This is a genomic window from Pseudoalteromonas sp. PPB1 (genome assembly GCF_015356275.1).
Classification (GTDB): Bacteria; Pseudomonadota; Gammaproteobacteria; order Enterobacterales; family Alteromonadaceae; genus Pseudoalteromonas; species Pseudoalteromonas rubra_D.
The window spans coordinates 1-57,671 of the sequence record NZ_JACEQV010000019.1 but is presented as its reverse complement, the minus strand read 5'-3'; the positions used below and the strand labels follow the sequence as shown (position 1 = coordinate 57,671).

Below are 57,671 nucleotides of genomic sequence, written 5' to 3'. Positions count from 1 at the left end.
CCACAGGATGGTGGTCAGTTTGGTATTCGTCTGGGTATGTTTGCCCCAGAACTTAACGATACTGAGTTTGCGTTATACTACATTAATTACCATGCTCGTCGCCCACTGATCTCAGGTAAGGCGTCGAACTTTACCAGCGATGCCATTGCTGCCGACTTGAATTACATTCAGAACAACACGCTGAATGATGAGAATTTCACTAACCTGAATGCATTTACGCAAGGTTTGATTGAATACCCAGAAGACATTAAGTTGTACGGTTTGAGTTTCAACACCGCAATTGGTGAAACCGCATTCTCGGGTGAGTTTGCTTATCGCCAAGACGAGCCTCTACAGATTGACGATGTAGAGTTGCTTTATGCGGGTATGTTGGAACAGCTCGCTCTTGCTGGCATTCGCACAGACGTCGCTGGTTTGTCTCAGTTGAGTAAAGGTGACGATGTCGCTTATGTAGAGCCAGGCGCAATTGCACAGGGTTATGTGTTGAAAGACACGATGCAGCTGCAATTCACTGCAACGCACTTATTCGGCCCATCGCTGGGTGCAGATAGCTGGGCGTTGGTTGGTGAAGTAGGTGGCGTCACGATTAAAGACATGCCGAGTTATGACGAGCTACGTTTAAACGTTGCGGGTACTGGCCGAAGCGGAACGATTGAAGGTATTAACGGTCAAAGCTACGATCTGTTGCATATGGCTATCTCAAATGGTCCTGAAGTAAACCCATTCCCAACCGCCTCTGCATGGGGTTATCGCTTAATTGCTAAAGGTGAATACAATAACTTGTTTGCTGGCGTTAACATGTCACCTCGCATCGTGTTTTCTCATGACGTCAATGGTATAACACCGGATCCAATGTTCCTGTTCGTAGAAGATCGTAAGTCGGTTGGTTTGACTCTGAACTTTAACTATCAAAATGCCTGGTCATTTGACTTTGGTTATAACGCATTCTGGGGTGGTGGCAAGACCAACACATTCTCAGATCGTGATTTCGTTTCATTTAATATCAAGTATTCAATCTAAGGGCTTTCAATATGTTTAGAAAACCTACTATGCTTGCTGCAACAATTATAACAATGATGGCAGCACCGGGTGCATTTGCAAAAATGACCCCTGAAGAAATTGCGCGTTTAGGCGCGGATCTGACTCCAATTGGTGCAGAAAAAGCAGGCAATGCCGATGGTAGTATTCCAGCCTGGACCGGTGGGATCACTAAGCCGCCTGCGGGTTATAAAGTGGGCATGCACCATCCTGATCCTTTTGCAGATGATAAAATCTTGTTCACTATTGATAAAACCAATCTGGATAAGCATAAAGATAAGTTGAGCCCGGGACAGGTTGCTTTGTTTAATACCTACCCAGACACGTTCAAAATGCATGTTTACCCAACTCGTCGTAGTGCTGCATATCCACAGTTTGTTTATGATGCAACTAAAAAGTACGCTGCAACAGCGCAGTTGATTGAAGATGGTAATGGGATTAAAGACACAGCAATTGGTATTCCTTTTCCTATCCCTAAAGACGGTTTAGAAGCTATCTGGAATCACCTGCTACGCTATCGTGGTTTGTCAATCGCGCGTTATGGTGGCCAGGCGATGCCAACTGCATCAGGCTCTTACAACATCATCGGTTTTGATGAGCAGCTGTTAGTAAAATATTCAGATCCTGATGCGACACCTGCTGAGTTAAAAGAGTCTAATGTTCTGTTTAAGTTCAAGCAGAAGGTAACTGAGCCTGCGCGTTTGGCCGGAACCGCACTACTGGTACATGAAACAATGGACCAAATCCTGACTCCTCGTCAGGCGTGGACTTATAACACTGGTCAGCGTCGTGTACGCCGTGCGCCAAACGTTGCTTATGACGCACCAGGAACTGCATCGGACAGCCTGCGTACTACTGATGACTTTGATATGTTCAACGGGTCGCCGAACCGTTATAACTGGACTTTGAAAGGTAAGCAGGAGCTTTACATCCCGTACAATAGCTACAAATTGCACAGTGATAAACTGAAGTACGACGATATTCTGATGGCCGGTCACGTTAATCCTGAACATGTACGCTACGAGAAACATCGTGTTTGGGTAGTTGAAGCAAATCTGAAAGAAGGCACGCGCCACATTTATAAGAAACGTGTTTTCTACATTGATGAGGATAGCTGGCAGATCCACGTTGCAGATTTGTATGATAACCGCGATCAAATGTATCGCGTAGCTATGGCCCATGGCCTGAACTACTATGATGTGCCTACTCATTGGAGTACGCTGGATGTTTACCATGATCTGAACTCTCGCCGTTACTTGGCTATTGGTCTCGACAACGAAGAGAAAATGTACGACTTCAGCCAGTCATTCCAGGACAATGAGTTCACACAAAGCGCTTTACGTCGCGAGGGCAGACGATAAGCACAGCTGCCGGTTAATTCCGGCACAGTACTACTTCTCAGGGACTGTGTTGGCAGTCCCTGAATTTGCACTTCCTATTCTCTCTCACACTAATTATCGAGTACTCATCATGATTAAGAAGTTAGTCGCAACCACGATTGCAGTGATGGCAATGCAAAGTGATGCAGTAGCCGCAGCTTCTGATGCATTAATGGTGGCACATCCTCAGCGTACACTATTAACAGATATCAGTTATACCGGTGCGCAGCTGGTAGCAGTTGGCAAGCATGGCACCATAGTGACCAGCAAAGATGGTAAAACCTGGCAGCAGGCTCAAGTGCCGGTGCAAAGTTTACTGACATCAGTGACGTTTGCCAGCGAAAAAAAAGGTTGGGCGTGTGGTCATGACGCAACCATTTTACACACAGAAGATGGCGGGCAGAGTTGGCTAATTCAGCAACATTTGCCTGATATCGAAAAACCGTGTCTGGATATTACTTTTGCCAATGAGCAAATTGGCTATGCTGTTGGTGCTTACGGCATGATGTATGAAACGACAGATGGCGGAAAAAACTGGACTAAGCGTTTTATCGATGCTTTTGTCCACCCCGATGATGTGACCTATCTGGCGGAGCTAAAAGCAGATGATCCGGCGGCTTATGAAGATGAAACCGCATTTATCCTGCCGCATTTCAACACTTTGCTGATTGATGGCTCACAGTATTTATTAGCCGGCGAGATGGGCTTATTCGCTGTCAGTGAAGATGCCGGGAAAAACTGGCGTAAGTTACCTGAGTTCTATGCAGGTTCTCTTTTCACTATTAGCAAAACAGCAGATGGCCGGGTAGTCACAGCCGGGTTACGTGGAAACGCATTTGTCTCTGACGCCGCGTTATCTCAGTTCCAGCGTCTGGCATTCAACAAAACTGCTACCATTAATCAGGTATTGACGGTTGATGATCAACAATACTTGTTTGCGAACAGTGGCGTTATTCACACACGTACCGAAACAGGTCTGTCTAGTGAGCAGTTGAAAAATGGTAAATCTATTATGGCCGGCGTTATGTTCGAAGGACAATTGGTGCTGGCAACGGAAAACGGGATCCAGATAGTAGAGGTTAAACACTAATGCAGTCATTGTTAAACCAACTTGTTTACGTTGTTTTCAGACATCGTGTTGCGATGATTATACTCTTCATCATAGCAACTCTGTTCTTAGGCTATCGCGCAACACAGATCCAGCTTGATGCATCTTTCAATAAAAATATTCCGCTAAATCATGAGTATATGAAGGTATACCTGAAACATGAAAAACAGTTTGGCGGTGCGAACAGCATTCTGATATCCGTCTGTGATGCAGATGGAGATATTTTTAATCCAGAATTCTTTACTCAGTTAAAAGCAGTACATGATCAGCTTTATTTTATTCCTGGCGTGAATCGCCCGCTGGTTAACTCTATTTTTGCGCCCAGCGCCCGCTTTGTTGAGGTTGTAGAGGACGGTTTTGCGGGTGGTCCTATTATTCCTGCTAACTTTTCTGCCGATGAGGCAGGCCTGGCTGTGGTTAAGCAAAACATCGAGAAAGCCAAAGTTGTGGGCCGCATGGTCGCTAGCGATTATTCTTGTGCGATGGTCACAGCGCAACTAATGGAAATTGATCCTCAAACGCAGGAAAAGCTCGATACGTTGGCATTTGCGAAGAAACTGGAAAGTGAAATTCGCGAGCCACTTAGCACGGATAAAGTATCTATCCATATCATTGGCTTTGCGAAAATGGCGGGTGATATTGCAGATGGAGCAAAAGGGGTAATTCTGTTCTTCGCAGTTGCGATTCTGTTCACGTTTGTGATGGTTTGGTTATTCTGTAAGAGTTTCAAACTGACTTTATTGCCTATTATGTGCTCCTTGATTGCCGTGGTGTGGCAAATGGGCCTACTTACTGTTCTGGGTTTTGGGTTAGATCCTATGTCTATTCTGGTGCCATTTCTGGTCTTTGCAATTGGCGTGAGTCATGGTGTGCAGATGATCAATGCGATCGGCAAAAAGGTGGCTGAAGGCGTTAGTAGCAAAGTGGCGGCTGAGGCGAGTTTCAAGGCGCTGTTAATCCCCGGTGGTATTGCCTTGCTGTCAGACACCGTAGGCTTCTTAACGTTACTAGCTATCGACATTGGCATTATTCGTGAGCTGGCAATCACCGCAAGTTTGGGTGTGGCCGTGATTATTTTCACTAACCTGATCCTGCTTCCAGTGCTGGCGTCTTACTATAATTCGAGCAAAATACATCGTGTTGATGATGGTAACTCGTTCAGTAATAAGCTATTCACCACGATGCGTGAAGCGCTAGTGAAAACGACAGATAAGCGCGTTGCACGGATCATCTTGTTGGTCAGTGCGATTCTATTTGGTCTTGGCTACTGGCAATCTCAGCATATGCAAATAGGTGATTTGCATGCGGGTGCACCCGCGCTTCATGAAGACGCTCGCTACAATCAGGATACTTTCCTGATCTCAGACCGGTATGCCATTTCATCTGATATTCTCAAAGTGTTGGTTGAAGCCTATCCTGCGGCCTGCACAGAGCACGATACAATGGACAGGATTAGTCGTTTTCAGTGGCGCGTTGAGAACTTGCCAGGCGTCCAGTCTGCAGTGTCTCTGAGCTCAGTCGCGCAATCTGTGAATGCCGGTTATAACGAGGGCAATCTCAAGTGGCAAACATTACCGCGTAATGGCGCATCACTGGTTCAGGCTACGTCGCGAGTTGAAACAAGCACAGGTTTGTTAAATGGTGATTGTTCTGTGATGCCTATTATTATCTTCATGGCTGATCACAAAGCCCAAACCATAGATAATGTAGTCACGCAGATAAAAGCGTTTGCACAGGAAGAGGGCACCGATACGGTACAATTTAAACTGGCTTCTGGCCCCATTGGTGTTATGGCCGCGACCAATGAATCTGTATCTGAAGCACAGTTACCCATGATGATCTACGTATATGGGGCTGTTATCGTTCTGTGCTTGATTAGCTTCAGAAGTGTACGTGCGACCATCGCTGTGGTTTTACCTTTGTATATCGTATCTACTCTGGCACAAGCCTTGATGGTTAAACTCGAAATTGGCTTAACTGTATCAACTTTACCTGTTATCGCCTTAGGTGTGGGTATAGGTGTCGATTACGGTATTTATATTCTCTCTTCTATGATGACGCAGCTTAAGCAAGGCGTGCCACTTGCTTATGCATATCGTAACGCCTTGGCAGAAAGAGGGAGTGCAGTACTCTTTACAGGGATTACTTTGGCAATTGGTGTCAGTACCTGGATTTTCTCAGCACTCAAATTCCAGGTGGATATGGGGATATTATTAACCTTTATGTTCCTCGTTAATATGCTGGGCGCCGTTTTATTATTACCTGCAATAGGAACCTTAATCTGGACAGACCAGAAAAAAAAGTGTGAATAAAAGTGCTTATAAATGGCCGGTTTCGGCCATTTATATCTATATTTAGTGAATATCTGACCAACCAGCTGAAAAGGCTATAATGTTTTCGTCGAAAAGGCTTTTTATTAGCGCCAGAAAGGTTAAAATTCACATGACTCCACGCTAATAAATGGCTGTACAAATAATCTACCGTTCAAAGGTGGTATAGATTAAGGAACACATAATGACACAAAATGAAGGTCCAGCGTCAGTTATCCTGGATAACGTCACCAAGCTGATCCACAAAAAAGTTCATGCCGAAAACGTGTCGCTCGTTGAAACTTTTGCCAAAGCCTTGTACAGCAATATGTCTAAAGAGGACTTGGCACATCGTAACGACAGCGACTTATACGGAGCCGCATTGAGTCTTTGGAATTCTCTGGAAAAGAATGCCAATGACGATGCGGTTATTCGCGTTTTTAACCCTGAAGTAGCCAAAGATGGTTGGCAATCCTCTCACACGATCGTTGAGATCATCGCGAAAGACATGCCGTTCCTGGTTGACTCGGTACGCATGGCACTTGGCCGCAAAAATATCGTGTCTCACTTACTGTTACACAGCCCGCTTAAAGTAAAGCGCGATGGTGACAATAAGATTACGGCGCTTTCAAACCTAAAAACCGAGCAGGAATCCTCATCGACAAAAACTGTTTTCTTCATTGAGATTGATCGTCAGACTGACGCAAAAGCAATGAAAGAGTTCACCGAAGAACTGGAATCAGTGTTGAAAGATGTGTCTGTAGCTGTAGAAGACTGGAAGCCTATCCGAGATAAATTGGTTGCGGTCAGTAAAGAGATACCGACGCGTCACCATGACTGCTCACAGGCAGAAGTCAATGAAGCAGTTGAGTTCCTTGAATGGTTATCTTCAGATAACTTCACCTTTATGGGCTACCGTCAGTACGACCTAGTGCCTGTTCAGGGTGATCATGAACTGCGCGCAGTGCCAGACACCAGCCTGGGTTTGATGAAAAACTCGAGCCATGACGGCGGCCGCTTACTGTCTGAGCTACCAGAAGTCGCACGTAAAGAAGCTCGCAGCAAAAATCTACTGATTTTAACTAAGACCAATTCACTGTCTCGTGTTCATCGTCCGGCCTATATTGATTATGTGGGTATCAAGCGCTTTGACGAGCAGGGCAACGTTATTGGTGAAGACCGTTTCATCGGTTTATTCTCATCGAGCTTCTACAATAACAGCGCTGCAGATGTGCCAGTTCTTAAGAGTAAGATCCAGCGCATTATGGAGCAGTGTGACTTTGCACAAGGGACACACGCGTATAAAGCTGTGCTTAACTTGCTGGAAACTTATCCGCGTGATGAGTTGGTGCAGGCGCGCGAGGTCGAGCTATTGGAAGTAGCAACTGGCGTATTGCAAATTCAGGAACGCGACATGTGTCGTTTGTTCGTTCGCCGTGATGTATACGGGCGTTTCTTTTCATGCATGGTCTATGTACCGCGTGAGCGCTATAACACGGCACTACGTCGTGAAACTCAAAAACTGTTGGCAGATGCATTTAAGTCCAATGAAAAAGTTGAGTTTACGACCTTTTTCTCAGAGTCCACACTGGCGAGAACGCATTACATCGTACGTGTGGCAGATAACAGTATTAAGTACAACGTGAAAGACATTGAAAACAACCTGGCAGAAGCCGCTCGCACTTGGGAAGACAAACTACAATCAGCACTGCTTGGTAGCAATGGCGAAACCCGCGGTAATGAGCTAAACCGTAAATATGCCAACGCGTTCCCACACTCATACAAAGATCAAGTGTTACCAAGTGCCGCTGTGGTCGATATTGAGAAGCTGGAGCAGCTAAGCGATGAGAAAAAGCTGGAAATGCTTTTCTATCGTCCGCAGGAAGAATCGAACAGCGAAATCGTTCGTTTGAGCTTGTTCCACAAAGACGTACCAATTCACCTGTCTGACGTTATGCCAATGTTGGAAAACTTTGGTCTTCGCGTGATTGGTGAAACGCCCTATGCGATCAAGAGTAGCGACGGTCAGGTAAACTGGATCATGGACTTCTCCATGATGATCGACTCAAAAGGGATTGCAGACTTTGATAAAGTGTCAGCCCGTTTCCGTGCTGCACTGACTAACGTTTGGAATAACCGTCTTGAGAGCGATGGTTTCAATCGCATGGTTCTGCTGGGTGGCATGACCGGACGTGAAGCGTCAATTCTGCGTGCGTATGCTAAGTATATGCGTCAGATTGGTGTGACATTCTCGCAGTCATACATCGAAAATACCTTTGAGCATTACCCGCACATTGCAGCACAAATTGTTGAGCTGTTTGTGAAGAAGTTCTCACCAGCGAAAAAAGCGGCTGAGAAGACGCTTGAGAAACTGATCGAGAAAATTTACCTGGAGCTCGAAAACGTTGCTAACCTGGATGATGACCGCATCATTCGCATGTATGTTGACATGATCAACGCCACGTTGCGTACCAACTTCTATCAAAAAGAAGCGGACGATAGCAACAAATCTTATATTTCATTCAAGATCAACCCGCATGCGATCCCTGAGATGCCTCTGCCGCTGCCTGCGTATGAAATCTTCGTTTATTCACCTCGTGTAGAAGGTGTACATTTACGCGGTGGTAAAGTAGCACGTGGTGGTCTGCGTTGGTCAGATCGTCGTGAAGACTTCCGTACTGAGGTACTGGGTCTGGTTAAAGCGCAACAGGTTAAAAATACGGTAATCGTTCCTGTCGGCTCAAAAGGTGGTTTTGTTTGTAAGCAACTGCCAAACGATCGTGAAGGCTTCTTTAAAGAAGGTCAGGAATGCTACAAGATGTTCATCCGTGGCCTGTTAGACATCACAGATAACATCATTCATGGCGACATCATTCCACCGGTTGACGTAGTTCGTCATGACGAAGATGACCCATATCTGGTTGTTGCAGCCGATAAAGGAACAGCCACATTCTCTGATATTGCCAACGGTATTGCTGAAGAGTATAACTTCTGGCTAGGCGACGCATTCGCTTCTGGTGGTTCAATTGGTTATGACCACAAGAAAATGGGTATCACTGCGAAAGGTGCGTGGGAGTCGGTTAAGCGTCATTTCCGAGAAATGGACATTGACTGTCAGACAACTGATTTTACAGCGGTTGGTATCGGCGACATGGGTGGTGACGTATTTGGTAATGGTATGTTGCTGTCTAAGCACATTCGCCTGCAGGCAGCCTTTAACCACATGCATATCTTTATCGACCCGAACCCGGATGCGGCATCGTCTTATGTAGAACGTGATCGTCTATTCAACTTGCCTCGTTCAAGCTGGGAAGACTACAACAAAGAGCTTATTTCTGAAGGTGGTGGTGTATTCTCACGTGCAGCTAAGTCAATCACATTGACCGCTGAGATGAAGAAAATGATTGGCACTAAAAAAGCCAGCATGACACCAAATGAGCTGATTAAAGCGCTACTTAAAATGCCTGCTGACCTTTTATGGAACGGTGGTATCGGTACTTACATTAAAGCTAAGTCTGAATCCAATGCAGATGTAGGTGACCGTGCTAATGACGGTTTGCGTATCGATGGTTCTGAACTGGGCGCGAAAATCTTCGGTGAAGGTGGTAACCTGGGTGCAACTCAGCTGGGTCGTATCGAGTTTGCCGAGAAGGGCGGGCGTATCAACACCGACTTTATCGATAACGTAGGTGGTGTGGCGTGTTCGGATAACGAGGTAAACATCAAGATCCTATTGAATGGCCTGGTTGCTGAAGGTGACCTGACTAAGAAACAGCGTGATGAACTTCTGTATGCCATGACTGATGAAGTATCTGAGCTGGTACTGGCAGATTGTTACCGTCAAACACATACGCTGTCTATCACTAAGTCGAAAGGCCCGGCAACACTGAAAGAGAAAATCCGCTTTATCCATGCATTGGAAAAAGACGGTAAGCTTGACCGTACGATAGAGTTTTTGCCTACTGATGAAGAACTCGCAGAGCGTGCTGCGGCAGGGTCAGATCTGACTCGTCCAGAGCTGTCTGTGTTAGTCTCTTACTCTAAAATGGTGTTGAAGGAGTCTCTGGTTGTTGATGAGATCTCAGAGAATCCATACTATCGTCAGCTGTTAGTAAATTCATTCCCAATCCCACTGCGTGAGCGTTTTAACGCGGCAATGGATAACCACCCACTGCGTAAAGAGATTATTGCAACTAAACTTGCGAATAATATCGTTAACGACATGGGTCTGAACTTCATGATCCGTATGCACGAAGAAACTGGTGCAACGGAAGCCGAAATTGCGCTGTGTTACTCAATTGCCAGTGAAATTTTCGAAATGAAAGAGACCTGGCAGTCAATTGCAGCATTGGATAACCATATTCCATCAGCAGTACAGACTGAAATGTTGTATCAGTTGCGTCGTACAGTACGTCGCACGACACGTTGGTTCCTGCGTCACCGCAACAAAGGTATGACGATTGAAGAAACCATCGCGTTCTTTGCGCCGACCTTTGCTGATCTGAGCAATAACCTGAACAACTACATGGTTGAAGATGAAAGTGCACGTTTGACAGAAAAAGCCGATGCGCTTGTCGCACAAGGTGTACCAGAGCAAATTGCTATGCGTATCGTTTCTCTGTCTAGTCTGTTCTCTGTAATGGATCTGGCTGAAGTAGCAGCAAACGCCGGTCGCGCGATTGACGTGGTGTCAAACACCTACTTCAAACTGGGTGCGAATATGGGTCTGCACTGGTTCCTGGATCAGATCACTGCACAACCTGTCGCTAACCACTGGCAGGCTCTGGCGCGTGCATCTTACCGTGAAGAGCTGGACTGGCAGCAACGTGCTTTGTCTGAAGTTGTATTGAACAGCTTTGAGGGAGACGACCATGATGTTGATTCACTGATCAATCAGTGGATGGAAAATCAGTCTACCTTGTTGCTACGCTGGCAACAGATGCTGGCTGAGTTCAAGACCTCACAAAGCCATGACTTTGCGAAGTTCTCAGTGGCATTGCGTGAGCTGATGTTGTTGAGTCACAACTGTGACACTTCCAAATAGAAAATAACCCGTTAAAATACCCCGGCATTGCTGGGGTATTTTTTTATCTCAGATTTGAAATTGATACTGAATTGGTTCATTAGATGAGCCACTTTGAGGCAAGAAAATCCTGTCGATAATCTGGCAATAATTTAGCTGTTTAGTGTACAAAACAAGAGGTTTTTAACACAGTTAGCGGCAGGTTTTATTCTTTAAATTGGTTATGCATTAATGCTGATTGGTGTCATACGTTACTAGGAACTTAAGGAGTCTCCATGTTTTATGATTTAGCGCGTCGCTATATGTTCAGTAAAGATGCCGAGTGGGCTCATGATTTCGCACTCGGAAATTTACGCCGCTTCGCGAATACCCCATTAAGTATGGCCTGGTCACAGTCACTTCCAAAGAAACCGGTTAATTTCCTTGGCTTGGAATTTGACAACCCGGTTGGGTTAGCTGCGGGACTCGATAAAAATGCGGAATGCATTGATGCATTCAGCCAGATGGGTTTTGGCTTTATTGAGGTGGGAACGGTCACACCCAGACCTCAGGCAGGTAACGAAAAACCGCGGATCTTCAGGTTGCCTGAAGCGAACGCAATTATTAACCGGATGGGCTTCAATAATAAAGGGGTCGACAACCTGGTTAACAATGTAAAAGCAGCGCGTTATAACGGGATCCTGGGTATCAACATCGGTAAAAATAAAGATACGCCGAACGAGCAGGGCAAAGATGACTACATTCACTGTATGCGCAAAGTGTTTGAGCATGCATCTTATATTACCGTTAATATATCCTCACCCAATACACCGGGTTTGCGCGACCTGCAATATGGCGAAGCATTGGATGACTTGCTGCAAAGTTTAAAGAACGAGCAAATCGACCTCATCGAGAAGCATAAAAAGTCAGTACCAATGCTGGTAAAAATCGCACCCGATGTTGACGCTGTACAGTTGCAGCAAATTGCCGAGTCATTAGTTAACAACCGTATTGATGGTGTTATTGCAACTAATACAACCTTATCAAGAGAAGCGGTTAAAGGGTTAGAGCACGCTGAAGAAGCCGGTGGCTTATCGGGTCGCCCGGTACGTGAAAAATCCACACAAGTTGTTAGTGAATTGAAACGAATGACTGAAGGTAAACTGCCTATTATTGGTGTTGGCGGGATCGACAGCGCCGCAGCGGCAAAAGAAAAGCTCAATGCAGGCGCAGATTTAGTGCAGGTTTACACTGGCTTTATCTATGAAGGACCTCAGTTGATCAAAAAGATCCTCACTGAGATCTAACTAGCTGTTTTATAAGCTTATGAAATAGTTTGTAATTATTTTGAAATATACAGACGAACTCTTGAGCTAATGTGAAAAACGATCTTTTCCTTGTGGAAAAGATCGTTTTTTCCTTATAAAGATCATTTATATAGCACGATGATCTAAAACAATTTGTTATTACAAAAATTTTTACACAGTGATAATTCGCGATATACTTCTTTACAGGCATACGCACATAACACATTGATATTGGGAGGTCCATTTTGCAAGCATCCAAAGAGTGGCGTTGGATTAGATGTAGCCACAGAAACAGACTGCTTGTTGACTTGGGCGAGGACCTTCAGTTATGTACGCCATTTCGCTTGAGGCAGTTAACCGAAGATTCCCTTCATAGCGTCGATTTGAGTGTCGACGAAGCCGCTTTTTATCGTAATGTGTATGATTATTTGCTTGGTTTTAAGGTCTGGTCTGAACCTCAGTGTTGTCAGATAGCGCTTAATGCCACAGCAGCAAAATTCCATCTACTTCCCGTTCAGGCCAAAAGTTGGTTTTTCAAATGTTACAACGGGGGCCAACCCTTGTGCGAAGCTGTAGTTACTCTCCAATCAAGATGCCAGTCAGGTGAATTCCTGATAGTCGATCATAACCAGGAAACCAGCATGTGTATCAACCTGACTCAGGGTTTTATGCTGGATGAGAACATCGAGTTGGAGCAGTTTCAGGCCATCAAGGTACTGAATGACAGAGTGCACCCTCTGATCCAGGCACATAAGTTGACCCAAACAGCCTGACAGGGCAGCTTCTCATTTTTATCATGCGCCAACGCGTACAGCCACTCTGATATCCCAGTCTGTCACTTGCTGTGTTATACTCGCTGCAATTGAAATTATTGAGTATTTACATTGCAGTTTATCGCCTTAACGTCCATTGGAATTGAAAACCTGTTGCTTGAAGAACTTCAGTCTCAGGGACTTGAAGTCGTCAAGCAAAGCGTTGGTTCGGTCCGCTTCACTGCGGATAGCCTGGCTGTTCAAAAATTCTGTATGACAACGCGTTTTGCCACGCGTGTCATGATGCTGATTGATGAACATGAAGACATCAACAATAAAGATGATTTGTACAAGTTTGCGCGTTTTCAGGGCTGGCAGGAGTGGTTTGGTCCAAAGCAAACGTTTGCGGTTGAATTCAATGGCACTAACCGGGAACTAAAAAACACTCAGTTTTCCGGTCTAGTCATCAAAGATGCCATTGTGGATTATTTTCAGGATCTGTACGAGCAACGTCCGTCTGTTGATAAACAAGAAGCCAATGTGCGCGTTATCGCCAAGCTCAATAAACAGAAAATTGCATTATATATCGACTATTCAGGCCCGCGCTTGTCTGACAGAGGGTACCGAACCAAGCAAGGTCGGGCACCGATCCGGGAGAACCTGGCAGCGGCTCTCGTAAAACGAAGTGGCTGGCTGAGTGATACCTCTAAGCCATTATTTGACCCGTGTTGTGGTTCCGGCACGTTATTGATTGAGGCGGCCAGTATGGCCCTGAATGTCCCAGCTAATCTGAATAAAGATTTTGCCTTCAAACGTTTGCCTGGTTTTCGTGATGCCAAATTTAAAGAGCTTAAAGCTGAATTGAAGCAGGCACAGCTGGATAAACCTTTATGGATCATCGGTCAGGACATTGATGCGCAGGTGCTCGATACAGCCAGAGGAAATGCTAAACGTGCCGGGCTTGGGCAATATATTCGCTTTAACGACGGAGATGCCAGTCAGCTGACTTGTGTCGCTAAGCGTCCAGGCACGTTATTAAGTAACTTGCCTTATGGTGAGCGTCTGGGTTCTATGGCTGAGCTGATTAACCTGTATCGGGGGATGGGCGAGCGCTTTAAAAAGCACTATAAAGATTGGTCATTGGCATTACTTGGCACAGATGAAGCGTTGTTTAAAACACTTAAGTTGTCGTCTAAAAAGCGCTACAAATTTAAAAATGGTCCACTCGACGTGTCCCTCTATTTGTATGATATGGATGAACGTCAGGTAGCGCAAAATGAACAAGCAGGGGCACTGCATTTTGAGCAGTCTCGAGCCTTCGCAAACCGGGTTAAAAAGAACAAGCAGGCTTTGAAAAGCTGGCTCAAGAAAGAGCAAGTCGAGGCCTACCGTGTCTATGATGCCGATATTCCAGAATATAATGTAGCAGTCGATGTCTATGGTGACAGTGCCGTCGTATTTGAGTACGCAGCACCTAAAGAAATTGATGAACTGGTTGCCAATAAGCGTCTTCAAGACGTGATCACGCTTACCGCCGAAACCTTGGATATTGACCCTTCTAACATTGCGGTTAAAGTCCGTAAAAAGCAAAAAGGTCAGGAACAATATAATGCACTCAGTAAGCAAAACCGAGTGCAAGTCGTTGAAGAGTTTGGTGCTAAATTCAAAGTAAACTTGTTTGATTATCTGGACACCGGGCTGTTTTTAGATCATCGTCTGGCAAGACGATATATTCAGCAAAATGCTAAGAACAAGCGTGTTCTTAACTTGTTTGCTTATACAGGGAGCGCTTCGGTTCATGCGGCACTTGGTGGTGCAAAAGCGGTGACGACAGTGGACATGTCTAAGACTTATCTGAAGTGGGCAGAAGAAAACTTTGCCTTAAATGAGCTGCGTAATCCTCGGTTTAGGTTTGAACAGGCAGACTGTCTGAAATGGCTTGAGCATGCGCAAGGTCAATATGATCTTATCTTTCTTGACCCGCCAACTTTCTCGAATTCAAAGCGGATGAAAGAGGTTTTTGATGTCCAGCGGGATCATATTCAGTTGCTTGAGTGGGTCAAAAAAATTCTCAGTCCTGGCGGTACCTTGTTATTCTCCAATAACAAACGGGGTTTTAAAATGGATGAAGTGGGTTTGATGGGGCTCGGCCTGAAAGCCGAAAATGTGTCAGATCAGACCTTGTCGCCGGATTTTAAGCGTAACAAGCAAATTCATAATAGTTGGTTGATCACTCATGGCTAAGCTCACTCTGTTTTATACCGATGGCTGTCACCTGTGCGAGCAAGCCTATGAACTGGTGTTACGTTGTGTTGCCAGCGATGCAGTGCAGCATCAGGACATTGTGGAAGATCCGCAACTGATGGCTGAATACCAGACTTCTATTCCCGTACTTAAGTCAACAGATAGCGCCAGAACTTTGTTTTGGCCCTTCACAGAACAAGATATAAAAGAGTTGTTAAAGTAAGATGGATTTAATCAGAATTGCACGGGCCCAACTGGCTTTTGGCACTCATCCCCTGTTAGATCAGGCAGATGCAGTCATTGAAGCAGGTGAACGGGTCTGTATTGTCGGGCGCAACGGTGCCGGTAAGTCAACCCTACTCAAAGTTCTGGATGGCCAGGTCCACTTGGACGATGGTGAAATTAACCAGGTCTCGGGACTTAAAGTGTCTCGCCTTGAACAGGACCCGCCAAAAGGAGCGCAGGGCAGTGTATTCGATTATGTGGCTGGGGGTCTTCCCAATATTGCCCAGCTGTTGATTGATTATCACAATGTCAGCGAAGCGTTGCAAACTGATCACTCTAGTAGCTTATTGAGCCGTCTCGAACGTTTGTCCGCAGATATTGAAGCCCAGGATGCATGGCGTTTCGAAAGTCGTATCAAGCTGGTGCTGACGCAGTTGCAACTGACCGCTAATATGAAACTCGAAAAGTTATCAGGCGGTTGGCTACGCAAAGTGGCTCTGGCTAAGGCTTTGGTGAGTGATCCTGATCTGTTATTGCTTGATGAACCAACCAACCACCTGGACATGAGCAGTGTCGAGTGGCTTGAGCAGTTTTTAAAAGAATTCAAAGGCGGCATTGTTTTTATTTCGCACGACCGGGCATTTATTCGCGGTGTTGCAACGCGGATACTCGACTTAGATCGTGGAAAGCTGGTCTCTTATCCGGGCGATTATGCCAAATATCTTGAGCAAAAGGCGCACGACCTCAAAGTAGAGGAAGCACAAAATGCCTTGTTCGATAAAAAGCTAGCGGAAGAAGAGACCTGGATCCGTCAAGGGATAAAAGCACGACGTACACGCAACGAGGGACGAGTCAGAGCTCTAAAAGCACTGCGGGTTGAACGTAAGCAGCGTGTTGAACAAGTTGGTAAGACCGACTTTAACATTGAATCGGCGGAGCGTTCAGGGAAACTGGTCTTTGAGGCGCAACACATTGGTCATGCTTTTAAAGATAAGCGCATTGTTGATGAATTCTCGACCCTGGTTATGCGTGGTGATCGGGTTGGCTTAATTGGTCCAAACGGGGTCGGTAAAACGACGTTACTGAAAATTTTATTTGGTGATATCTCTCCCGATAAAGGTAAGGTGAAGCAAGGCGTCAACCTTGAAGTGGCCTATTTTGACCAGTACCGGGAAAAACTGGATGAGGAAAAAACGGTTCAGGACAATGTCGCTGAAGGGAAACAAGAAGTACAAATGGGTGGTCGTAGCCGGCATGTACTGGGTTATCTGCAAGACTTCTTGTTTCCTCCTGCACGCGCTCGTACCCCGGTTAAGGCGTTATCGGGGGGAGAAAAGAACCGCCTGTTGCTGGCTAAGTTGTTTCTAAAACCTTCGAATGTTCTGGTACTGGATGAGCCGACCAATGATTTGGATATTGAAACACTTGAGTTACTTGAAGAGATCATCAATCAGTATCAGGGGACTATCCTGATTGTTAGCCACGACAGGGAGTTTATCGATAATACCTGTAACAGTGTTTGGGCATTTGAAGGTAATGGCAAGGTGACTGAGATCGTAGGTGGCTTTAGTGATTTTGAAGCGTACCGATCGCAGCAGGAGGCACAGAAAAAAGCGCTGGAAAAACTCGACAAAGAGAAACAACAAGCAAGCGATAACAAAAAACCTGCCAATAAAAACAAATCAGGCAAATTAAGCTACAAATTAAAGCTTGAACTGGAAGCATTGCCGGGTAAAGTAGAGGCTCTGGAAAACGAGCTGGAAGAGCAGCAAAACCTGGTGAATTCGCCGGAGTTTTTTAAGCAAGATCCTGAAACGACCCAAACCGCGTTGAACCAATTGGCTGACCTTGAGTCCAAGCTTGAAGCCGCGTTTGAGCGTTGGGAAGAATTAGAAGCATTACAGAATCAGTAGTAAGGATTGAAATGAAATATTCACTTATGGCCGCCAGCATTATTTTCGGCCTATCTGGTCAAGCGATTGCCGCGACCTACAAACTCACTGAATTACCAACCAGCGACATTGGCAAAATGCACTATGTCACGGATGTCAATGAAAGCGGTGACGCCATTGGCCGCGTGACAGGTTTATTTAATTTGCCAGTCGACATTAGCTATATAGACTTTCAAGACAACTCGATCACTAGCTATTACGACTCATACAAAAGAATTTTGGAAAACAGAGATGAGACTATTTCGTTCACTCTGGATGATATAGAAAATGGCGATGCGCTTTCAACAGACGCTGAAGCACATAACTTTATGCTGGGTTACTTATCATCTGGTACACAAAGTGCCAGTGCTGAATTCCAAAAAATCAGTTCAGTCGCCGGGCTCGAATTCACAGGTACCAGTGTTAACCTGGTTGATATATTCGATATAGAGTCGCCCGACTATGCGGGTCTGACACGTTCCGTCAGTAATTCGATGACCGCTGTAGCGGCTGATGGCACTGTGGTTGGCTGGGGCTCTGCGCCTTTTAAAAAGATTACTTTCACGCCAGAGGGTGAAAGCGAGGCAAAAACCTATTTTGTTCGCGACTGGCATGCACGCGCAATAGTAATATCTCCGGGTGGTAAGCGAGTAACTTTAGAGCCTGAATTCACTGAATATGGTGGCTACAGTATCGCGACAGATATTACACTGACTGATGAGGGAAATTATCTGGTGGTCGGTCAGGCATCAGTAGGTTTGCCTGAAAACAGCCAAACTACGATCACTGACAATTGTGATGATAAAGACGAGCCTGAAGCGGTTTGTATCTGGCGTCAGGGACGGGGGGTCTATGATCTGCGCGCTTACCAATGGACGCTGGATAAAGACTTCAATGTCATTGAAGCAAAAAACCTGGGTATTGGTTTGGAGCGCAAGGACGATGAAGACAATCCATTCTACAGTTCGGCGTATGCTATTAACAAAGCGGGTATTGCTGTAGGTAAGTCCAGAGTCAGGATCGACGATAGCCTTAAGGCTTTTGAAGAGCCAGGCTATTATCAGGATGGTCAGTTTTTCACTTTACGAGAGCATGATGACTTTTATCAGACAGGGTATGCTCTGGATATCAATGACAACAATGTGATTGCGGGATACGTAGGCAGACAAAACCAGGGCACCTTATTTGAAGTGAATGGGTTTTACTACGACATGAATGATAAAGAGTTGGTAGAGATCCCCAGTTATTTCAGTGGCTCAGACACATTCGTCAGAGACATTAACAACGCCGGTTATATGGTTGGTGAAGGCGAAACTGAGAAAAACGTTTCTAACTCTCGCAGTGAAGCATTCATGTATAAGATCGGTGACGAAAAACTGACTAATATCAATGATCTACTACCTTGTAAGAGTGACGATTTCCCATACACTATATCTGAAGCGATCCGTATAACGGATGACAATACGATATATGCAGTTGCAACCAAAACGGTGACAAAGCTGGACTCGTTTGGGAACCCAGACAAGGACTCTGATGGCAACGAAGCATCAGAATCAGTTGTGGTGCCAGTGGTTCTGACTAAAACGGGTAGCACAGAGATCAGTGAATGTGTCGCGCCGGAAACAGAGACGTACGAGCGCCAGTCTGCTTCTCTGAGCTGGTTGTCTTTACTTGCACTTCCTCTGCTGTGGGTACGTCGCAGACGCCAGAAATAATCTATCCGAGGCATACATTAGTATGCCTCGCGTCTTCTTTGGTCACAGCTGCTTCTGGATATTCCCCGCCCGGATGCTGCTTTGACGGTCTTTTTTGCTTAAAAATGCGCTCATCATAGGTCATGCAGATTTAACCTGGCTGACACAGACTCTTTCCTTACCTTAATCAGACCTGCTCTATCGCTTCGACATTCGACATACCCTGGCTCATCGAACAGATGATTATGCCTGTCTGACTCGATACTTTTGTGGCTTCTTGCACTTATACCAATTTCACTTAATACCTGTTCAATTTGAAGGAGCAAATATGACGCTAATGGCGTTAAAAGTTTCTCATTTAGAACCTTATGCCTTAGACATAGATTCACAAATTTTTAGCCTCGCCTATATGGATGTAGGTGCCTTAGCGATAGCAGGACGCGGGAGTGGTGTTATTGACTCTATTTTCTCTCTTCAAAATAGAACTCTTAAATAAGCAAATTGGTATTATGCGCGGGCTTTGAACATTGTTTATTTTTTGATAACGCCTTATTTTTTGTGAATATATCGTATTGAACTATGCAGTAAATATTGCATTTTTACAGTCCTAAAGAATTACCCTTTAAAAATTCAGCCATCCTTACGGCTGTTCTTACCAGTGCTGATTGTAAATGTATTGATACATTATGGAACCTTCCAAATACCTTGGCATTCATAAATATGCAACAAATAAATAATCTTATTAGTTATCATATATATAGTGATAATTTGTATTGATGTTGATGTGTTTCAAGCAATAAAAATGTACTAGATTATTATTGTTGCCTAGTCACTTGTTATGTTTTTTTGTCTCGATAAACTTCATCCGCCTGCATCTGGGATAGAGATGTAATGAAGTTCTATTGATGTCAGGTAAAAAATAAAAACAAGTGAGGATGCATTTATGCAACTAGTTAACATAAAAAAGCCAGCTGTTAAACTCAGCGCAATAGCGCTGGCATTAATGGCACACCACGCGAGTGCGGCGGTGGATTGTAGTGGGATACCTCAGTGGCAGGCCGGACAGGTATATACATCTGGCCAGCAAGTGCAACAAGATAACATAGCTTACCGGGCAAATTGGTGGAACCGTTCATCACCTAAACTTCGCTCTGGCCAATGGCAGGAGTGGCGCAAACTGGGAGAGTGTCTGGGAGATGAGCAACCTAATCAATCACCTGTGATTGACATGGAACTGCCTGGCAGTGATATGACAGTAAAAGAAGGCGAAAAGCTTCAGTTCGTTTTCAGTGCACATGACAGTGATGGCATCGTCAGACAGGTTTCTGTGTATCACAATGATGCTTTGGTTAAAGTACTGGACGAGGCTCCATACGTGCTCAACTGGAAGGCACGTGTCGGGGATCACGTTTTCCATGCTGTTGCAATTGATGACGATGGCGCAAAGTCAGTATCGGCAAAGCGCACTGTTAAAGTAGCAGCATTACCGCCGGAAGAAAAAAATACCGCACCTGTTTCACGCCTCACAGCTGAATTGCCCAGCGAACTCGAGGTGGGTAACCTGGTCCGACTTACACTGCGAACTCATGATAAAGAAAATGACCGCTTAACTCAGGTACTAACGTTAAATGGTCAAGAGATCATGCGTACTGAGCTTGCACAAGCGCATTACGAGTGGTCAGCCACATCGGCCGGGCGTCATGAGTTTACTTTGCAGGCAACGGACGAGCACGGCCTGGTGTCGGAAACAATAACGCGTACTTTTACTGTGAAAGCGTCAGGTGATGATCAAGCCAGTCAGTTGGACTGTTTACCTACCGGACTATATCGCACACCCGGCGTAACCAGTGCTTACTGTGATGTGTACGATAGCGAAGGCCGAGAGAAAATGGGGGCTGATCATCCACGGCGCGTGATTGGGTACTTTACCAGCTGGCGGCATGGTAAAAATAATCAGCCAAGCTATCTGGTCAATGACATCCCCTGGGACAAGATCACCCATATTAACTATGCCTTTGCCCATGTAAACAGTCAGAACGAACTGAGTATTGGTGACCCCAAAGCTGAAGGCAACGCTGCGACCAATATGACCTGGCCGGGCGAGGCGGGTGCTGAAATGGACCCAAGTCTGCCTTATACCGGACATTTCAACTTGTTAAACCGCTACAAAAAGCAGTATCCACACGTCAAAACAATGATTTCTGTGGGTGGCTGGGCTGAAACAGGCGGTTACTTCGATGAAACCGGGACGCGCGTTAACAGTGGCGGATTTTACACTATGACCACCCATGCCGATGGCAGTGTGAATCATGATGGGATACAAGCGTTTGTTGCCAGCTCTGTGGCGTTCTTACGCCAGTACGGGTTTGATGGTCTGGACATTGACTACGAATATCCGTCGTCAATGAAAGATTCGGGTCACCCTGAAGATTTTGACATCAGCAACCAGCGCCGTGCTGGCCTGAATAAGTCTTATCAGGTGCTGATGAAGTCTTTGCGTGAAGCGCTGGATAAAGCGGGTGAGCAGGATGGTAGGCACTACATGCTGACCATAGCGTCTCCTTCTTCAGGTTACCTGTTAAGGGGCATGGAAACTTTTCAGACTGCACAATACCTGGATTTTGTGAACATCATGAGTTACGACCTGCACGGTGCCTGGAATGACCATGTTGGCCACAACGCGCCTTTGTATGATACCGGTAAAGACACTGAACTGAAAACCTGGAATGTATATGGTACCAAAGAGTTTGGTGGAATTGGCTATCTCAACACAGACTGGGCCGTGAATTATTTCAGAGGTGCATTGCCTGCCGGGCGGATCAACATAGGTATTCCTTATTACACCCGTGGATTTAAGGATGTGCGTGGTGGTGAAAATGGTCTTTGGGGTCGTGCGCCATTGCCTGCTCAAAACGCCTGTCCGAAAGGAACAGGGATTGGTGAGAAGAACAAATGTGGTAATGGTGCCATTGGCATCGACAACCTGTGGCATGACATAGAAAATGGCCAGGAAGTCGCTGCCGGGTCGAACCCCTTGTGGCACGCAAAAAATCTGCAACATGGTATTAATCCGAGTTATCTGAGTGACTATGGCCTGACACCTGCTACAGATCCGGATGATGTGCTGCGAGGCGACTATGTGCGGCATTACGATGACATCGCTGTCGCCCCCTGGTTGTACAACGCACAGAAGAAAGTCTTCCTGTCGATGGAAGATACTGAATCCATGCAGACCAAGCTTAATTATGTGCTTGAAAAAGGCCTGGGTGGCGTGATGTTCTGGGAGCTGGCCGGCGACTTTGACTATCATGCAGATAAAGGTGAGTACTTCATGGGCTCGACTATGACCAGTCTCGCCTACAACACCTTCAATCAAAATGGCACAGACTACGCGGCAGTGCAGGGTGATGCAGAATTTGTTGTGCCTGAGTCAGCGGTTGATATCCGTTTTAACGCCAAAGATTTCCCGGTTGGCGATCAGAATTACCCAATCAGACCTACATTCCAGTTTACCAACCACTCGGAGCTGGACCTGAGCGGGGCGACAATCAGCTTTAATGTGCCAGTCTCAACCTCTGCGATCTTCAAGTCTAACTGGAATGCCCGTAAAAAACTGGGCATGAAAGTAGAGCATGATGCCAGCAATGCACGCGGTAACAACATTGGAGGCTTTGACAACGCATTCCATCGCTTCTCAATTACCCTGAAAAACGAGTGGGGCGGTCAGCTGGAGTCGTTTAAACCAGGCGAGACCGTGAATGCTCAGGTTATGTACTACATGCCGATCACAGGGCCGGTTAATTTTGTCATTGAAAAAGGTGGCAAACAATACGCCTTCAGTAGCGAATATCCTCAGTTGCCTGTAGCGAAAAAATCGGATGACACTTCCGGTGGTAACCCACCATCCGGCACGCTTTGCGAGGGGGTTGAACTGAGTAATATCAATCATTACCCACAGTGGCCGCGTACCAACTGGGCCGGCACACCGAGCCATGCGCTCGGTGGCGATATGCTGATCCACAACGGTTACGTGTACAAAGCCAAGTGGTGGACCAATGCCACGCCGTCCAATGGTGGCGCCTGGCAGCAGGTTTGTTCGCTGTAATCCTCAATAAATAGCGGTGGCATACTTGCCACCGCAGGAGATAACCCTATGAAATATAATAAAACCCTATCGGTTCTCGCCGTGGGGATGAGCTTGGCTGCTGCCAATCAGGCATTCGCACATGGTTATATGGACTTTCCTAAGGCCCGTCAGGCGATTTGTCAGGAGCAGGGCGGATTCTGGTGGCCAAAAGATGGTTCCAAGATCCCCAATACTGCCTGCCGTGCCGCATTTTTGAAATCCGGTCATGTACAGTTTATTCAAAAGCATGAATTCGCTGCCAATACGGCAAATTTTAACGATCAAAGCGCGGTTGAGGCGAATATTCCTGATGGCACTTTGTGTCATGCCGGCGATAAAAACAAAGCGGGCATGGGTTTACCCTCAAAAGACTGGCAGACAACCCCAGTAACGGTCGACAGTAAGGGACAAGTTAAAATTCGTTATCGGGCTACAACGCCACACAATCCCAGTTTTTGGCAGTTTTATCTGACCAAGCCGGGTGTTGATTTTAAAAACAAAGCACTTAGCTGGGCTGATCTTGAACTGGTGCAAAGCCATGGCAATATCGACTTTTTTATGGCACCCGATGGCAAACGTTACTATGAAATGAAAGTTGCCATTCCCGAGCGTTTTTCGGGGGATGCGATCCTTTACAGCCGCTGGCAGCGGGACGATGTAGTCGGAGAAGGTTTTTACAACTGTAGTGACATTACCATTGTCAGGGGATCAGAACCTCAGCCACCGCAAAGCTGGCATAGCGCCGGGTACTATCTGCGTCAGGGCCAGCAAGCGCATGTTGGCGATACCGTTTGGATGCGAGTATTTGACACCAATGGTAAAGAGTTGATCCAGGAAAAGCTCACTATTACTGAGGCTCATCACAACAACTGGCCTGCATATTTTGCGACTCAGCTCAATGAGGCGTTTGCTTCACTGCTGCGTATCGGCGTACAGGATGAGCATGGCAACATTCAGTTTGATGAAACCAGCCTGGCGAGTAATCAGGTTTTTGTCACTGATCAGACGCATAGCTTCAACCTCAGTATTGTGGCTAAACCTGCGAATACACCCCCTACGGTACACACCCCAGCAATACTGACCGTACAGGAAGGGCAAAGCGCTCATTTGCATGTGCATGCTTTCGATGATCAGCAAAGCACACTGCATTTTGACTGGCAGCTACCGGCTCAGATCAGTTACTCCGGCACTGGCTCGACTATCACAGTCAAGGCTCCACAGGTTGATAAAGACACGCAGTTCAGTGGCAGGGTTACCGTCTCTGACGGGCAGCTAAGCACCTCTGTCAATGTGGTCATTGCCGTGACTAACCAGGACAACACACCAACACCACCCGATAGTGACGCCTGGCAGGCGGATAAGGTTTACACCGGCGGAGACATTGTCAGTTTTAACGGTAGCCAATACCGCGCCAAGTGGTGGGTTCGCGGACAGCGGCCAGACAGCAGCCATGCCTGGGAGCGGATCGCGTCACCCTCTGAGCCGCAAGACCAATGGCAAGCCTCGGTCGCATACGCGGGTGGTGCAGTGGTGCGCTATCAGGGGGAACGCTATCAGGCCCGTTGGTGGACCCGAGGTCAGCAACCTGGCAAGCACAGTGTGTGGAAAAAACTATAACAATTTGTGAGGAAAAAACATGTTTAATTATTTGATCAGTGCGGCTGCGGTCGCGTCAGCTTTATCTGTAGCGACAGCTGTCGCTGCGCCATCAACCCCGAGCATTAACTGGAAACCGCAAAATTACTCGTTTGTTGATGTAAACATATACGGCAGAGGCTCCTATAAACAGCTGATCCAGGCCAAAGAAGTAGTCGATATCGCCATCGAATGGAATGCCTGGTCGGGCAAAGGAGGAGACAGCTACAAAGTGTTCTTTGATGACAAGGTGGTTAATGAAGGGCAGCTGGCGAAAGGCACCACCAGCGGGGTGATCCGTTTCCCTTATCATAAATCAGGCCGTCATGAATTGCGCATCGCACTGTGTGATGCGTCCGGTTGCGCTACCTCTGCCAGTAAGCCAATAGTGATCGCAGATACTGATGGTGGGCACCTGGAGCCGCTTAAGCTAAACGTTAACCCAAATAACAAGCAATATGACACCGACCCCAATACCGTGGTGGGTGCTTATTTTGTTGAGTGGGGTATATACGGTCGTAACTTTGATGTGACTCAGATCCCGGCGGATAATCTGACTCACCTATTGTATGGTTTTATTCCTATCTGCGGGCCGAATGACTCGCTGGCAGAAATTGAAAATGGCAATAGTTTGCGCGCGTTAAAGCTGGCCTGTGGCAGCTCTGAAGATTATGAAGTGGTGATCCACGACCCCTGGGCTGCAGTGCAAAAGGCCTTGCCAGGGATCAGCAGTAAAGATCCAATCCGCGGTACCTATGCACAATTAATGGCGCTTAAACAGCGTAACCCGGACCTGAAGATCTTACCTTCGGTAGGTGGCTGGACTTTATCCGATCCTTTCTTTGACTTTACGGACAAAGCGAACCGCGACACCTTTGTCAGGTCAATGCGCGAGTTCCTGACTACCTGGAAATTCTATGATGGTGTGGATATAGACTGGGAATTCCCGGGCGGTGATGGTGCCCACCCAGACCTAGGTGCAAGCACGGATGGTGAAACCTATGTGTTGTTGATGAAAGAGCTCCGGGTGATGTTGGATGAGCTGGAAGCCCAGACAGGTCGTGACTATGAACTGACATCGGCCATTGGTACCGGTTGGGACAAAATCGAAGATGTTGATTATCGCGATGCTGCGCAGTACATGGATTACATCTTTGCCATGACCTATGACTTTTACGGTGGCTGGAACAATGAAACAGGCCATCAGACGGGCATTTACTGTGGTTCACACCTGAGTTCAGATGAATGTCAGGGTACCGGTATAGATGAGCAAGGAGAGGTAAGAAAAGGCCCCGCTTATACTTTAGACAATGCAATTCAGTTATTACTTAAGCAAGGTGTGCCCAGTGAAAAACTGGTGGTTGGTGCCGCTATGTACGGACGTGGCTGGGAAGGTGTTTATCCGAAAAATGCTCAAATTGCCGACAACCCGATGACCGCGCCGGCCAATGGTAAGTTGCGTGGCAGTACGTCACAGGGCGTCTGGGAGGCCGGTGTTATTGACTATAAAGGGCTCAAAGCACACATGATAGGCAGTGATGAGCTAGGTATTAATGGCTTTGAAGTGGGTTATGACACCACAGCCGAAGCTGCCTATGTATGGAATCGTCAGACCGGAAAACTGGTTACCTATGATAGTCCGCGTTCCGTCAGAGCCAAGGGACAATATGTCCGTGAACATAACCTGGGCGGCTTGTTTGCCTGGGAAATTGATGCCGATAACGGTGATATTCTCAATGCGATGCACGAAGGGCTTGCCGGGAAAGTCACAGAGCCGGTGCCAGTGAACAAAGCACCAGTCGTCACTATGCCGACAAACCTGACATTGGCGGCGGGTGATATCTATATCCTGACTGTCGATGCGCGTGATCCGGAAGGTAAAGCACTGACTTATCGCTGGTCTGGTGATGCTCAACTGAATCTGCAAAGTGAGCATGACAGCGTTATCGTAACGGCGCCGAATGTCACTCAGGACGGGGTGTTTACGGTTACTTTGCAGGTTTCTGATGGGGTAAACCAGGTGCAGCGACAGGTCAAAGTGCTGGTAAAAGCGCCTGTGGTTGAAAATAAAGCGCCCGTCGTTGGTGACGTGGCGAGTATTAGCCTGGATGAAAAGTCCAGCAAAACGCTGACTGTAAGTGCTACTGATCCGGAAGGTAAAGCACTGAGTTATAGTTGGAATGTGCCTGGTCATGCAATCAGTGGCCAAGGCGCATCTGTCATCCTGACCGCCTCTGAAGTGGATAAAACACAGACTGTGACTGGTACTGTGACCGTGAGCGATGGTGTTCATGAAGTACAGCGTCAGTTTAACGTCACGGTGAAAAACCTGGTTGAAACGCCCGATCCGACACCTGGCGATGGCAAAACCACCTGGGATGCCAGCAAAGTGTATGTAGGTGGTGACAAGGTGTTTTACAAAGGCGTTGAATATCGCGCTCGGTGGTGGACACGAGGAGCGACGCCTTCTAAAGGGGGCGTGTGGCAGGAAATCATTCCAGACGACGGCAAAGTGCGAGCCTGGCGTAGTGACCTGGTTTATACCGGCGGAGACAAAGTAACACACGGTGGAGAAACCTGGCAGGCACGCTGGTGGACCCGAGGTCAGGCGCCTGGCAGTAACGGTGTTTGGCGCAAGCTATAAATTAACTTGCTGTTATGGATAATCCTTATTAGCGCAAGGATGCGTTTCCAACTGATAAATAAAAACAATGAACAATAAGAGTATAATGATGTACAAATTATCACCCGTAGCGTCTTTTTTTGCCGCGATGAGCGTGTTTGGTGCTACAGCCAGTACAGCACCAGTGAGTATCCATAGCAATCAGCAACTTGAGTCGCAGCTCATTGAGCAGTTGCAGCAATCTACGCGTTTTTTCCAATCTCGTCAGGCGGGCACGCGGCCAGACCTTGAATTTAAAACCCACAGCCGCAGCGAAGATGGCAAACACCTTCGTCGTAGCCAGTATTATCAGGGGGTCCGCGTACACGGTGGAGAAATTGTCACACACCATGATGCACAAAACCTGTTTAGTGTGTGGTTTTCACCTGAGGGGAATATCACTGGAGTTAGTGGCTCAGTGGTACCGGCTCCTAAGTTGGATTCAATTGTTGCGTCAATTGATGAAGAAAAAGCGCTGAGTAGCGCAAAGGCCAGTATCCCGGACCTGTTACTCACGCATGATGAGCAGGTTGAACTGGTGGTTTATCCTTACCAGAATGGCTTCAGATTGGCATACATGGTCACTTTTTTTGCTGAGACTGAGCAAGCCCCCAGCAGACCGGAGTTTTTCATTGACGCACACAGTGCTGAAATCCTGAGTCATGTAGAGACGCTCACGCACGGCAAAATTGGCACGGGCCCCGGCGGCAATGAGAAAATCGGCCGCCACTATTATGGAGAAGATAAGCCCAAGTTTTATGCGACAGAGCGTGACGATGGACGCTGTGCGCTGGCGCATGATGATATTCGTGTGATCGATATGGAGCATGACATCAGCAATACCGAGACTTTCGTGTTTGATTGTCATGAGAACCAGCATAAGTCAGTCAATGGTGCCTATTCTCCCCTTAATGATGCGATGTATTATGGTAAAGCGACGCTGGAGATGTTTGATGACTGGTATAGCAGCCGTGCATTGGAAGGCGATCTGGTGATGCGGGTGCACTACCGGGAAAATTATCTCAACGCGTTCTGGAATGGCAAAGAGGTGACGTTTGGTGATGGCAACTTGTCTCGTTATGGCGTATATCCTTTCACATCACTGGGCGTGGTCGCCCATGAAATTGCCCATGGTGTGACTTCGCAAAACTCAAAGCTGGTGTACAGCAGTATGTCAGGTGGGGTGAACGAGGCGTTTTCAGATATGACGTCGGAGGCATTGGAGTGCTTTTTGAATCAAGACGCCGATGGCAATTGTGAAGTGGATTGGTTAATCGGTGCCAGCATTTTCAAAAACCGCACAGCGCTGCGTTATATGGATGATCCAACCAAAGACGGCAAGTCTATTGGTCATGCGGATGATTATACCATAGGGCTCGATGTTCACTACAGTTCAGGGGTATTCAACAAAGCTTTTTATCTGCTGTCTACCACATCAGGCTGGGGCGTAAAAAAAGCCTATGAGGTGATGTTGCATGCAAATAAACACTACTGGGTGTACAACGGTAATTTTGAATCGCTGGCTTGCGGTGTAACGGATGCGGCCGAAGAGCTGGGTTACAATATCAAGGATGTTGGCACGGCATTTAAACAGGTCGGCGTGTTTGCCTGCACAGAAAATAAAGCACCTGAAATCACCATTACGAACCCAGATGAGGGCAGCCGATTTAAGATTAACTCAGCGCTGACTTTCAGTGCTGATGCGAAAGATGACTACGGCGAGGTTGCTAAAGTGACCTTTATGGTGGACGGTGAGCAATATCAGACATTAACCGAAGCGCCTTTTGAGGTACGTTGGCAAAGCGACCAATCCGGTACCTATCAACTGAGTGCGGTAGTGGAAGACAATGAAGGCTTGCGCGTGACCTCTGAGCCTGTGCGGTTTACGTTAATCGACCCGAATCAATGTCAGACACCCCAATGGCAAGAAAGTCAGGTCTATGTTCAGGGTAATAAAGCGGCCTTTGACGGCTATGAATATACTGCTAAATGGTGGAACCGGGGTCAAAGCCCTGCGCATAACTCTGGCTCCTGGGGAGTATGGCAGCGCGGTGTTGAGTGTGGCCTGACTCAGGAACAGCCAAACCAGGCACCTGAACTGACTTTCTTGTCACCAGCAAATAATCTCGAAGTGTCGGAAGGTAGTCGGGTAGAGGTAGCATTAAACGCGACCGACCAGGATGGTGAAGTTAAAGAAGTGCTGATCAGTGTGAATGGCCAGCTACTGACTAAGCTTAGCCGAACACCTTATGCGTTTAATTTTAACGCTCAGCAAGCTGGCGAATACACCTTGAGTGCAGTAGCAGTGGATGATGACGGCGCGCGCTCTGATGTTGTGACGCGTTTTATCAAAGTGACACCTAGCCAGGATGAGGTACATGCGCCTGAGGTGGTATTAACCAGCCCTAAAAACGATAGTCAGTTTGCCCCTGAGCAGCCGATTACGCTCCTGGTTCATGCGTCGGATAAAGATGGTGATTTGGCTCAGGTCCGATACTTCATTAACGGCAAACAAGTTGCTAACAGCAATCTAGAGCCTTTCAGTGCGTCGACGACTTTGAGCGAGGCAGGGACCTACGAGCTGTATGCCGTGGCCAGCGATAAGAGCGGTTTGCAGACACGTTCAGCCACCCATCAAATTCACATCAAAGAGAAGGCTCCAGGCTGTCGGACTGGTGGCTGGTCTGCTGGCACTGTATATACCGCTGGCAACCAGGTGAGCTATAACGGCAATCTGTACCAGGCAAAATGGTGGACACGTAATCAGGTCCCAGCGGAATATTCAAGTCGTTGGGCAGTGTGGAAAGTAATAGGGGAGTGTAAGTAATCAAGTTAAGGGCCTGAGTTTCTACTGTTTCAGGCCCACTTTATCTGTTGCTGCATAGACAGTAGGTAACATTAAATAACACGCAATTCGTTGTCACTATTATTTATCCAGATAAAATGCCATTTGGAATTTGTTTAAGGAAACGTAATAGTGAAGACACGCGCATTCGTAACACTTATGCTTATAGGTATTTTGGTTGGCTGTGGTTCAGGTAATGGTGAGACTACGCCTGATATAACAGGGCCTGTAACGCCACCGAAACCGAGTGTAAAAAGCACTAAGATAGTCACTCAGGGATTTGAAGTGAGCATTTATAATCGACTGGCCGAGCAAGATGCAGATGCTCCTGAGTACAATCTAGATACTCCTTATCAGATGAATGAGCCTGTCACATATCGGGATGTTGTATTTCACCTTAACACGCAAACAGAGTCGGTCAAATTGACATCCCTTGATAGATTTAAACCTTTTCAATTGATTTCTAAGGCTTATGCTCTGTCGCTTATGCCCCCTCAGACAGAAGAAAACATTGTGTCAATTGACATCACTTCGGCAATGGATTTTAGTCAGGAACATCCTTCTGGGAGCAAATTGAATGCGTTGTTTTCGGTGACTTATGATGACGCACTCAACAAATACTATTCTTATAAAAACGACACGAAAACATTTTTCACGGTTGATGAATTCTTACAGTATGGTCGCGATGGTGAGCCCTTGAACGCAGGCTTTAATCGCAATCTGGTGTTGAATACGGGGCCTGAGTATCCAGGAAACATGAGTTTTTACATTTCGATAGAATTGGATAATGGGAAAGTTTTCTCGTTAGAGACTGAAGAGATCGCCTTTAAGGTCCCGGACGAATAATGTAGGCGCATATGCGTCATTTGATCCTTACAAATGCCATGTCTCTGATTTGTCAGAGTTTGTCCCTCGCTATATTTGATGAATAACCATGTGAGGGTATCTATCATGCAACGCTGAGGGTAGGCGTAGTAAGAAGATTGTTTATGTAAGCGTTAATCTAAGGGGGCAACTTAATACAGGAGTTGCTGCGTAAAAGCCGGTTTATCCGAACCGGCTTAATACTGATTTACAAGTATTGTCAAAGCGTCTAAAACTGTTGTACCACTTTCACAGCATCAGTCACCGAATCGGAAGAGACAAAGCCAATTGTATCTGGGTTCGCTGAGACCATTTTGATGACTTCTGCGTCATTAGAAACTTCCTTGGGTGGCGTGCCTTTACCTGTAAAGATGAGTTTAGACCAATATGCTTTGAGCTGAGCAGAAGACTTATTGAGCGCCTTGCTGTTAAACTCGTCAGTGATCGGATTACCGGGTTCCTGTGATACCGGGATTGCTTTATTCCCATTGGAAAAAGACTTCTCTTTGCCAGTAAAAATACGGTTTATCGTTGAGGTATCAAAGCTACTGCCGTTGCTAGGGTGAACAATCACGGATACGCCAGCATAAGCGTTAAAAGCTGACGACAATAGCACTGCGTATATTAAATTTCTCATGTTATTTCCCCTAAAAAACCAAATCAACACCGAAAGTGAGTGATTCACTGTCGCCAGCTACTGCCAGTGCAGTCGAGTCATCTTCGACTTTGTCGTATTGTACTTTGAATGCTGCTGAAGGATGGAAATCCCATCTCACCCCGACGGCACGAGTATCATGTTTTTCCGGGTCGTCTCCATCTTTTTGTTCAAAATTGGAATACATAATGTATGGGGTGATAGTGTCAAAGCGATAGCCAGCACTGATCATGTAGGTATCTAAATCACCATCAAGGTCCAGTCGGTTAAACTCAGATAAGATAAAGACATTGCCAAAGTCTGCGTTGGCGGCGAGACCATAAAACTTGCCATCCCGGCTGTCTTTGCCGTTCCAAAGCTCAGGTTCACCATTACGAAAACGCTTGTTGGTATAGCGCATGTGGGTGACTCGCAACTCGAGCCAGTCATAGCTGAGTTGTACCACACCGCCCAAAATATCTTCCCAAATCTCCCGGGTAGGGGTTTGGAAGAAGAATTCAGACAATAGTTTATTTTCTGTGTCGTCCTCACGTCCTGTGTACACGTTGGCAGAAATACCCCAATCTCCGATTGCACCGCTGTACAGCAGGTTGGCACCTTCATAATTAAATATCTGCCAGGTATAGTTGTCGGCAGGGGCCCTCATCCACACATACGCATACCCGACATCATAAAAATCAGAGTAGTAAAACAAAGGTAAACGCTTCTTACCGACCTGAAATGTCCAGTTGTCGTTTATTTCGTATGAGGCATAAGCCCATTCAAATTCTGCGTCATAATCATTGGCACCTCTGGCGACAATTTGACCTGTGACGCTCAAGCCTTCACCCAGATCGCTGCTGATCTGCAAACCGATCAGGGATTCAGGCGAAAAGGATAAGTCCTCTTTATAAGCGCTCACGATGGGATAGTCAGCCAAAAAAGTAGGTTCCAGGCCGAACTGAGGGACACCCGAACCACTTAACACCTGACCACCGGTCATACTGGCGAACCCAGATATGTTAACTTCGGCATGAAGTGTGGTTGATGCTAACGCTGTGACCAAGAGAGTATATTTTAGTTTCATGGATAGCTCCGCTAAACTCGTGTTGTTGGCACTGCTAAGTATAGCTATATACTCGAAAAAGAAAGGTTTTTTGATTAAATTATGAGCGCAATTAGGGGTTTTGTTTAGGGGGGCTGGATGCCCTGGCTACACGCATTGTGCCGGGCTGAATAGCCCGGCTAAAGTACTATCAGACTCGCTAAATTTATAGCTTGAACTGGCTGGTCGCGGAGACTAACCGATCTGAAGCCTGATGTAGTCTGTGAGAAACATCATCCAGGTCAGAAAAGGATGCGTTAACCTGTTTCTGTCCTTCATTCATCTTTTCAATCGTATCTGCAACCTGGGCCGCAACAGAGCTCTGTTGTTCTGTAGCAGACGCAATTTGGTTGTTCATTAGCGTAATGTTAGCAATTTTACTTTGGATCTCTTCTAATGCCTGTCCGGCTTTTAGCGCTCTGGATTCATTGCTGCTTGCCTGCTCATCGGCCTGGCTCATCATTTTCACGCTACGTTCAGCAGCATTTTGCAGTGAGTCGAGCATTGTGCGTATTTCTGTCGTGGCATCCCCTGTGCGCGAGGCCAGTGTACGCACTTCATCGGCAACCACAGCAAAGCCCCGGCCTTGTTCACCTGCTCGGGCAGCTTCGATTGCGGCATTGAGCGCAAGCAAATTGGTTTGCTCTGCGATTGAACTAATTACATCCAAAATCGATGAGACATTGCCGGTGCCTTTTGCAAGATCATTGACCGCCTCGGCTGCTTCACCAATCTGCTGGTTCAGCTCTTTCGAATTAGCTATGGTATCGGTTACCGCTGAAAGGCCATTATGTGCCTCTTGCTCGGTTTCATGTGCAGCGGTGTTCGCCGCAGATGCAGAGTCGCTTATGCTGTCGATGGACTGAATAAGTTCATTAATCGACTGTTGTGTTTGCGCCGCCTGGGCCGATTGCTGATCTGTCACTCTTCTTACTTTTTCAGTGCTGTGTACCAACTTTTCTGAGGTATCCAGGAGTGGTTGAGAGACAGACATAACACCATTGATAGCAGTAGTCAGTGTGTCCATAAATTTATTGAAATTAAGCGCCGTGCGACCGAGTTCATCGTCACCCAGTACTTCAATGCGCTGATTCAAATCACCGTGTCCATCTGCCAGTTCACTTAATGAGCTACGTAGTTCATTGGCTGTGAAACTGATATTGCGAGCAACGGACAGTGCCACAATCACAAGCAGAATCGTCAATACCACGCCTGACTGTATCGACAGCCACAGTCCGTCATTACCACTTTCATATGCCTTTCTTATGGTACTTTGAAATAATTCGTCGACGCTTTTTTGATAGGCCGTCAGGCCGTTTTCTGCTTTTTCAAACAGGTCTGATTTTTGTTTCGCCAGCGTTGGAAGTGTACTGAAATCAATGGTGTCATTGATCATACCTTGTGCGAGCCGTTCAGACAGTGTTTTGTATTCGGCAATGACTTCGAGCTGGTTTTTTATCAGTGTACTGTTTTCAACATCTAATACGCGCAGCTCATCGAGGTTTGCCTTCAGATCTTGCACTGTTTGCAAGGCCTGATTCATAACGTCGTTGTCAGCAAACGAGACCGCCTGACTGAACAGCTCATCTGCCCGGCGGATGAGAACGCTGTTGATTGTGGACAGTTGAACTGTTTTGTAAATTTGCCGCTCTAGCAGTACGAGCTCTTTTTGAGTGTTCTGGAAGGCAAAGAAATTAATGAGCAGGTTAGCAGTGAACACGGAGACAGACAGAGCAACAATCAAACTTATTTTGTAAAACAGTGGTAGGTTTTTAAACCAATGCATAACCGAGTTCCCCAGTATTAAAACACCAAACTATCACTTCAATGATCGCCTGTACCTGCACAGGCGTGATGCTAGTCCAACACAGTAACAAGTCTTAGTCATAAACGCTCAATTTGCCAATTGTTTGTAAAAATTAAATAAAAAAGGGAAGGCTTTGCGTTCTTTCCTTCGTCAGAGCCCTGTATTGAGCATTATTTACTGGACAACATTTTAGGCATCGCACCCGAGCCTTACGGCTTTCAATCAGTCGCGATGTGACCGCAGATCTTTCTGGTGCATACATTATAAGTTGTTGAAATATGGCTGATTTGATTCATTTCAAAAATCTACTTGGTAAGGTGTTCGAGGTCGTTATCTTTCGGAAAAAACGGTAAAACGGATAGCCGTTGCGTTTATGTATTCCCAGATTGGCCTGTAAATCTTACGATTAACGACACATTGAGCTGGCAATTGGAGCCGGTATTACCTGCATCAGGGAAATAAAATTCCCCCGCTAGCAAAAGGATTAACTTGCGCTAGGGTTAAAAGGCGTTATGTAACTCTGCGCGCACAGATAAGACTAACGGGTAGGACAAATTATGAACTGTAATCATGCTATGAAATGGGTAATTGGAGGCGCTTTGGTGACGAGCAGTTTCGCCAGCTACGCCGATGTCGTATTTAATGGGTTTGCTTCACTCAGAGCCACTGCCGCCGACAGTGATGGGGGCACCTCGCCATTTGAGACACTAGAGGGTGATGGCGATATCTCGTTTTCTGATGAATCTCTGTTTGCTCTTCAGGCACGAGCAGATCTGGGCGATGGCCTTAGTGCAACTGTTCAGCTGCTCGCCGAAGGAAAGGGGGATTTCGATGCTGAGGCAAGGTGGGCGTACGTAAGCTATGAAATCAATCCGCAACATACTATCAGCATGGGGCGCTTTGCCAATCCTAGTTTTTACCAATCTGAATACCAAAATGTTGGCTATACACACAATTTTGGCCGTTTACCCAAAGCGGTCTACATCGGATTTGACTTTACCACAATAGAAGGAGTGTCTTTAGACAGCAACTTTGTGTTTGGCGACTATGCACTATCGACCAAAGTACTTTACGGAAGCTGGCGTGGTACCACCTTCCTTGCTGCTACTCAGCAGGATGAATCTTTTGGCTTTAAAGATGAACTGTCTGTAAGGCTAGAATTATCCAAAGACTGGTGGACTGTGTACGGTGGCTTTTTCATCGTAGAAATCGAAGGTGGTACGGTTGATACCAATGCGATCCTTGGAGGAGCTCAGGGAGCAATCGAACTGGCTAAGTCTCAGGGAGCAACAGAGCAACAGGTTCAGGCGTTTAAAGATGCGGTTGTTTGGGATGGCAAAAATGGCCTGTATGGTTACACCGGGTTTCATATAGATTACGATCGCATCATTCTGGATGTGGAATATGCCGACTATGGAGTTGAAGACTCAAGTGATGGATTTAATCAGGTCTGGTATACCGCAATTGGTTATCGTGTAGTCGATAATGTTATCGTCACAGTGCATCACGAAAGGTTTTTACAAGATAACAAAGATCTGGATTTCCTCAATGGAGTAGATCAGCCAACCCTGAGAGCGACTGGGGTCGCGATTCGAAACAATCTGGCAATGCGGGAGTTTGATGGTGTTGGCCTGTCTGTCAGATATGATTTCCATCCTAATGCGGCATTGAAGTTTCAGTACGTGAGCGGTGAAGATTCCCGGCCTACAGTCGGAGACTATTCGATTTGGACTGCGGGCGTAGACTTGGTCTTTTGAGGGGAAAACAATGAAAGCGATTATATTTATGGGCTTGATCAGCCTCTCTTCTTCCTGTTGGGCTGTTGATGTTGTTGTTCACCCCTCAAATACGGCTACGTTAGACAAAAACCAGATAGAGCAGATATTCTTAGGCAAGTTAAAAACCTTCAACGGTGCTGGTAAAGCGGTGCCTGTCAGTCAGTCTGATACAAGCGCTGCCAGTGAAGAGTTCTACAGCAAAGTGATCGGTCGCAGCGCCAGCCAGTTAAAAGCTTACTGGTCTAAGCTCCTGTTTACCGGTAAAGGACAACCGCCAAAAAAACTGGCCAATGATCAGGAAGTATTGGAAATGGTAAGCTCAGACGCCAGTATTATCGGTTATGTTAGCAGTGGCAGTGCAAACGACAGTGTCAGGGTCATCGCCTCTTTTTAACGTAACAGGTCATGAAACTGATCAACCACGTTTGAGTACAGGAAGCTTTGTTCCAGCAAAGCTTCCATCAGGCCTTCTTTTTGCGCTCTTACAATTGCGGCTTCCAGCTCTGATTTATAGGGCAGGCAAGCGCTTTGGTTAGACAGCACCAAATAAACAGGGTTGATATACACTGGCTCTGGTAGCATTGCGAGTGGTAAAGCCTGGGCGTTATAGAGGTTCAGCCAGCTGCTGATGGCCTGCCACTGAGGTGCAACAAAATAGTCGATACGCTTCATTGATAACATTTTCAATGCTTTTTCAACGCTGTCAGCGGTAGTTAGGGTAAGCTGAGTCAGATCAAAGCCTGTGTGACTTTGAGTCGCTGATTTTTCACCGCGCAAGGTAGCGCCTCTGAGGGGGATAAGCTCTGTCATGCTAGTAAGTGATATTTCCTCACGTCGACAGAACACACTGTGCGCCGAGGTGGTTAAGGCAGGCTCCAGGTAGGTAAACCACTCACGCGGATAGTCAGTACTTTGCAGCCCAACCAGCATATCAATGTGGCCGTCTTTGGCCCATTGTATCGCCCTCAGCCAGGGCATGGGTTTAGTGATTTCAACTTGCGTGTGTGCAGGTAAAATTTGTCGAACAAAGTCAAATCCAATGCCACGCAACTTGTCTTCATGGATAGCGTAACTAATTGGCGGGGCGTCCGGACTACCTCCCATGCGCATTAAGGTACACATTGCAAAGTTCGGAGCACTCACAAAAAAGCAAAACAAAAAGGTTGTTAAATTCGCATTATTCCACACAACTTTGCCAGATAAACGTGTTTACTTGCTGGTATAAGTTATAGCTCAGTTTCGGTGCTTTTTCTTGATGTTCTGGGCCGCATAAGGTGATTGATGTCTAGCACAAAATGGTTATCAAGTTGAAAGTGACTGTCATAGGTTACCTGGAGCTATAAGGAGTGACCGGACGGCAAAACAATACCGTTGAATTATACTGATATATTCAATAACAAAAATGAGCTTTCTTAACGTCTGAAGCAAGGGGAAACAGGTGATTATATGTCTGAAAACACCGCTGATTTAAAATATCTGGTGTGCTTTTTTTTATGCCTGACATTCAGTGTGGCGTCTGTCGCTCAAGCGTCTTTATCGGCTGAGGTCTTGGCAGAAAAGATAGCAAGCGCAGAAGGCGATGAAAAAGTCGAAGCAATTATAGACTATGTTGCACAACACTTTCATTTTCATACTGCTCAGTCACTCGCTTACGGCCAGACAGCACTGGCATTGCTGGCAGATAATCCCAATGATGATCAGAGTGCCCGATTACTGAGCCACCTGGCCCGTGCCCACATTTCGAAGCGTGAACTCAGCCAGGCCAAAAAGTTGGCTGAGCGCGCGAATATACTGGCTGTACAAAGCCGGATCGAGGCTAATCAGATATTGGCTAAACTGGTCTCTGCTGATATTGCTACACGACAGCAGAATGTTGTTATTGCTGAAGCAGATCTTGTTACTGCTATGCAATTAGCAACGAAAATAGGTCACGACAGGTATCTTGCTCGAGCCCGCCAGTTGTCTGGTGTACTTAATATTCGAATAATGCGTTTTGATGACGCCTTAGCTGACTTTCTTCGTAGCCTGAATTTGTATCGTAAATTACAGGATAACTACCGGGCATCTTCCATACATCAGAGTCTGGCTTCTCTTTACAGAAGGATGAACCTTTACGAGAAGGTGCTGTTTCATCAGAACAAGGCTATCCAGATAGCATTACAGCTCAAAGATGACAGAAAGCTGGGAATTTATTACAGCAATATGGGTACCTACCTTGAAGAGATTGGGGACTACAACAGTGCCATTGAGACGTACCTTAAATCCCTAGACTACAGAAAAGTGCTGGACTATAAAATGGGCATGATCCACACCTATAACCGCCTGGGCTCTGTGTATCGGTTAGTGGGGGACTATAGCAGCGCCGAAACCAGTCTGATGGAAGCCTTGAATCTGAAACAAGCGATCAATCGTTTTGACACAAACATTTCGACCTATCTGGACCTGGGGCGTTTGTACATAGCTACAGGTGAGCTGAAAAAAGCTGAAGCGTATCTTAATAAAAGTTTGCCATTGTATTTGGGCTCCCCTTGGGAAGATCGCATTGCTGAGATTTATCAGGCGTTCGCACAATTGTCGTTGCAGCGGGGGGCTACCCTGCAAGCAATCGATGAGTATCTCAGAGCCATAGAGATTGCCACTGAACATCAAAGAGATGCCCTTGTGATGCAATATCAGCGTGAACTTGCTCAAGTTTACGAGCAGGCCGGGCAACCTGAACAGGCTGTTCACTATCTGAACGCCTATTTATCTTATCAAAGCGAATGGGAAAACAGGAATAACCAGTATCGGCTCAGCGCATTAAGTGTTGAGTTCGATGTGGAAGAAAAGGAACGTGAAATTGCTGAACTGGTGCAAGAAAATCGCATTAAAGACTTACAGATAGAAAAGCAGGCATTTCAAAAGGGGGTCGTTCTTATTGCCTTGGTGCTGGTATTTGGCACAGTGTTTTTCTTATATTTCTGGTACAGCAAGAATAAACAGCTAAAAATCGAGCAGCGGGCTTTAAAGCTGGTGAGTGGTGCTAAAGAGCGGCTCAGCCTGGCTTTATGGGGGAGTGGCGATGAGCTGTGGGACTGGGATTTGGCAGCAGGCATGATTACTAGAGATAACCAACAGAGTAATTTGCAACTACCTGCTGCCGAGATTGGCTCAGATCTGAGTGTCATAAAAGCATCCGTGCACCCTGAAGACTATCCTAAATTAGAGCAAGCGTTTAATAAGCACCTGGATGGAGAAACAGAATTCTATGAAGTGAGCTATCGCGTAAAAACCACTCAGGGGGACTGGCTTTGGGTATTAGATCGGGGAAAAGTGACAACCCGACATGAGAGTGGAGCGGCCGTCAGAGCGTGCGGTACAATCAAGGATATCTCAGCACTTAAGCGCACGGAGCTTGCTCTGGCTGAACTTAATAGATCCCTTGAAGAGCGTGTCGAGGAGCGAACCGAACGCTTAAAACAATCCCGGGATGAGCTAGCCAACACACTGGAAACGCTGACCAGGACTCAGTCGACGCTAGTAGAGGCACAAAAAATGGCCTCGCTGGGGCGTTTGGTCAGTGGTGTTTCTCATGAGCTCAATACGCCTTTGGGCACCACGGTCACAGCCTGCTCTGTGCTGACCCAGGCGCTGTCTGGATTTAAGGACAAACTGGCGCAAAGTAAACTGACCTTAAGTGACACACAGGCGTTTGTTGACGTGTCCGAGTCTAGTGCACAGCTTATAGAGAGTAACACGGCGCGGGCGGCACAATTAGTGAAGCGATTTAAGCAGGCATCTGCCCACGAATACACCAGCAATCATGACCGTGTTGAGTTAAAGGCATTCCTTGATGCCTTTGCTGCGTGCCATGTTAGCAAATCAGTAAGCCTCAATGTTGACTGTCCCGCGTCTGTTACTGTGCGCTTTAATAAACAGGCGCTGGAGCGGGTGTTAGAAGACTTACTTATGAATGCGATACAGCATGGGTTTGATTCATCTTATGGGGACGTTTGGATCACATTAATATATGATGAAGCGCAGATTAAACTGAGTTTTAAAGATGCAGGGAAAGGCATCTCAGACGATACACTGGCACACATTTTCGAACCATTTCACACCACCGCCCGGCACCAGGGTAATGTAGGGCTGGGTCTTTATATGGTGTTTAATTTGGTCACTTTTGTATTGAACGGAGAAATTAAGTGTATCTCGGGCCCTGATAAGGGTTGTCTGTTTGAAATGATTTTTCCGGCAGAAATGACTTAGTCCGGGTTGCGACAAGGTCAGGCAATGTCACCTTATTTTGTGGCAGATTTAAGCACACAGCGATTGACACACACGGATAAAATAGGTCACTGTGTTTGCACCTAAATTATATACGGAAAGGAAATCAGCATGACAGACCTTTTGGCTCCATACCAGTTGAGTATTTTAGTGCTTGGGTTATCAGGCGCTTTGTTTTTAGTTCAATTGGCGGTCGTAGATATTATCGCAATTAAACAAAAGCACCCGCCGGGTGTGGCGGTGGCGCAGGATCCGGATGACTTTTTGTTTCGCTGCAATCGTGTGTTCGCCAACAGTAATGAAACTGTGGGGATCCTGATATTAGTGGTCATGTTTGCGATGCTATCAGGTGCTAACCCCAGTTGGTTAAATGGACTGGCTGTGGTGTATTTGGCCTCCAGAGTTGGCCATATGGCTTGTTACTACCTCGGTAACAAACTGATGCGCAGTGTTTCTTTCGGCGTATGTTATGTCAGTTTGTTAGGCATATTTGGTATAGGGTTATCTGCCTGGATACGTTGAATCAGGCAGCAAACTTCAGGTTATGGCGCGAATAATGATCCCGGGGTCTGTGATCCCTTCTTTTTTCAGCGCCTCCTGAATGTTTTTGATGATGTCGAAATATTGCTCCTGCAACTGCATCAGATACTGGCTTTTCATTTCTGTGAGCTGCTGTGTTGCTTCATCGGGCGTACGCTCAGCTTGCAACTCCATCAGCTCCTCTTTAAGTAACGTTATTTCTTCTTTAATCTCCTCCAGGCGCTCGAGCATACGTTGAATGTATGCCGGCACATCTTCGTATTTTTCAGCATCTTCTTTGGCTTTTTCCCCGGATAACACATGCTTGTCTTCATTGGACAAGGTGATACCCTGAGCTTCTTCTGCTGTGTCAGTAGCAGCGGAAGTTACCTGCTCCTCGCTGGTCTTTTCAGCGTCTGGCTCTTTAGCAGGCGCTGGTGGCTTAGTTTGAAATGCGGAAATATCCGTGGTGGCCTGGTGGATGATAAATGTCATTACACGTTCCTTGGGTCATTCATGCGCGAAATACACACTGAATAATACTTTTATCTTACTCTGTATCGGCAGGGATAGTGACACCTTTAGGAAAAAAGTAACTATAAATGCGATGACTTGCGGTACCTTAGCCGTGTTATTGATGGCACTAACGCCAGGAGAATGAGCAGGTAACCACCCGAGAGCGGCATAATGATCACGATTATCAGGCCGAGGGTGAATAAAGCCGGGCAAAGCAGCCCAGGCAAAGGCACATCGTGTTTCTGCATGTGTTTCAGGACACACCCTAACAGAATGAACAAGGACCCGCAGACTAAAAACCAAACGATGGCTTCGCGGTCAAATAACATCATGTCTTGTTTTATGGTGCTTGCGAACCAGCCATCCTGATGCATTGCAGTAAGCACCTCCCAGCCCATCAATAAACCTACCAGGTTATGTAGCAGGCCGATGGCAATCAGGCCATAACTCATGAAATAGGAGGGTTTCATAATAGTTCCTTCAGTTGCGTTTTTGCCTGTTGTGAGCTCAGTGCCAGACAGTCCTGAACGGACAGGCGAGGATAGAGCTGCTGGAGCCCGAGAAAGCTGGCATAGCTGGTTGTTGCCAGGTGTTCTGCGCGCGTTTGGTCCAGGCCTAGCTCGAGATAGCAGGTTTTAAGGTAGTGCTGGCGCTGTTCGTCTATGGTACACAAATGGTGCTGGATGCTGGCATCTTTCAGTGCCCAGGCGCGAATATGCAATTCGGCTTCAATGTCTGTGGCTGCGATGGCCTCATCAAGACGTTCCAGTCTGGTCAGTGGGCAGGGCTGCGTATCGGCAATGGCGATCAGACGTGTTGTAGCCTGTTCATACCAGTATGTCATGAGTGCGTCTATGAATGCCTGGCGATTTTTAAAATGATGATAAAAAGAGCCTTTAGTCACTTTTTTACGGGCGCATAGTCGGTCTATTGTCAGGGCATCAGGGCCACTGCTGATCAGCGTTTTTAAGGCAAATGCCAGCCAGCCTTGTTTTGCATCGCTCATAATCTGCCCGCCTTCTTGGCACTCTGGATAACACTGCGAGCAACGACATAATGAAAGGGTAAGATGGCATTGAGGTATATGCGCCCCGCTAGGGTCTTTGGGTTGACCAAAGTGGATACAATCACGGAGCTTTGCTGTTTTTTTACACTGAGATAAAAGACCATGTGGCGATCTTCCGAGTAACTGATGATCTCCTCCGGGTATTTCTCACACACGTTCAGAAAACCTGCCTGATCGCCTACTGCAAGTTCATCACTGGCGGGGGTCATGGTCTCTTGTCCTGTGGAAAAGCCAAATACTGCGACCAGCTTGTTTCTGAGTCGCATCAGCTGTGTGACCCAGCCGGGCATTGTATTAAAGATCCGGTATTGCAGCTGACTGGGAGTCAGGGAGGGGGTGTCGAGCGCAATTTGCAATGCATCACGAAAATGGTGTGGGCCTGCTTTCGCCTGAAGACGATCGGGCTCAGGGGTCAAGCTAATGATATGACTGAACATAAAACAACTCCTTCTTGTAATGAATGAACATACCATACAGTATGGTATGTTCTGTGACAATGATCTTTGTCCGTTTTTTATTCAGGAATACTCAGAAGGCGTATTTAAAAAGTGAAGTGAGCAATACCAATTTACTTAATTAAGTGATCTATTTTGAGGCGAGAAAATAGGGTCGATAACAAGGCAGAAATTTTGCTATTTAGTTTTTCTAAATGAGAAATTTTTAACGCTGTTAGCGCCCTATTTGCTCCTTCAAATAGACTAGGTATTAAGTGAAATTGGTATCAGCCGGGCCTGAACAGAGGACCCGGTCAAACTGTGTGGCTTAAAACGTCCAGGCAAGGTGGATCTGGGGGACAGATTCGTCGGTGTCAGTGCCCAGTTTATTTTGCCAGTATTGCCATTCGAGACCGAGCATGAGCTGGTTTTCAGGCATCTCCAGCGCGTGACCCAGATCCCAGCGTAAAATAGGCTGTGCCAGTAGCCAGTTGTTCACGTCGCCACCGACTTCATTATCACGACCTGTGAGGTATTCAACGTGACCGGTGAATTCAAACTTGTGGTCGCCTAAAGAGAATGGATAGCTCCAGGCCACATCCAGTATGTAACTGTTGGTTTCTTTCGGTGCGCCACCGGCTTTAACGCCGCGGCTGTCATCGATGTAGGCAGTTAAAGTGGTTGCGAAGAAATTAAACCCTTCGAGGTTCCAGGACAGCTTTACGCCTGGCAGGTATTTCATGACTTTGGCATCACCGGCGGCGTTAAAGCCCATCACAATGCCAACGTCTTGTAATGGTGAGTCATTAAACTTCAGGCCCGCCAGTTTCCCCAGGCTAAAAGTCGAATACCATTCGCCGTAAAAGTCGCCATCCTGATGACCATCATCCAGGTCATCTGTACTGTAATCGATGAAGAAAAAGTTATCGCCGTAGCGGTAGCCCGAGGCATGTTGCAGGGAGTAGATTGTCTGATTTGCTTTTTGCTGACTAAACGGGTTTTTGAACTCGCCATGGTTAATGTGTAATTGCGTGTTACTCCAGTCCGCGGCAGTGACCGAGGTTGCTGTGAGCGTAAATCCCAGTGTGAGCGCAGTAAAAATAGGTGTTTTCATTGTTTCTCATGTTTGTGGGGTTATAAACAGCTGAATTATATACGCAAAATACTACAGAAAAGGAATAAAAAACTAATAATTTATTAATGCGGGGGAATGAATGGCATCCGCTTGGATGCCATTGAAGTATCAGTCTTTATGACGACGAATACAAATCACAGCGACCGCTGTAAATGCCAGAATAAAGCAGTAAAAAGACGAGGTAGACACTTCCCACGGGCTGATCTTAAAGGTTGCGCCCAGTAACAGCGCTTGTGCGCCATAAGGGAGGGAGCCCTGCATCACACAGGCAAAAATATCCAGCAGGCTGGCTGAACGTTTGCCTGATATCTTTCCATCATCGGCCAGCTTTTTAGCAACGGGCCCTGCAACAATGATACTGACAGTGTTGTTCGCAATACACAGGTTGCTGGTCAGGACGAGCGCTGCAATGCCCAGTTGGTCTGCCACTTTTCTGTGCCATTTGGCGATGAGCGCAGTGATTGCCTGGATTTTATGTGCCAGGTAATCCAGTCCACCATTAACGCGAATAAATTCAGACAAACCGCCAATGAACATGGAGAGCAGGAAAATCTCTTGCATGTCACTGAAGCCTTTATACACGTCTTTGACAAAGGCAGCGCCCTGGTAATCACCGGTGAATCCCATCAGGGCGGCGAAAATAATGCCACTAAAGAGCACCACAAAAACGTTAATGCCCACTACAGCAAGTACCAAAATAAACGCATAAGGCAGCACCAGCAGCCAGTCAAAAGGCTTGGTTTCAACAGCTTGTGGCTCAGGTGTCAGGAACACTAATAAGGCGACGGTGAGTGCAGCTGCAGGCAGAGCAATTTTCAGGTTTTCCCTGAATTTGTCTTTCATTTCACAGCCCTGAGTACGGGTTGCCGCTATGGTGGTGTCAGAAATAATCGATAAGTTATCTCCAAACATCGCGCCTGAGACTATGGTACCGGCCATCAGAGCCGGATCGATCCCGGTTTTGACGGAGACAGCGTAAGCAATGGGGCCGATGGCACCTATGGTACCCATGGACGTCCCCATGGCGGTTGAAACCACGGCCGCAATTAAAAACAGCCCGGGTAATAGCAGACTGGGTGGGATCAGCGATAAGCCGGCATTGACCACTGCGTCAACGCCTCCTGTGGCACTGGCCACCGACGAAAAGGCGCCGGCAAGCAAGTAGATTAAACACATGGTGATGATATTGCTGTGCCCGGCACCTTTGATAAAGGTTTCAACGCTCTGGTTGATGGTGCCTTTGTTGATCCAAAACGCGAGCACTATGGCTGGCAAAATGGCTACCGGTGCAGGTAACTGATAGAAAGCATAATCGACCCCCTGTGATTGCAGGTACAGACCCGCGCCCAGGAATAGGCCAACAAAGGTTAAAAGAGGTAGCAAAGAAAGCTTTGCTTGTGTGTGATTTAAGTTTGGCTGCATAGCACTCCCCAAAAACTAACCACAGCCAACGGATCCATTATTAGCTGCATTTAAACTACGTCGCCCGCAATAATTGAAATCGGCGAGGGCGGAAGTTTATATGGTTAGACGTCCAAAGTCCATGGTGTTTCGTTATTATGTTTATCTTCCCGGTAACGGAGTGTGCGCTGAGCACATCGACATGATTTACAGCGGATGAAACGCCTTTTTGGTAAAGCCAGTCTTACTCGAAGTATTAATCAGGCCTGCTTCACAGCGGTCCATGACGGGATAGATTAGTATTATTGTCAACTGACTATGACACAGAGATCGGGTAAACTCTAGGCCACAAAATTAATCATCCAACTAAAAAGCTGGGTGACTGGGCTTATCTCTCTTGCGCTGAAAATCGGGAAAATACGTTTCCGTACCACTGAACAGGGTGGAAAATCTTATACAAAGGAAAACCGCAATATGACGAAAATCGGTATTTTTGGCGCCAATGGCCGCATGGGTCTGGCGCTGATTGAAGCAGTCCAACAGTCTCAACATTGCCAGTTAGGTGGCGCGTTTGTCAGAGCATCATCGCCACATCTGGCTCAGCCCATTGCTAATTTACAGCCGCAAGCGCCGGCCGGGTCAACTTTTAGCGCTGAGCAACAACTGGGCGATGAGCTGGATGTACTGATCGACTTTACACTACCAGAAGGCATGCTCGGCCACCTGCAACAAGCTGTCGCGAATAACATACCAATGGTGATTGGCACAACCGGCCTGAGCCCGAAGCAAATGCAGGAACTGGAATCCGCCTCACAGTCTATTCCGATCGTCTTTGCACGTAATTTTAGCGTGGGTGTAACCCTGATGCTGGACCTGGTACAGACCGCCGCGACAAAGCTTGCAGATGAAATGGACATTGAAATTTTTGAAGCCCACCACCGTAACAAAGTAGACGCGCCGTCGGGCACCGCACTGGCGATTGGTGAAGCCATTGCAGAGGCAAAAGGCTGGGATCATGAGCAGGTTGCACGCTATGACCGAACTCAGGTACATGAGGCGAAAAGTCAACAAGAAATTGGCTATTCAGTGGTCAGAGCTGGCGATATAGTTGGTGAACACACAGCTTATTTTGCTACCATGGGAGAAAGGCTGGAATTAACACACAAAGCAACATCAAGATTAACCTTCGCATCAGGTGCTGTAAGGGCTGCACAGTGGTTAAAAGATAAGCCAAACGGACTTTATTCCATGCAAGATGTGCTTGGATTGAAGAAGTAAGCTTACTATTTTAGCGTGTTCGTTATAAAAAGTCGCTAAAAACCTTATTTTTTTATTTTTTACGTGAATTATTAGACGAATCTAAGAATGTGCTGTAGACTATAACGAATTTGCCAAAATTTTAATAACTGCGTGTTACCAAGCGCTTTGTAGACGGGAAGATAAGCGCTGGCTTGCTCCCGTTTTTTACTATCTAGGAGGTTAACTTGACTAAATCCGCTCTCTTAGTCCTTGAAGACGGCACTGTGTTTCGCGGTACTGCCATCGGCGCTGACGGCCTGTCCGTTGGTGAGGTAGTATTCAATACGTCTATGACGGGATATCAAGAAATTTTGACGGATCCTTCTTATGCAGAACAGATTGTGACGCTGACTTATCCGCACATCGGGAATACCGGTACTAATAGTGAGGATGAAGAAGCAGATAAAATCTGGGCTAAGGGTCTGGTAATTCGGGATTTGCCATTGCTTGCAAGTAATTTCCGTAACGAGCAATCGTTAAGTGACTACTTAAAAGCACGCAATATCCTTGGGATTGCCGATATAGATACGCGTAAGCTGACGCGTATCCTGCGTGATAAGGGCGCTCAAAATGGCTGCATCATCGCGGGCGATGAGATTGATGAGCAGCAGGCACTGGAAGCGGCAAAAGCGTTCCCAGGCCTTAAAGGGATGGATTTAGCGAAAGTCGTTACAACAGAACAGACTTATGAGTGGCGTGAAGGTAGCTGGACTTTAGGTCAGGGCTTCCAGACTCTGAGTTCTGAGGAAGAAAAATTTCATGTTGTAGCGTATGATTTTGGTGTGAAAAAGAACATTCTTCGTATGTTGGTTGACCGTGGCTGTAAACTGACAGTAGTACCTGCAGAAACCTCCGCTGCAGAAGTGCTGGCGATGAATCCAGACGGTATTTTCCTGTCAAATGGCCCTGGTGACCCTGAGCCATGTACTTATGCAATCGATGCGATTAAAGCCTTCTTAGAAACTGATACGCCTATCTTTGGCATTTGTTTGGGCCATCAGTTACTGGCGCTGGCATCAGGTGCACAAACGGTGAAAATGAAATTCGGTCACCATGGCGGTAACCACCCGGTGAAAGACCTGGAGCGTGACGTGGTAATGATCACTGCACAGAACCATGGTTTCGCAGCGGACGAGGCCACTTTGCCAGATAACCTGCGTGCAACGCATAAATCGTTGTTCGACGGTACCTTGCAGGGCATTCATCGTACTGACAAGCCGGCTTTCAGCTTCCAGGGTCACCCTGAAGCGAGCCCGGGTCCGCACGATGCAGCGCCGCTGTTCGACCACTTCATTGAATTAATGCAAGCACGTAAAGCCTAATTAGAACCGGAGTAACAATGCCAAAACGTACCGACTTAAACAGCATACTGATCCTGGGCGCAGGCCCAATCGTCATCGGCCAAGCCTGTGAGTTTGACTACTCTGGTGCTCAGGCGTGTAAAGCGCTGAGAGAAGAGGGCTACCGGGTTATTCTGGTTAACTCAAACCCGGCAACCATCATGACTGACCCGGAAATGGCAGATGCGACTTACATCGAGCCAATTCACTGGGAAGTGGTTGAGAAAATCATTGAAAAAGAAAAGCCAGATGCGGTACTACCGACTATGGGTGGCCAGACTGCGCTGAACTGTGCGCTTGATCTGGACAAGCATGGTGTACTGGCTAAGCACGGTGTTGAGCTGATCGGTGCAACTGCGGATGCCATCGACAAAGCTGAGAACCGCGAGCGCTTCGACGTTGCGATGAAGAACATTGGCCTTGAGTGTCCTCGTGCCGAGATTGCACACTCAATGGATGAAGCGCACGACGTACTGTCGCGCATTGGTTTCCCGTGTATCATTCGTCCTTCTTTCACCATGGGTGGTACCGGTGGTGGTGTTGCTTACAACATGGAAGAGTTTGACGAAATCTGTACCCGTGGTCTTGATTTGTCTCCGACCAACGAGCTGTTGATCGACGAGAGCTTGCTGGGCTGGAAAGAATACGAAATGGAAGTTGTGCGTGACAAAAACGACAACTGCATCATTGTGTGTTCTATCGAGAACTTCGACCCTATGGGTGTTCATACTGGTGACTCAATCACAGTTGCACCCGCACAAACGCTGACTGACAAAGAATATCAGATCATGCGTAACGCCTCGATGGCGGTTCTGCGAGAGATCGGCGTAGAAACGGGTGGTTCAAACGTTCAGTTCGGTGTTAACCCGGACGATGGCCGTATGGTTATCATTGAAATGAACCCGCGTGTATCGCGTTCATCAGCACTGGCGTCTAAAGCAACCGGTTTCCCGATCGCTAAGATTGCAGCTAAGCTGGCAGTGGGTTACACCCTGGACGAGCTACAAAATGACATCACAGGCGGTGCAACCCCTGCGTCATTCGAACCGTCAATCGATTACGTTGTAACTAAGATCCCACGCTTTAACTTCGAGAAGTTCGCCGGCGCTAACGACCGTCTGACTACACAGATGAAGTCAGTGGGAGAGGTGATGGCCATTGGTCGTAACCAGCAAGAATCACTACAAAAAGCACTTCGTGGTCTGGAAGTGGGCGCAACAGGTCTTAACCCAATTGTTGCACTGGACGACCCGAAAGCGAAAGAAACCATTATTCGTGAACTACGTGAGCCAGGCGCAGAGCGTATCTGGTACATCGCCGATGCAATGCGTCACGGTATGAGCGTAGAAGAAGTGTTCGAGCTGACCAAAGTTGACCGCTGGTACCTGGTTCAGATTGAAGACATTCTGAAAGACGAAGCAACCATCGCTGAAGTGGGCATGGCCGGTCTGAACAAAGACTTCCTGCGTCGCCTGAAGCGTAAAGGTTTCTCAGATCCGCGCATCGCAGAGATTGCCGGTGTGTCTGAAAAAGAAATTCGCAAGAAGCGTCACCAGCTGGATATCCTGCCGGTTTATAAGCGCGTTGATACTTGTGCAGCAGAATTCAGCTCAGACACGGCTTACATGTACTCATCTTACGATGAAGAGTGTGAAGCGGCACCATCTGACAAAGATAAAATCATGGTAATTGGTGGTGGTCCTAACCGTATCGGTCAGGGCATCGAGTTCGATTACTGCTGTGTACACGCTGCGCTGGCAATGCGTGAAGATGGCTACGAGACCATCATGGTTAACTGTAACCCTGAAACGGTTTCAACTGACTACGATACGTCAGATCGTCTGTTCTTCGAGCCAATCACATTGGAAGATGTGCTTGAAATCGTTCGCGTTGAAAAGCCTAAAGGTGTGATTGTTCAGTACGGTGGTCAAACACCACTGAAACTGGCCCGTGACCTTGAAGCAAATGGCGTGCCTGTAATTGGTACTTCTCCTGACGCAATCGATCGCGCGGAAGACCGTGAGCGTTTCCAACAGCTGGTTGAGCGTCTTGATCTGCTTCAGCCTGAAAACGCAACGGTCACGTCACTGGAAGAAGCGATTGCGAAATCTCAGGAAATCGGCTTCCCACTGGTTGTACGTCCTTCTTATGTGCTGGGTGGTCGTGCGATGGAAATCGTGTATGACGAAGATGACCTGCGTCGCTATATGACCGAAGCGGTATCTGTGTCCAACGAAGCACCAGTACTGCTGGACCGTTTCCTGGATGACGCCATTGAAGTAGACGTTGATGCGATCTGTGACGGTGAGAACGTCATCATTGGCGGTATCATGGAACACATTGAACAAGCCGGTGTTCACTCTGGTGACTCAGCTTGTTCATTGCCAGCACACTCTTTGTCTCAGGAAATCCAGGACGTAATGCGCAAGCAAGTGCGTGACATGGCACTTGAGCTGGGCGTGGTTGGTCTGATGAATACTCAGTTCGCAGTCAAAGACGGTCAGGTTTACCTGATTGAAGTGAACCCGCGTGCTGCGCGTACCGTGCCGTTTGTTTCTAAAGCAACCGGTGTTGCGCTGGCAAAAGTGGCAGCACGTTGTATGGTTGGCCAGTCTTTGGAAAGCCAGGGCGTGACGAAAGAAGTTATCCCACCTTACTACAGCGTAAAAGAAGTAGTACTGCCATTTGCTAAGTTCCAGGGTGTTGACCCAATGCGTGGCCCAGAGATGCGTTCTACGGGTGAAGTGATGGGTGTTGGTGAAAACTTCGCCGAAGCCTTCGCAAAAGCGCAATTAGGTGCATCAAACGCTTTACCACGTGGTGGTCGCGCGCTACTATCTGTTCGCAATGGTGACAAGGCACGTGTTGTTGAGTTGGCTAAGACCATGAAAGCCATTGGCTTTGAGCTGGATGCAACCAAAGGTACAGCACAAGCTCTGGAAGACGCCGGCATCGAAGTACGTCGCGTAAACAAGGTATTCGAAGGTCGTCCGCACATTCTTGACCGCATCAAGAATGGTGAGTACAGCTACATTGTTAATACCACAGAAGGCCGTCAGGCTATCGAAGATTCGAAGGTGTTACGTCGTGGTGCACTTCAGCATAAGACTAACTACACCACTACGCTCAATGCAGCGTTTGCAAACTGTACAGCTAATGAGGCTGATGACAGAAGTTCTGTAAACTCTGTTCAGGAGCTACACCAGCGTTTGAACTAAGAAGAACAAGGCCAGAGCGTAAGCTCTGGCAATGAGTGAGATACTATGCAATCAATTCCGATGACAGTACGAGGCGAAGAAATGCTTCGTGAAGAACTGAACCACTTAAAGAAAGTCGTCCGTCCAAAGATCGTTGCCGATATCGCGGAAGCCCGTGAACACGGCGATCTGAAAGAAAACGCCGAGTACCATGCTGCACGTGAGCAGCAGGGATTCTGTGAAGGCCGCATCCAGGAAATTGAAGCCAAGCTGTCAACATCACAGGTCATTGACGTCACTAAAATGGCAAACAATGGCAAAGTGATCTTTGGCAGCACGGTGACCATAGTCAATGTTGATACGGACGAGGAAGTGACCTACAAAATCGTAGGTGATGATGAGGCAGATATTAAAAACAATCTGATCTCAGTTAACTCGCCAATTGCACGTGGTCTGATTGGAAAAGAACTGGATGATTCAGTGAGCATTCAAACTCCTAACGGTAGCGTTGAATACGACATCATCGAAGTTGAATATGTCTAGATTTGTCTAACCTATAGCACCAAAAACCCGACCCAGTGTCGGGTTTTTTATTGCCCACTCCTTAACCTTGTGCCAGATCAAAGAGCCTTAAAAGTAGCGCGTTATGATGAGTTTAACAAAGGAGAACATCATGACTGCTGACCAACTAAATAGTTTTCTCAAAACCAAACAAAACGAACTGAGTCAACGGATAGCCGCCATTGAAGCCGATTTCAGAAAGGGCCGGTCGGCCAACTTCGCAGAGCAAAATACAGAGCGTGAAAACGACGATGTACTGGACGAAATTCACCAGGAAGCGAAGCAAGAGCTGGTAATGGTTAATCAGGCGATACTGCGTATAGAGCAGGGGGCTTATGGCTTGTGTCAGCATTGTGAAGAACAAATCAACCCGGAGCGTTTAAACGCTCTGCCTTACACAACGACTTGTATTAAATGCGCAAAATAGAAAGGACCGTATTATGACAATTGAAAAACATGATCTGCACCACGAGTTTCCTGAATACAAAGAAGAGATCCACCACCTGAAAATGAACGACGCACACTTTGCTCGTTTGTTTAAAGAATACCATGAGTGCGATCACGAGGTACATCGCATAGAAACCGGCGCAGAAAACACCTCTGACGCTTATCTGGAAACACTCAAAAAGCAGCGTCTTCACCTAAAAGACCAGCTGTTTTCCATTATTAAGAAGTCGCAAACTGTTGCTTAATTTGAATAAGTTTTAATTTGAACTGTCAGGTTTGGCTGATATAGCTTAATCTGGCAGTTTTTTGTGTTAAAAGCGGGGTTTGGTTATTAGTCGTTTGTGCTCCATAACGAGCTGACGTTAATGCGTTAAGTTCGGCTTTGAGCGAAGAACGGACAAAGTTATGCTATTTTTGTACAAAGTGCTTGATTTTGTCCTATAACATTATTACTCACCGTTTGGGGTAAGGTGATAAAGTGTAATTTAATGCTATGCTATCTTTTTGTTTACATTAGCAATTATTAGTGGAATTATGAAGGTATGTGACATGAGCCGCTTTGGTGTGTTTTGAACTATCAACGTGGGGCGAATAAGTTGTTAGGCAATGGTGAGCTATGAGTAGGCATACACGATTAGCCGAGAAAGAACGAAAACGGATAAGAAAGAAAATTGCTAAAGTACAAAATCGAGAGAAATATCTACGAAGGACTGCAATGGTCAAAAAACCTGACTTACAGAAGTTAATGGCGGATAAGCTTTATGATATCGAGCATTCATTGGGAATGTATGCCTTAAGTTATTGCACAATTCCTGCTGAGGGAATTTACGATAAGGAAACACTCAACCCCCTAATGGAAGTCATAGAAACTTGCCATATTTATCTTATTGGTCTCACCCCAGTAATTGACTTCGTTGATGCTAAACAAGAAAAAAATGTATTGATTCTAAGTTACAAAATTAGTGGGCAAGAATGTAATCTCCATTTGGAATTGCCCGAAGGTTTTAACCTGAAATCAGATGGGGAGCTGATCTACGTTGAAGGTCCTAATGGACAGCGATCTTGGCCAGATGATAACTATATTCAAGCACAACTATCAGCCCAAACAAACCGAGTCAATTTTGAGGTTAAATACATCGGTCAAGCGTATGGTAAAGATGGTTCAAGAAATGCAATTGATCGGCTTCTTAAGCATGAAACGCTACAAAAGATATCTCTAAAAGGTATTCCGGCTGGCTACCGCTTGTCGTTGCTGTTATTGGCAATACAACCCAATAATCAACTAATCACCATGATGAACCCTTTTGCTAAAAACACAGAAGAAGGGCCTTCAAGAATTAAGGCTGGTCTTGATAAGTTGTTTAATACTACTGAACAAGAACGAATAACGTTATATGAGGCTTCTTTAATACGCTATTTCTACCCAGAGTTTAATAAAGAATTTAAAGATAGTTTTCCGTCTACTAATTTGAAAGTCCTGCAAGACTGCTATGACAAAGACTTTAGTGGGGTGGTAGCTGAGATATGCTTTGATGAACTTCCATTTAAGTTGTTTTCAGAAAGCGTGGAGGCTAAAAACTACCACATAGCAAAGCACGACCTTCACAAAGATGATGCTCGCCGTATGTTCTTCGGCTTGTGATTTATCAGCATGAGCTAGCTACATGCCTAACAATGACAAACAGAGACACCAGATGACAAACAGAGACACCCACCCGAAATTGACGTGCGGAATGTACGTCGTCTACCTTTAGACAATACTCAATGGATTGAGGATGACAAAGTATGCCAACTGCAAGGAATAAGCAGGTCAGCTTATCAGATACTAAGTATTACCACTGCATATCCCGGTGTGTTCGCCGGGCATTTCTGTGCGGCGTAGACCGCGTAACGGGCAAGTCTTTTGAACATCGTCGAGATTGGGTCGAGGAAAAATTGCTGACCCTTGCGAAGGTGTTTTGCATTGATGTGTGTGGCTACGCGGTGATGAGCAATCACACGCATATTGTGCTGTATGTAGATGATAAGAAAGCACAAAGGTTAACAGATAAAGCAATCGTACTTCGCTGGCATAAGTTGTTTAAGGGTAACTGGTTGACGCACAAATTTATCAATGGTGATGCGCTGAGCGAGTCAGAGCGCAATATGCTTGATGGAGACATCAGAGAGTTCAGAATACGCCTTGCGAGCATCAGCTGGTTCATGCGGGTGTTGAATGAAGACATTGCCCGTAAAGCCAATAAAGAAGATGGTTGTACAGGCCGGTTTTGGGAAGGGCGATTTAAGTCACAGGCCTTACTGGATGAAGCAGCACTGGCAGCGTGCCTGGCGTATGTTGACCTGAACCCAGTCAGAGCCAAAATGGCAGATACACCGGAAACGTCAGATTACACCAGCATTAAAAAGCGTATTGATTATGCACGGCAAGGAAAGCAACCTAAGAGCTTACTGCGCTTTGCAGGTAACCCAAGAAAACACATGCCCAAAGGACTGCCCTTTGAGCTGACCTATTACATACAGCTGGTTGAATTAACAGGTCGATGCATGCGTGCAGATAAGCGGGGTTGTATCAGCGATAGTCAGCCACTGCTGACACGATTGAAAATAGAGCCAGACAACTGGCTCAAGCTCACTACGCAATTTACGAAGGTCTTTCATGGCGCGGTAGGGCGCAAGCAAGCGATGACAGATTACTGTGAGAATCTTCACAAAAGGCGACGCGCCAACTTGGCTCAGTGCGAGCGTTAACTGGGTTAACACCTTTCCTTAAATTGTACCATCTCGATTTATCCAAGCTCAGGTTTGGGTACGTTCTCGTATTGTCCGAATCTGATTATTCTTCAGGATTTCGTGCTTAAACTTACGACTTTCACGAATCGGAGCTTATAGAAAGCGCAGCATTTGATAGTCTTGCATTTCTTTATTGAACCTGCCCACAATGGGTCCGTGAATTTAATGGTGGGTGTCACTTATAATTTGACATTGACGGATAAGGTTGTACCTAACAAGCCATTGCGGTGCGGGATTTTTGGCGTGCGGAATGTACCTATGTTCTAGATTGAAGCGCAGCATTTGATAGTCTTGCATTTCTTTATTGAACCTGCCCACAATTGGTCTGTGAATTTACTGGTGGGTGATTGAGATGGACGCTCCTAAATCGGCGTCAATGCGCCAAACTGAGTATGGCAAACAGAGACACCCACCTAAAATTGGCGTGCGGAATGTACGTCGTCTACCTTTAGGTAATGCTCAATGGATTGAGAATGACAAATTATGCCAACTGCAAGGAAGAAGCAGGTCTGCTTATCAGATACTAAGTATTACCACTGCATATCCCGGTGTGTTGAAGAGACAAACAGAGACACCCACCCGAAACTGGCGTGCGGAATGTACATCGTCTACCTTTAGACAATACTCAATGGATTGAGGATGACAAAGTATGCCAACTGCAAGGAAGAAGCAGGTCAGCTTATCAGACACTAAGTACTACCACTGTATATCCCGGTGTGTTCGCCGGGCATTTCTGTGCGGTAAAGACCGCGTCACGGGCAAGTCTTATGAACATCGGCGAGACTGGGTTGAGGAAAAATTGCTGACCCTTGCGAAGGTATTTTGCATTGATGTGTGTGGCTATGCTGTTATGAGCAATCATACGCACGTTGTGTTGTATGTGGATGATAAAAAAGCACAAAGGATATCAGACCGAGCAATAGTGCTTCGCTGGCATAAACTGTTTAAAGGCAACTGGTTGACGCACAAGTTCATTAGTGGTGAAGAGCTGAGCGCATCCGAGTATAGTATGCTGGCAGCTGATGTTGCTAAATTCAGGCTCCGGCTATCGAGTATCAGCTGGTTTATGCGGGTGCTCAATGAAGACATTGCCCGCAGGGCCAATAAAGAAGATGGTTGCACAGGCCGGTTTTGGGAAGGGCGATTCAAGTCACAGGCTTTGTTGGATGAAGCGGCATTGGCAGCGTGCCTGGCTTATGTTGATCTGAACCCAGTCAGAGCCAAAATGGCAGATACACCGGAAACGTCAGATTACACCAGCATTAAAAAGCGTATTGAGCATGCACAACAAGGCAAGCAACCCAAAAGCCTACTGCGTTTTGCGGGCAATCCACGAAAGCACATGCCTAAAGGGTTGCCGTTTGAGCTGAGCTATTACATACAGCTAGTTGAATTAACAGGTCGATGTATGCGTGCAGATAAGCGGGGTTATATCAGCGATAGCCAGCCATTGCTGACACGATTGCAAATAGAGCCAGACAACTGGCTCAAGCTTACTGCGCAATTTACGAAGGTCTTTCATGGCGCGGTAGGGCGAAAGCAAGCAATGACGGATTACTGTGAGCATCTTCATAAAAGGCGACGCGCGAACTTGACTCAGTGCGAACGGTTGCTGGGTTAACACCTTCCCGTAAGTACCATTTCGATTTATCTAAGTTGAGGCTTGGATGCGAATTTGTATTGTCCGAATCTGATTATTCTTCAGGATTTCGTGCTTAAACTTACGACTTTCACTACTCAGAGCTTATAGAAAGCGCAGCATTTGATAGTCTTGCATTTCTTTACTGAACCTGCCCACAATTGGTCTGTGGATTTACCGGTGGGTGTCACTTAAAAAATTGACTTTGCAGGTAACCCAAGAAAGCACATGCTTAAAGGGTTGCCGTTTGAGCTGACCTATTACATACAGCTAGTTGAATTAACAGGCCGATGCATGCGAGCAGATAAGCGGGGTTATATCAGCGATAGCCAGCCATTGCTGACACGGTTGCAAATAGAGCCAGACAATTGGCTCAAGCTCACTACGCAATTTACGAAGGTCTTCCATGGCGCTGTGGGGCGAAAGCAAGCAATGACGAATTACTGTGAGCATCTTCATAAAAGGCGACGCGCCAACTTGACTCAGTGCTGTCACCGATCATGCAAAACTGATCCACTAACGATCATCGAAAACTGATCCACTTGGTATTATCCGTACATTTGTGCGGGAACTTTATGTTAACCAAGGAGACATTTGTGGATATTCATGTTCGCTT

The 57,671-nt window shown here is 46.6% G+C and carries 40 protein-coding genes and 1 pseudogene (1 of these 41 running past the window's edge); 31 read left to right on the top strand and 10 right to left on the bottom strand.

What is annotated here, in order from left to right; all coding sequences use genetic code 11:
* From IY568_RS17715 to IY568_RS17635, 17 genes are all read left to right on the top strand, one after another.
* Window positions 1-1,020, top strand: the 3' portion of a protein-coding gene (locus IY568_RS17715) for a DUF1302 domain-containing protein (protein ID WP_125559279.1). The gene continues 1,098 nt to the left of window position 1, outside the view; the window shows 1,020 of its 2,118 coding nt (coding positions 1,099-2,118); its start codon lies off the left edge, out of view; its stop codon occupies window positions 1,018-1,020.
* Window positions 1,021-1,031: 11 nt separating this feature from the next.
* A complete protein-coding gene (locus tag IY568_RS17710; RefSeq protein WP_125559282.1) occupies window positions 1,032-2,399 on the top strand; it encodes a DUF1329 domain-containing protein in 1,368 nt (455 codons plus the stop codon).
* Window positions 2,356-3,507 (top strand): WD40/YVTN/BNR-like repeat-containing protein, encoded by a 1,152-nt coding sequence (locus tag IY568_RS17705; RefSeq protein ID WP_228553427.1) that lies wholly within the window; start codon window positions 2,356-2,358, stop codon window positions 3,505-3,507. Before IY568_RS17710 ends, IY568_RS17705 begins: the two co-directional genes overlap by 44 nt.
* A complete protein-coding gene (locus IY568_RS17700) occupies window positions 3,507-5,837 on the top strand; it encodes an efflux RND transporter permease subunit (RefSeq protein ID WP_138536658.1) in 2,331 nt (776 codons plus the stop codon). Before IY568_RS17705 ends, IY568_RS17700 begins: the two co-directional genes overlap by 1 nt.
* 202 nt (window positions 5,838-6,039) lie before the next feature.
* A complete protein-coding gene (locus tag IY568_RS17695; protein WP_194868283.1) occupies window positions 6,040-10,878 on the top strand; it encodes an NAD-glutamate dehydrogenase in 4,839 nt (1,612 codons plus the stop codon).
* Between the two features lie 254 nt (window positions 10,879-11,132).
* Window positions 11,133-12,143 carry a quinone-dependent dihydroorotate dehydrogenase gene (pyrD, locus tag IY568_RS17690; protein WP_125559293.1) on the top strand — a complete coding sequence of 337 codons (1,011 nt, stop codon included), beginning with the start codon at window positions 11,133-11,135 and terminating at the stop codon, window positions 12,141-12,143.
* A 242-nt stretch (window positions 12,144-12,385) separates the two neighbouring features.
* Window positions 12,386-12,916: a cell division protein ZapC domain-containing protein gene (locus IY568_RS17685; RefSeq protein ID WP_125559295.1), complete on the top strand. Its 531-nt coding sequence runs from the start codon at window positions 12,386-12,388 to the stop codon at window positions 12,914-12,916.
* A gap of 111 nt (window positions 12,917-13,027) precedes the next feature.
* Window positions 13,028-15,139: a bifunctional 23S rRNA (guanine(2069)-N(7))-methyltransferase RlmK/23S rRNA (guanine(2445)-N(2))-methyltransferase RlmL gene (rlmKL, locus tag IY568_RS17680; protein WP_194868282.1), complete on the top strand. Its 2,112-nt coding sequence runs from the start codon at window positions 13,028-13,030 to the stop codon at window positions 15,137-15,139.
* On the top strand, window positions 15,132-15,362 hold the full coding sequence (locus IY568_RS17675) for a glutaredoxin family protein (RefSeq protein WP_010386060.1): 231 nt from the start codon (window positions 15,132-15,134) through the stop codon (window positions 15,360-15,362). The genes rlmKL and IY568_RS17675 overlap by 8 nt, the downstream gene beginning before the upstream one ends.
* 1 nt (window position 15,363) lies before the next feature.
* Window positions 15,364-17,277 (top strand): ABC transporter ATP-binding protein, encoded by a 1,914-nt coding sequence (locus IY568_RS17670; protein WP_125559299.1) that lies wholly within the window; start codon window positions 15,364-15,366, stop codon window positions 17,275-17,277.
* An 11-nt stretch (window positions 17,278-17,288) separates the two neighbouring features.
* Window positions 17,289-19,010: a DUF3466 family protein gene (locus tag IY568_RS17665; RefSeq protein ID WP_194868281.1), complete on the top strand. Its 1,722-nt coding sequence runs from the start codon at window positions 17,289-17,291 to the stop codon at window positions 19,008-19,010.
* A 307-nt stretch (window positions 19,011-19,317) separates the two neighbouring features.
* Window positions 19,318-19,485, top strand: a complete 168-nt coding sequence (locus IY568_RS17660; protein ID WP_194868280.1) for a hypothetical protein — start codon at window positions 19,318-19,320, stop codon at window positions 19,483-19,485.
* 447 nt (window positions 19,486-19,932) lie between these two features.
* Window positions 19,933-23,094, top strand: a complete 3,162-nt coding sequence (locus tag IY568_RS17655) for a glycosyl hydrolase family 18 protein (protein ID WP_194868279.1) — start codon at window positions 19,933-19,935, stop codon at window positions 23,092-23,094.
* 48 nt (window positions 23,095-23,142) lie between these two features.
* Window positions 23,143-24,732 carry a lytic polysaccharide monooxygenase gene (locus IY568_RS17650; RefSeq protein WP_194868278.1) on the top strand — a complete coding sequence of 530 codons (1,590 nt, stop codon included), beginning with the start codon at window positions 23,143-23,145 and terminating at the stop codon, window positions 24,730-24,732.
* A 19-nt stretch (window positions 24,733-24,751) separates the two neighbouring features.
* Window positions 24,752-27,394: a glycosyl hydrolase family 18 protein gene (locus IY568_RS17645; RefSeq protein WP_194868277.1), complete on the top strand. Its 2,643-nt coding sequence runs from the start codon at window positions 24,752-24,754 to the stop codon at window positions 27,392-27,394.
* 85 nt (window positions 27,395-27,479) lie between these two features.
* The gene (locus tag IY568_RS17640) at window positions 27,480-30,239 is read left to right on the top strand and encodes an Ig-like domain-containing protein (protein ID WP_228553425.1); all 2,760 of its coding nucleotides are present in this window, start codon (window positions 27,480-27,482) and stop codon (window positions 30,237-30,239) included.
* 150 nt (window positions 30,240-30,389) lie between these two features.
* On the top strand, window positions 30,390-31,103 hold the full coding sequence (locus IY568_RS17635; RefSeq protein WP_194868276.1) for a hypothetical protein: 714 nt from the start codon (window positions 30,390-30,392) through the stop codon (window positions 31,101-31,103).
* A gap of 247 nt (window positions 31,104-31,350) precedes the next feature.
* Here IY568_RS17635 and IY568_RS17630 read toward each other — a convergent pair whose 3' ends face one another.
* The 3 genes from IY568_RS17630 to IY568_RS17620 form a co-directional block, all read right to left on the bottom strand.
* Window positions 31,351-31,758, bottom strand: a complete 408-nt coding sequence (locus IY568_RS17630) for a phosphate ABC transporter substrate-binding protein (RefSeq protein ID WP_010386095.1) — start codon at window positions 31,756-31,758, stop codon at window positions 31,351-31,353.
* A 10-nt stretch (window positions 31,759-31,768) separates the two neighbouring features.
* The gene (locus tag IY568_RS17625) at window positions 31,769-32,842 is read right to left on the bottom strand and encodes a porin (protein ID WP_125559315.1); all 1,074 of its coding nucleotides are present in this window, start codon (window positions 32,840-32,842) and stop codon (window positions 31,769-31,771) included.
* Between the two features lie 184 nt (window positions 32,843-33,026).
* The gene (locus IY568_RS17620) at window positions 33,027-34,646 is read right to left on the bottom strand and encodes a methyl-accepting chemotaxis protein (RefSeq protein WP_125559317.1); all 1,620 of its coding nucleotides are present in this window, start codon (window positions 34,644-34,646) and stop codon (window positions 33,027-33,029) included.
* A 578-nt stretch (window positions 34,647-35,224) separates the two neighbouring features.
* On the opposite strand from IY568_RS17620, the gene IY568_RS17615 reads away from it, so the two are divergent.
* Entirely contained in the window at window positions 35,225-36,424 is a 1,200-nt protein-coding gene (locus tag IY568_RS17615) for a hypothetical protein (protein ID WP_125559320.1), read from the top strand.
* A 10-nt stretch (window positions 36,425-36,434) separates the two neighbouring features.
* Window positions 36,435-36,839, top strand: coding sequence for a phosphate ABC transporter substrate-binding protein (locus tag IY568_RS17610; protein ID WP_194868275.1), 405 nt, complete (start codon window positions 36,435-36,437; stop codon window positions 36,837-36,839).
* On the opposite strand, the gene IY568_RS17605 is transcribed toward IY568_RS17610, so the two are convergent.
* Window positions 36,836-37,555 (bottom strand): substrate-binding periplasmic protein, encoded by a 720-nt coding sequence (locus IY568_RS17605; protein WP_194868274.1) that lies wholly within the window; start codon window positions 37,553-37,555, stop codon window positions 36,836-36,838. The genes IY568_RS17610 and IY568_RS17605 overlap by 4 nt on opposite strands.
* Before the next feature lie 336 nt (window positions 37,556-37,891).
* Here IY568_RS17605 and IY568_RS17600 point away from each other — a divergent pair, with 336 nt between their 5' ends.
* Together IY568_RS17600 and IY568_RS17595 are read left to right on the top strand one after the other, a co-directional pair.
* Window positions 37,892-40,693 (top strand): tetratricopeptide repeat protein, encoded by a 2,802-nt coding sequence (locus tag IY568_RS17600; RefSeq protein WP_194868273.1) that lies wholly within the window; start codon window positions 37,892-37,894, stop codon window positions 40,691-40,693.
* A gap of 129 nt (window positions 40,694-40,822) precedes the next feature.
* Window positions 40,823-41,233 (top strand): MAPEG family protein, encoded by a 411-nt coding sequence (locus tag IY568_RS17595; RefSeq protein WP_194868272.1) that lies wholly within the window; start codon window positions 40,823-40,825, stop codon window positions 41,231-41,233.
* A 15-nt stretch (window positions 41,234-41,248) separates the two neighbouring features.
* Here the strand turns inward: IY568_RS17595 and IY568_RS17590 are convergent, their stop codons facing one another.
* The 6 genes from IY568_RS17590 to IY568_RS17565 form a co-directional block, all read right to left on the bottom strand.
* A complete protein-coding gene (locus tag IY568_RS17590) occupies window positions 41,249-41,725 on the bottom strand; it encodes a hypothetical protein (RefSeq protein ID WP_194868271.1) in 477 nt (158 codons plus the stop codon).
* Window positions 41,726-41,826: 101 nt separating this feature from the next.
* On the bottom strand, window positions 41,827-42,216 hold the full coding sequence (locus IY568_RS17585) for a DUF6463 family protein (protein ID WP_194868270.1): 390 nt from the start codon (window positions 42,214-42,216) through the stop codon (window positions 41,827-41,829).
* A complete protein-coding gene (locus IY568_RS17580) occupies window positions 42,213-42,752 on the bottom strand; it encodes a TetR/AcrR family transcriptional regulator (RefSeq protein ID WP_194868269.1) in 540 nt (179 codons plus the stop codon). Before IY568_RS17580 ends, IY568_RS17585 begins: the two co-directional genes overlap by 4 nt.
* Window positions 42,749-43,249: a DUF2867 domain-containing protein gene (locus IY568_RS17575; RefSeq protein ID WP_194868268.1), complete on the bottom strand. Its 501-nt coding sequence runs from the start codon at window positions 43,247-43,249 to the stop codon at window positions 42,749-42,751. Before IY568_RS17575 ends, IY568_RS17580 begins: the two co-directional genes overlap by 4 nt.
* Before the next feature lie 325 nt (window positions 43,250-43,574).
* On the bottom strand, window positions 43,575-44,360 hold the full coding sequence (locus IY568_RS17570; protein WP_194868267.1) for a nucleoside-binding protein: 786 nt from the start codon (window positions 44,358-44,360) through the stop codon (window positions 43,575-43,577).
* Between the two features lie 129 nt (window positions 44,361-44,489).
* Window positions 44,490-45,803 (bottom strand): Na+/H+ antiporter NhaC family protein, encoded by a 1,314-nt coding sequence (locus IY568_RS17565; protein ID WP_194868266.1) that lies wholly within the window; start codon window positions 45,801-45,803, stop codon window positions 44,490-44,492.
* Between the two features lie 453 nt (window positions 45,804-46,256).
* Here IY568_RS17565 and dapB point away from each other — a divergent pair, with 453 nt between their 5' ends.
* From dapB to IY568_RS24860, 10 genes and pseudogenes are all read left to right on the top strand, one after another.
* On the top strand, window positions 46,257-47,060 hold the full coding sequence (gene dapB, locus IY568_RS17560) for a 4-hydroxy-tetrahydrodipicolinate reductase (RefSeq protein ID WP_194868265.1): 804 nt from the start codon (window positions 46,257-46,259) through the stop codon (window positions 47,058-47,060).
* A 206-nt stretch (window positions 47,061-47,266) separates the two neighbouring features.
* Window positions 47,267-48,403, top strand: coding sequence for a glutamine-hydrolyzing carbamoyl-phosphate synthase small subunit (gene carA / locus IY568_RS17555; RefSeq protein WP_010386112.1), 1,137 nt, complete (start codon window positions 47,267-47,269; stop codon window positions 48,401-48,403).
* Between the two features lie 17 nt (window positions 48,404-48,420).
* Entirely contained in the window at window positions 48,421-51,639 is a 3,219-nt protein-coding gene (carB, locus tag IY568_RS17550) for a carbamoyl-phosphate synthase large subunit (protein WP_010386113.1), read from the top strand.
* 45 nt (window positions 51,640-51,684) lie between these two features.
* Entirely contained in the window at window positions 51,685-52,161 is a 477-nt protein-coding gene (gene greA, locus IY568_RS17545) for a transcription elongation factor GreA (protein WP_010386114.1), read from the top strand.
* Window positions 52,162-52,291: 130 nt separating this feature from the next.
* Entirely contained in the window at window positions 52,292-52,606 is a 315-nt protein-coding gene (locus IY568_RS17540; protein ID WP_049863424.1) for a TraR/DksA family transcriptional regulator, read from the top strand.
* Between the two features lie 13 nt (window positions 52,607-52,619).
* Entirely contained in the window at window positions 52,620-52,871 is a 252-nt protein-coding gene (locus IY568_RS17535; protein ID WP_125559346.1) for a YdcH family protein, read from the top strand.
* Between the two features lie 470 nt (window positions 52,872-53,341).
* Entirely contained in the window at window positions 53,342-54,268 is a 927-nt protein-coding gene (locus IY568_RS17530; protein ID WP_194868264.1) for a hypothetical protein, read from the top strand.
* Window positions 54,269-54,411: 143 nt separating this feature from the next.
* Window positions 54,412-55,374, top strand: coding sequence for a transposase (locus tag IY568_RS17525; RefSeq protein ID WP_194868263.1), 963 nt, complete (start codon window positions 54,412-54,414; stop codon window positions 55,372-55,374).
* 691 nt (window positions 55,375-56,065) lie between these two features.
* The gene (locus tag IY568_RS17520; RefSeq protein ID WP_194868262.1) at window positions 56,066-57,037 is read left to right on the top strand and encodes a transposase; all 972 of its coding nucleotides are present in this window, start codon (window positions 56,066-56,068) and stop codon (window positions 57,035-57,037) included.
* Window positions 57,038-57,259: 222 nt separating this feature from the next.
* Window positions 57,260-57,592: pseudogene (locus IY568_RS24860) on the top strand (hypothetical protein); the annotation flags it as partial.
* Window positions 57,593-57,671: the final 79 nt, after the last annotated feature.

What these genes read in the sequence shown, in the direction of transcription:
- IY568_RS17710 (WP_125559282.1), top strand. Translation starts at nt 1,032, where the DNA reads ATGTTTAGAAAACCTACTATGCTTGCTGCAACAATTATAACAATGATG.
- IY568_RS17705 (WP_228553427.1), top strand. Translation starts at nt 2,356, where the DNA reads ATGAGTTCACACAAAGCGCTTTACGTCGCGAGGGCAGACGATAAGCAC.
- IY568_RS17700 (WP_138536658.1), top strand. Translation starts at nt 3,507, where the DNA reads ATGCAGTCATTGTTAAACCAACTTGTTTACGTTGTTTTCAGACATCGT.
- IY568_RS17695 (WP_194868283.1), top strand. Translation starts at nt 6,040, where the DNA reads ATGACACAAAATGAAGGTCCAGCGTCAGTTATCCTGGATAACGTCACC.
- pyrD (WP_125559293.1), top strand. Translation starts at nt 11,133, where the DNA reads ATGTTTTATGATTTAGCGCGTCGCTATATGTTCAGTAAAGATGCCGAG.
- IY568_RS17675 (WP_010386060.1), top strand. Translation starts at nt 15,132, where the DNA reads ATGGCTAAGCTCACTCTGTTTTATACCGATGGCTGTCACCTGTGCGAG.
- IY568_RS17670 (WP_125559299.1), top strand. Translation starts at nt 15,364, where the DNA reads ATGGATTTAATCAGAATTGCACGGGCCCAACTGGCTTTTGGCACTCAT.
- IY568_RS17665 (WP_194868281.1), top strand. Translation starts at nt 17,289, where the DNA reads ATGAAATATTCACTTATGGCCGCCAGCATTATTTTCGGCCTATCTGGT.
- IY568_RS17660 (WP_194868280.1), top strand. Translation starts at nt 19,318, where the DNA reads ATGACGCTAATGGCGTTAAAAGTTTCTCATTTAGAACCTTATGCCTTA.
- IY568_RS17655 (WP_194868279.1), top strand. Translation starts at nt 19,933, where the DNA reads ATGCAACTAGTTAACATAAAAAAGCCAGCTGTTAAACTCAGCGCAATA.
- IY568_RS17650 (WP_194868278.1), top strand. Translation starts at nt 23,143, where the DNA reads ATGAAATATAATAAAACCCTATCGGTTCTCGCCGTGGGGATGAGCTTG.
- IY568_RS17645 (WP_194868277.1), top strand. Translation starts at nt 24,752, where the DNA reads ATGTTTAATTATTTGATCAGTGCGGCTGCGGTCGCGTCAGCTTTATCT.
- IY568_RS17640 (WP_228553425.1), top strand. Translation starts at nt 27,480, where the DNA reads ATGATGTACAAATTATCACCCGTAGCGTCTTTTTTTGCCGCGATGAGC.
- IY568_RS17630 (WP_010386095.1), bottom strand. Translation starts at nt 31,758, where the DNA reads ATGAGAAATTTAATATACGCAGTGCTATTGTCGTCAGCTTTTAACGCT.
- IY568_RS17625 (WP_125559315.1), bottom strand. Translation starts at nt 32,842, where the DNA reads ATGAAACTAAAATATACTCTCTTGGTCACAGCGTTAGCATCAACCACA.
- IY568_RS17620 (WP_125559317.1), bottom strand. Translation starts at nt 34,646, where the DNA reads ATGCATTGGTTTAAAAACCTACCACTGTTTTACAAAATAAGTTTGATT.
- IY568_RS17615 (WP_125559320.1), top strand. Translation starts at nt 35,225, where the DNA reads ATGAACTGTAATCATGCTATGAAATGGGTAATTGGAGGCGCTTTGGTG.
- IY568_RS17610 (WP_194868275.1), top strand. Translation starts at nt 36,435, where the DNA reads ATGAAAGCGATTATATTTATGGGCTTGATCAGCCTCTCTTCTTCCTGT.
- IY568_RS17605 (WP_194868274.1), bottom strand. Translation starts at nt 37,555, where the DNA reads ATGCGCATGGGAGGTAGTCCGGACGCCCCGCCAATTAGTTACGCTATC.
- IY568_RS17600 (WP_194868273.1), top strand. Translation starts at nt 37,892, where the DNA reads ATGTCTGAAAACACCGCTGATTTAAAATATCTGGTGTGCTTTTTTTTA.
- IY568_RS17595 (WP_194868272.1), top strand. Translation starts at nt 40,823, where the DNA reads ATGACAGACCTTTTGGCTCCATACCAGTTGAGTATTTTAGTGCTTGGG.
- IY568_RS17590 (WP_194868271.1), bottom strand. Translation starts at nt 41,725, where the DNA reads ATGACATTTATCATCCACCAGGCCACCACGGATATTTCCGCATTTCAA.
- IY568_RS17585 (WP_194868270.1), bottom strand. Translation starts at nt 42,216, where the DNA reads ATGAAACCCTCCTATTTCATGAGTTATGGCCTGATTGCCATCGGCCTG.
- IY568_RS17580 (WP_194868269.1), bottom strand. Translation starts at nt 42,752, where the DNA reads ATGAGCGATGCAAAACAAGGCTGGCTGGCATTTGCCTTAAAAACGCTG.
- IY568_RS17575 (WP_194868268.1), bottom strand. Translation starts at nt 43,249, where the DNA reads ATGTTCAGTCATATCATTAGCTTGACCCCTGAGCCCGATCGTCTTCAG.
- IY568_RS17570 (WP_194868267.1), bottom strand. Translation starts at nt 44,360, where the DNA reads ATGAAAACACCTATTTTTACTGCGCTCACACTGGGATTTACGCTCACA.
- IY568_RS17565 (WP_194868266.1), bottom strand. Translation starts at nt 45,803, where the DNA reads ATGCAGCCAAACTTAAATCACACACAAGCAAAGCTTTCTTTGCTACCT.
- dapB (WP_194868265.1), top strand. Translation starts at nt 46,257, where the DNA reads ATGACGAAAATCGGTATTTTTGGCGCCAATGGCCGCATGGGTCTGGCG.
- carB (WP_010386113.1), top strand. Translation starts at nt 48,421, where the DNA reads ATGCCAAAACGTACCGACTTAAACAGCATACTGATCCTGGGCGCAGGC.
- greA (WP_010386114.1), top strand. Translation starts at nt 51,685, where the DNA reads ATGCAATCAATTCCGATGACAGTACGAGGCGAAGAAATGCTTCGTGAA.
- IY568_RS17540 (WP_049863424.1), top strand. Translation starts at nt 52,292, where the DNA reads ATGACTGCTGACCAACTAAATAGTTTTCTCAAAACCAAACAAAACGAA.
- IY568_RS17535 (WP_125559346.1), top strand. Translation starts at nt 52,620, where the DNA reads ATGACAATTGAAAAACATGATCTGCACCACGAGTTTCCTGAATACAAA.
- IY568_RS17530 (WP_194868264.1), top strand. Translation starts at nt 53,342, where the DNA reads ATGGTCAAAAAACCTGACTTACAGAAGTTAATGGCGGATAAGCTTTAT.
- IY568_RS17525 (WP_194868263.1), top strand. Translation starts at nt 54,412, where the DNA reads ATGCCAACTGCAAGGAATAAGCAGGTCAGCTTATCAGATACTAAGTAT.
- IY568_RS17520 (WP_194868262.1), top strand. Translation starts at nt 56,066, where the DNA reads ATGCCAACTGCAAGGAAGAAGCAGGTCAGCTTATCAGACACTAAGTAC.